Origin of the sequence: Glutamicibacter sp. MCAF14, assembly GCF_052114325.1 — a bacterium.
Lineage (GTDB): Bacteria > Actinomycetota > Actinomycetes > Actinomycetales > Micrococcaceae > Glutamicibacter > Glutamicibacter arilaitensis.
In genome coordinates, this window is the sequence record NZ_JBFREO010000005.1 from 1 (window position 1) to 54686 (window position 54686).

The 54686-nt window shown below is 58.9% G+C and carries 60 protein-coding genes and 3 tRNA genes (1 of these 63 running past the window's edge); 20 read left to right on the forward strand and 43 right to left on the reverse strand.

Annotated features, from left to right (window positions below; genetic code table 11):
* The 24 genes from AB4Y71_RS11935 to AB4Y71_RS12050 form a co-directional block, all read right to left on the reverse strand.
* Nucleotides 1-342 (reverse strand): hypothetical protein (locus AB4Y71_RS11935; protein WP_441720615.1); only part of this gene is annotated, 342 nt, incomplete at its 3' end.
* Nucleotides 332-670: a hypothetical protein gene (locus AB4Y71_RS11940; RefSeq protein ID WP_441720617.1), complete on the reverse strand. Its 339-nt coding sequence runs from the start codon at nucleotides 668-670 to the stop codon at nucleotides 332-334. The genes AB4Y71_RS11940 and AB4Y71_RS11935, both read right to left, overlap by 11 nt.
* Nucleotides 667-1005, reverse strand: a complete 339-nt coding sequence (locus tag AB4Y71_RS11945; RefSeq protein WP_441720619.1) for a hypothetical protein — start codon at nucleotides 1003-1005, stop codon at nucleotides 667-669. Before AB4Y71_RS11945 ends, AB4Y71_RS11940 begins: the two co-directional genes overlap by 4 nt.
* Nucleotides 1006-1143: 138 nt before the next feature.
* A complete protein-coding gene (locus AB4Y71_RS11950) occupies nucleotides 1144-1572 on the reverse strand; it encodes a hypothetical protein (protein WP_441720621.1) in 429 nt (142 codons plus the stop codon).
* On the reverse strand, nucleotides 1547-1726 hold the full coding sequence (locus AB4Y71_RS11955; protein ID WP_441720623.1) for a hypothetical protein: 180 nt from the start codon (nucleotides 1724-1726) through the stop codon (nucleotides 1547-1549). Before AB4Y71_RS11955 ends, AB4Y71_RS11950 begins: the two co-directional genes overlap by 26 nt.
* A gap of 309 nt (nucleotides 1727-2035) precedes the next feature.
* Nucleotides 2036-2536 carry an ead/Ea22-like family protein gene (locus AB4Y71_RS11960; RefSeq protein ID WP_441720625.1) on the reverse strand — a complete coding sequence of 167 codons (501 nt, stop codon included), beginning with the start codon at nucleotides 2534-2536 and terminating at the stop codon, nucleotides 2036-2038.
* Entirely contained in the window at nucleotides 2533-2796 is a 264-nt protein-coding gene (locus AB4Y71_RS11965; RefSeq protein ID WP_441720627.1) for a hypothetical protein, read from the reverse strand. The genes AB4Y71_RS11960 and AB4Y71_RS11965 overlap by 4 nt, the downstream gene beginning before the upstream one ends.
* Nucleotides 2797-2917: 121 nt before the next feature.
* Nucleotides 2918-3283 carry a hypothetical protein gene (locus AB4Y71_RS11970; RefSeq protein ID WP_441720629.1) on the reverse strand — a complete coding sequence of 122 codons (366 nt, stop codon included), beginning with the start codon at nucleotides 3281-3283 and terminating at the stop codon, nucleotides 2918-2920.
* A gap of 76 nt (nucleotides 3284-3359) precedes the next feature.
* Complete coding sequence (locus AB4Y71_RS11975; protein WP_441720631.1) at nucleotides 3360-3761, reverse strand: hypothetical protein; 402 nt, start codon at nucleotides 3759-3761, stop codon at nucleotides 3360-3362.
* A gap of 189 nt (nucleotides 3762-3950) precedes the next feature.
* Nucleotides 3951-4283 carry a hypothetical protein gene (locus AB4Y71_RS11980; RefSeq protein ID WP_441720633.1) on the reverse strand — a complete coding sequence of 111 codons (333 nt, stop codon included), beginning with the start codon at nucleotides 4281-4283 and terminating at the stop codon, nucleotides 3951-3953.
* A 171-nt stretch (nucleotides 4284-4454) separates the two neighbouring features.
* On the reverse strand, nucleotides 4455-5222 hold the full coding sequence (locus AB4Y71_RS11985; RefSeq protein ID WP_441720634.1) for a hypothetical protein: 768 nt from the start codon (nucleotides 5220-5222) through the stop codon (nucleotides 4455-4457).
* Nucleotides 5223-5379: 157 nt separating this feature from the next.
* Complete coding sequence (locus AB4Y71_RS11990; protein WP_441720635.1) at nucleotides 5380-5745, reverse strand: hypothetical protein; 366 nt, start codon at nucleotides 5743-5745, stop codon at nucleotides 5380-5382.
* On the reverse strand, nucleotides 5742-5966 hold the full coding sequence (nrdH, locus tag AB4Y71_RS11995) for a glutaredoxin-like protein NrdH (protein ID WP_441721032.1): 225 nt from the start codon (nucleotides 5964-5966) through the stop codon (nucleotides 5742-5744). The genes AB4Y71_RS11990 and nrdH overlap by 4 nt, the downstream gene beginning before the upstream one ends.
* Nucleotides 5967-6033: 67 nt before the next feature.
* Nucleotides 6034-6354 (reverse strand): hypothetical protein, encoded by a 321-nt coding sequence (locus AB4Y71_RS12000; protein WP_441720636.1) that lies wholly within the window; start codon nucleotides 6352-6354, stop codon nucleotides 6034-6036.
* Nucleotides 6323-6850, reverse strand: a complete 528-nt coding sequence (locus AB4Y71_RS12005) for a single-stranded DNA-binding protein (RefSeq protein WP_441720637.1) — start codon at nucleotides 6848-6850, stop codon at nucleotides 6323-6325. The genes AB4Y71_RS12000 and AB4Y71_RS12005 overlap by 32 nt, the downstream gene beginning before the upstream one ends.
* A 2-nt stretch (nucleotides 6851-6852) precedes the next feature.
* Nucleotides 6853-7071, reverse strand: a complete 219-nt coding sequence (locus tag AB4Y71_RS12010) for a hypothetical protein (RefSeq protein WP_441720638.1) — start codon at nucleotides 7069-7071, stop codon at nucleotides 6853-6855.
* Nucleotides 7072-7073: 2 nt separating this feature from the next.
* Nucleotides 7074-7307, reverse strand: a complete 234-nt coding sequence (locus tag AB4Y71_RS12015) for a hypothetical protein (protein WP_441720640.1) — start codon at nucleotides 7305-7307, stop codon at nucleotides 7074-7076.
* A 104-nt stretch (nucleotides 7308-7411) separates the two neighbouring features.
* Nucleotides 7412-7774: a hypothetical protein gene (locus tag AB4Y71_RS12020; RefSeq protein WP_441720641.1), complete on the reverse strand. Its 363-nt coding sequence runs from the start codon at nucleotides 7772-7774 to the stop codon at nucleotides 7412-7414.
* The gene (locus AB4Y71_RS12025; RefSeq protein ID WP_441720643.1) at nucleotides 7771-8100 is read right to left on the reverse strand and encodes a hypothetical protein; all 330 of its coding nucleotides are present in this window, start codon (nucleotides 8098-8100) and stop codon (nucleotides 7771-7773) included. The genes AB4Y71_RS12020 and AB4Y71_RS12025 overlap by 4 nt, the downstream gene beginning before the upstream one ends.
* Nucleotides 8097-8582 carry a hypothetical protein gene (locus AB4Y71_RS12030; protein ID WP_441720645.1) on the reverse strand — a complete coding sequence of 162 codons (486 nt, stop codon included), beginning with the start codon at nucleotides 8580-8582 and terminating at the stop codon, nucleotides 8097-8099. The genes AB4Y71_RS12025 and AB4Y71_RS12030 overlap by 4 nt, the downstream gene beginning before the upstream one ends.
* A gap of 8 nt (nucleotides 8583-8590) precedes the next feature.
* Nucleotides 8591-9268, reverse strand: a complete 678-nt coding sequence (locus AB4Y71_RS12035; protein WP_441720647.1) for a hypothetical protein — start codon at nucleotides 9266-9268, stop codon at nucleotides 8591-8593.
* A gap of 177 nt (nucleotides 9269-9445) precedes the next feature.
* Nucleotides 9446-9682 carry a helix-turn-helix transcriptional regulator gene (locus tag AB4Y71_RS12040; RefSeq protein ID WP_441720649.1) on the reverse strand — a complete coding sequence of 79 codons (237 nt, stop codon included), beginning with the start codon at nucleotides 9680-9682 and terminating at the stop codon, nucleotides 9446-9448.
* A complete protein-coding gene (locus AB4Y71_RS12045; RefSeq protein WP_441720651.1) occupies nucleotides 9679-10407 on the reverse strand; it encodes an antA/AntB antirepressor family protein in 729 nt (242 codons plus the stop codon). Before AB4Y71_RS12045 ends, AB4Y71_RS12040 begins: the two co-directional genes overlap by 4 nt.
* The gene (locus AB4Y71_RS12050; protein WP_441720652.1) at nucleotides 10404-10679 is read right to left on the reverse strand and encodes a helix-turn-helix domain-containing protein; all 276 of its coding nucleotides are present in this window, start codon (nucleotides 10677-10679) and stop codon (nucleotides 10404-10406) included. The genes AB4Y71_RS12045 and AB4Y71_RS12050 overlap by 4 nt, the downstream gene beginning before the upstream one ends.
* A 233-nt stretch (nucleotides 10680-10912) precedes the next feature.
* Between AB4Y71_RS12050 and AB4Y71_RS12055 the strand changes: the two genes are divergently transcribed.
* Together AB4Y71_RS12055 and AB4Y71_RS12060 are read left to right on the forward strand one after the other, a co-directional pair.
* Nucleotides 10913-11422: a helix-turn-helix domain-containing protein gene (locus AB4Y71_RS12055; protein ID WP_441720654.1), complete on the forward strand. Its 510-nt coding sequence runs from the start codon at nucleotides 10913-10915 to the stop codon at nucleotides 11420-11422.
* A 29-nt stretch (nucleotides 11423-11451) separates the two neighbouring features.
* On the forward strand, nucleotides 11452-11865 hold the full coding sequence (locus AB4Y71_RS12060) for an ImmA/IrrE family metallo-endopeptidase (protein ID WP_441720656.1): 414 nt from the start codon (nucleotides 11452-11454) through the stop codon (nucleotides 11863-11865).
* 510 nt (nucleotides 11866-12375) lie between these two features.
* Here the strand turns inward: AB4Y71_RS12060 and AB4Y71_RS12065 are convergent.
* Together AB4Y71_RS12065 and AB4Y71_RS12070 are read right to left on the reverse strand one after the other, a co-directional pair.
* Nucleotides 12376-13284, reverse strand: a complete 909-nt coding sequence (locus tag AB4Y71_RS12065; protein ID WP_417364260.1) for a hypothetical protein — start codon at nucleotides 13282-13284, stop codon at nucleotides 12376-12378.
* Between the two features lie 30 nt (nucleotides 13285-13314).
* The gene (locus AB4Y71_RS12070; RefSeq protein ID WP_441720659.1) at nucleotides 13315-15435 is read right to left on the reverse strand and encodes a RecQ family ATP-dependent DNA helicase; all 2121 of its coding nucleotides are present in this window, start codon (nucleotides 15433-15435) and stop codon (nucleotides 13315-13317) included.
* A gap of 176 nt (nucleotides 15436-15611) precedes the next feature.
* Here AB4Y71_RS12070 and AB4Y71_RS12075 point away from each other — a divergent pair, with 176 nt between their 5' ends.
* The 4 genes from AB4Y71_RS12075 (at nucleotide 15612) to AB4Y71_RS12090 (ending at nucleotide 19376) form a co-directional block, all read left to right on the forward strand.
* Complete coding sequence (locus AB4Y71_RS12075; protein WP_441720661.1) at nucleotides 15612-17036, forward strand: phosphomannomutase/phosphoglucomutase; 1425 nt, start codon at nucleotides 15612-15614, stop codon at nucleotides 17034-17036.
* Nucleotides 17037-17048: 12 nt separating this feature from the next.
* A complete protein-coding gene (locus tag AB4Y71_RS12080) occupies nucleotides 17049-17519 on the forward strand; it encodes a hypothetical protein (protein WP_134781041.1) in 471 nt (156 codons plus the stop codon).
* Between the two features lie 77 nt (nucleotides 17520-17596).
* Complete coding sequence (locus AB4Y71_RS12085) at nucleotides 17597-18055, forward strand: RrF2 family transcriptional regulator (protein ID WP_134781042.1); 459 nt, start codon at nucleotides 17597-17599, stop codon at nucleotides 18053-18055.
* 145 nt (nucleotides 18056-18200) lie between these two features.
* Nucleotides 18201-19376 (forward strand): globin domain-containing protein, encoded by a 1176-nt coding sequence (locus tag AB4Y71_RS12090; RefSeq protein WP_441720663.1) that lies wholly within the window; start codon nucleotides 18201-18203, stop codon nucleotides 19374-19376.
* Between the two features lie 67 nt (nucleotides 19377-19443).
* On the opposite strand, the gene AB4Y71_RS12095 is transcribed toward AB4Y71_RS12090, so the two are convergent.
* The 3 genes from AB4Y71_RS12095 to AB4Y71_RS12105 form a co-directional block, all read right to left on the reverse strand.
* Entirely contained in the window at nucleotides 19444-20526 is a 1083-nt protein-coding gene (locus AB4Y71_RS12095; RefSeq protein WP_441720665.1) for an alpha/beta fold hydrolase, read from the reverse strand.
* Nucleotides 20523-21050, reverse strand: coding sequence for a PadR family transcriptional regulator (locus tag AB4Y71_RS12100; protein WP_441720666.1), 528 nt, complete (start codon nucleotides 21048-21050; stop codon nucleotides 20523-20525). The genes AB4Y71_RS12095 and AB4Y71_RS12100 overlap by 4 nt, the downstream gene beginning before the upstream one ends.
* A 168-nt stretch (nucleotides 21051-21218) precedes the next feature.
* A complete protein-coding gene (locus AB4Y71_RS12105; protein WP_441720668.1) occupies nucleotides 21219-23051 on the reverse strand; it encodes a phosphoenolpyruvate carboxykinase (GTP) in 1833 nt (610 codons plus the stop codon).
* Nucleotides 23052-23368: 317 nt separating this feature from the next.
* On the opposite strand from AB4Y71_RS12105, the gene AB4Y71_RS12110 reads away from it, so the two are divergent.
* From AB4Y71_RS12110 to AB4Y71_RS12120, 3 genes are all read left to right on the forward strand, one after another.
* Nucleotides 23369-23445, forward strand: a tRNA-Arg gene (locus AB4Y71_RS12110).
* A gap of 58 nt (nucleotides 23446-23503) precedes the next feature.
* On the forward strand, nucleotides 23504-24043 hold the full coding sequence (locus AB4Y71_RS12115) for a GNAT family N-acetyltransferase (protein ID WP_441720669.1): 540 nt from the start codon (nucleotides 23504-23506) through the stop codon (nucleotides 24041-24043).
* Nucleotides 24044-24182: 139 nt separating this feature from the next.
* Nucleotides 24183-24256 (forward strand) — tRNA-Arg (locus AB4Y71_RS12120).
* 79 nt (nucleotides 24257-24335) lie between these two features.
* Here the strand turns inward: AB4Y71_RS12120 and AB4Y71_RS12125 are convergent.
* The 6 genes from AB4Y71_RS12125 to AB4Y71_RS12150 all read right to left on the reverse strand — a co-directional run bounded on the left by AB4Y71_RS12125 (nucleotide 24336) and on the right by AB4Y71_RS12150 (nucleotide 32579).
* Complete coding sequence (locus tag AB4Y71_RS12125; RefSeq protein ID WP_441720670.1) at nucleotides 24336-25355, reverse strand: LacI family DNA-binding transcriptional regulator; 1020 nt, start codon at nucleotides 25353-25355, stop codon at nucleotides 24336-24338.
* A 94-nt stretch (nucleotides 25356-25449) separates the two neighbouring features.
* Nucleotides 25450-26868 (reverse strand): GH1 family beta-glucosidase, encoded by a 1419-nt coding sequence (locus tag AB4Y71_RS12130; protein WP_441720672.1) that lies wholly within the window; start codon nucleotides 26866-26868, stop codon nucleotides 25450-25452.
* Nucleotides 26868-27755, reverse strand: coding sequence for a carbohydrate ABC transporter permease (locus tag AB4Y71_RS12135; RefSeq protein ID WP_102598581.1), 888 nt, complete (start codon nucleotides 27753-27755; stop codon nucleotides 26868-26870). Before AB4Y71_RS12135 ends, AB4Y71_RS12130 begins: the two co-directional genes overlap by 1 nt.
* Nucleotides 27748-28911, reverse strand: coding sequence for a carbohydrate ABC transporter permease (locus tag AB4Y71_RS12140; RefSeq protein ID WP_441720674.1), 1164 nt, complete (start codon nucleotides 28909-28911; stop codon nucleotides 27748-27750). The genes AB4Y71_RS12135 and AB4Y71_RS12140 overlap by 8 nt, the downstream gene beginning before the upstream one ends.
* Before the next feature lie 97 nt (nucleotides 28912-29008).
* Complete coding sequence (locus AB4Y71_RS12145; protein ID WP_441720676.1) at nucleotides 29009-30337, reverse strand: ABC transporter substrate-binding protein; 1329 nt, start codon at nucleotides 30335-30337, stop codon at nucleotides 29009-29011.
* 325 nt (nucleotides 30338-30662) lie between these two features.
* Nucleotides 30663-32579 carry an ExeM/NucH family extracellular endonuclease gene (locus tag AB4Y71_RS12150; protein ID WP_441720680.1) on the reverse strand — a complete coding sequence of 639 codons (1917 nt, stop codon included), beginning with the start codon at nucleotides 32577-32579 and terminating at the stop codon, nucleotides 30663-30665.
* A 221-nt stretch (nucleotides 32580-32800) separates the two neighbouring features.
* Between AB4Y71_RS12150 and AB4Y71_RS12155 the strand changes: the two genes are divergently transcribed.
* Genes AB4Y71_RS12155 through AB4Y71_RS12165 form a run of 3 tightly spaced genes read left to right on the forward strand, consistent with a single transcriptional unit; the run spans nucleotide 32801 to nucleotide 36525 of the window.
* Nucleotides 32801-33583, forward strand: coding sequence for an ABC transporter ATP-binding protein (locus AB4Y71_RS12155; RefSeq protein ID WP_417364278.1), 783 nt, complete (start codon nucleotides 32801-32803; stop codon nucleotides 33581-33583).
* 3 nt (nucleotides 33584-33586) lie between these two features.
* Nucleotides 33587-35917 (forward strand): YhgE/Pip family protein, encoded by a 2331-nt coding sequence (locus AB4Y71_RS12160; RefSeq protein ID WP_441720682.1) that lies wholly within the window; start codon nucleotides 33587-33589, stop codon nucleotides 35915-35917.
* The gene (locus AB4Y71_RS12165) at nucleotides 35914-36525 is read left to right on the forward strand and encodes a TetR/AcrR family transcriptional regulator (RefSeq protein WP_441720683.1); all 612 of its coding nucleotides are present in this window, start codon (nucleotides 35914-35916) and stop codon (nucleotides 36523-36525) included. Before AB4Y71_RS12160 ends, AB4Y71_RS12165 begins: the two co-directional genes overlap by 4 nt.
* Here AB4Y71_RS12165 and AB4Y71_RS12170 read toward each other — a convergent pair.
* From AB4Y71_RS12170 to AB4Y71_RS12185, 4 genes are all read right to left on the reverse strand, one after another.
* The gene (locus tag AB4Y71_RS12170; RefSeq protein ID WP_441720685.1) at nucleotides 36522-38126 is read right to left on the reverse strand and encodes an ABC transporter transmembrane domain-containing protein; all 1605 of its coding nucleotides are present in this window, start codon (nucleotides 38124-38126) and stop codon (nucleotides 36522-36524) included. The two genes, AB4Y71_RS12165 and AB4Y71_RS12170, sit on opposite strands and share 4 nt — an antisense overlap.
* 17 nt (nucleotides 38127-38143) lie before the next feature.
* Nucleotides 38144-39271: a DUF1611 domain-containing protein gene (locus tag AB4Y71_RS12175; RefSeq protein ID WP_441720687.1), complete on the reverse strand. Its 1128-nt coding sequence runs from the start codon at nucleotides 39269-39271 to the stop codon at nucleotides 38144-38146.
* A 227-nt stretch (nucleotides 39272-39498) separates the two neighbouring features.
* A complete protein-coding gene (locus AB4Y71_RS12180; protein WP_134781054.1) occupies nucleotides 39499-40026 on the reverse strand; it encodes a SixA phosphatase family protein in 528 nt (175 codons plus the stop codon).
* Nucleotides 40027-40095: 69 nt separating this feature from the next.
* Nucleotides 40096-40881 carry a winged helix-turn-helix domain-containing protein gene (locus tag AB4Y71_RS12185; protein WP_013347868.1) on the reverse strand — a complete coding sequence of 262 codons (786 nt, stop codon included), beginning with the start codon at nucleotides 40879-40881 and terminating at the stop codon, nucleotides 40096-40098.
* A gap of 614 nt (nucleotides 40882-41495) precedes the next feature.
* Here AB4Y71_RS12185 and AB4Y71_RS12190 point away from each other — a divergent pair.
* Together AB4Y71_RS12190 and AB4Y71_RS12195 are read left to right on the forward strand one after the other, a co-directional pair.
* Nucleotides 41496-42236 (forward strand): response regulator transcription factor, encoded by a 741-nt coding sequence (locus AB4Y71_RS12190; RefSeq protein ID WP_013347867.1) that lies wholly within the window; start codon nucleotides 41496-41498, stop codon nucleotides 42234-42236.
* Nucleotides 42237-42259: 23 nt separating this feature from the next.
* A complete protein-coding gene (locus AB4Y71_RS12195) occupies nucleotides 42260-43744 on the forward strand; it encodes a sensor histidine kinase (RefSeq protein WP_441720689.1) in 1485 nt (494 codons plus the stop codon).
* 36 nt (nucleotides 43745-43780) lie between these two features.
* Here AB4Y71_RS12195 and upp read toward each other — a convergent pair whose 3' ends face one another.
* Entirely contained in the window at nucleotides 43781-44428 is a 648-nt protein-coding gene (gene upp / locus AB4Y71_RS12200) for a uracil phosphoribosyltransferase (protein ID WP_013347865.1), read from the reverse strand.
* A 169-nt stretch (nucleotides 44429-44597) separates the two neighbouring features.
* Between upp and tadA the strand changes: the two genes are divergently transcribed.
* The 4 genes from tadA (at nucleotide 44598) to AB4Y71_RS12220 (ending at nucleotide 46569) form a co-directional block, all read left to right on the forward strand.
* Nucleotides 44598-45074: a tRNA adenosine(34) deaminase TadA gene (gene tadA, locus AB4Y71_RS12205; protein WP_013347864.1), complete on the forward strand. Its 477-nt coding sequence runs from the start codon at nucleotides 44598-44600 to the stop codon at nucleotides 45072-45074.
* Nucleotides 45075-45168: 94 nt separating this feature from the next.
* A tRNA-Ser gene (locus tag AB4Y71_RS12210) sits at nucleotides 45169-45259 on the forward strand.
* Between the two features lie 593 nt (nucleotides 45260-45852).
* Nucleotides 45853-46254, forward strand: coding sequence for a hypothetical protein (locus tag AB4Y71_RS12215; protein WP_441720691.1), 402 nt, complete (start codon nucleotides 45853-45855; stop codon nucleotides 46252-46254).
* 42 nt (nucleotides 46255-46296) lie between these two features.
* Nucleotides 46297-46569 (forward strand): hypothetical protein, encoded by a 273-nt coding sequence (locus AB4Y71_RS12220; RefSeq protein WP_441720693.1) that lies wholly within the window; start codon nucleotides 46297-46299, stop codon nucleotides 46567-46569.
* Between the two features lie 145 nt (nucleotides 46570-46714).
* Here the strand turns inward: AB4Y71_RS12220 and AB4Y71_RS12225 are convergent, their stop codons facing one another.
* The 3 genes from AB4Y71_RS12225 to AB4Y71_RS12235 all read right to left on the reverse strand — a co-directional run bounded on the left by AB4Y71_RS12225 (nucleotide 46715) and on the right by AB4Y71_RS12235 (nucleotide 49869).
* Nucleotides 46715-47917, reverse strand: coding sequence for a glycerophosphodiester phosphodiesterase family protein (locus tag AB4Y71_RS12225; RefSeq protein ID WP_441720695.1), 1203 nt, complete (start codon nucleotides 47915-47917; stop codon nucleotides 46715-46717).
* Nucleotides 47918-48014: 97 nt separating this feature from the next.
* Nucleotides 48015-48557: a YaeQ family protein gene (locus AB4Y71_RS12230; RefSeq protein WP_013347861.1), complete on the reverse strand. Its 543-nt coding sequence runs from the start codon at nucleotides 48555-48557 to the stop codon at nucleotides 48015-48017.
* A gap of 79 nt (nucleotides 48558-48636) precedes the next feature.
* Nucleotides 48637-49869: an MFS transporter gene (locus AB4Y71_RS12235; protein ID WP_441720697.1), complete on the reverse strand. Its 1233-nt coding sequence runs from the start codon at nucleotides 49867-49869 to the stop codon at nucleotides 48637-48639.
* 215 nt (nucleotides 49870-50084) lie between these two features.
* Between AB4Y71_RS12235 and AB4Y71_RS12240 the strand changes: the two genes are divergently transcribed.
* Nucleotides 50085-53804, forward strand: coding sequence for a nitrate reductase subunit alpha (locus AB4Y71_RS12240; RefSeq protein ID WP_441720699.1), 3720 nt, complete (start codon nucleotides 50085-50087; stop codon nucleotides 53802-53804).
* Nucleotides 53801-54686, forward strand: the 5' portion of a protein-coding gene (gene narH / locus AB4Y71_RS12245; RefSeq protein ID WP_102598587.1) for a nitrate reductase subunit beta. The gene runs 752 nt beyond the window's last position; the window shows 886 of its 1638 coding nt (coding positions 1-886); the start codon lies at nucleotides 53801-53803; the stop codon falls past the right edge of the window. Before AB4Y71_RS12240 ends, narH begins: the two co-directional genes overlap by 4 nt.

Genomic DNA, 54686 nt, shown 5'->3' on the forward strand with positions numbered 1-54686 from the left:
AGCGCGGGCACGGAGCCAGACGGCGGTTCGATTTGCTGCGACGAGAGCAAGTTGGAGACTCATGGTGCTGTCACCGCCAGCGGGTCTAATCGGCTGGCTTAGTGCTTCCATTGCGTCGCGTCGGTAGTTGATCAGTTCCGGGTTCAGCGTGTCCGCGGCTTCTTCGAGCGCTTCTGCTTTCGCTTCGGCGCGCACGGTTTCAAGCCAGCAGTTGAATGCGGTCTCGCGATCTTCGTAGCTCGGCACAGGACTTGCACCCGCGTAAACGGTTCGCACCAAATCGGTGTCTGGGTTGTGGCTCACTCCATGGTAGGTGGCAGCGTGCTTCTCATTAGCGCCCATTGGCTGGCCTCTTATCTCGTCCGTTGGCGTGGATTCCGCGCCCTAACCTGTCCGCCGCGATTTCAATATCTGCTAGCAAGTCAGCGCGGTTGATTAGTCCCTTGCGCGGGTAAAGGCGTTCGATGTAGCGCGCCGCCTCCCGAACCGCATTGGCTTCTCGTTCTTGCATGTGCTTGTCCAGCACCTCGGCAACATGAGCGCGGTGCAGGGCGTACAGCTGACCTTCCGTCTCAGCAATAACCACGTCACCGCATTTGCACCGCATACGGCTGGCTTCACTCCACGGGCGCTTGACCGTGTGCGCTTCGAGGATTTCTTGGATGTTCATGACTTCACCGCCGGGCGGTATAGGACACGGGCGGGGAGGGCAACATGGTCGGAGCCGTACCAGATGGGGTCATAGAACCTTACCCAATCGGCATTACCCTCTCCATCCGGGGACAACATCATTGGGTCATCATCCGCGTCTAGGACGATTACCCCATGTGGCAACTGGTCGAGTTCTTCCACGCTGTTCACTTCCGGCTGGGCGGTGGCGAAGTCGAGTAGCTTATGCAGAATGTCAGGTTCAATGACCGCGTGGCGTACTTCCTCGGTCGCTCGGTCTGCCAGCAGTCTCAGGTTGGCGAGCGCGTCCGGGTTTAGCGAGGGCTGGTTAGGCATTGGTTTGGCCTTTCGCTTGGCGTTCGTTCCATGGGCATTCGGGGTAGGTGTTGGCGTAGTATCCGTCGAAGTCGCACGTACGGCACACGTTCTCATTGATGTGCGCGCATGTCCGTGGATCTTTGTGGAAACGGGGCTTCACTTCCCTGCTCCAATCTCACGCGCTTTACGGGCAACAGCGAGCCATGTATCTTTGCAACTTGGCTGCATATCCCAATCCTCGACCAAGGGATAGTGCTGATGCTTCCGTTGAGCGTTGAACAGTTCCAGCGCTTCGGCTTCCAGCTCGGCTTGTTCTTTGGCTTCGGCGGTGGCGCGTTCTTGGAACTCAACAACGCGGCTCAAGTCGGAAAGGATCGTGCGGGTTACGCTCGTCGACTCTCGCTCCGGCCACCCCGCCGCTTCGAGGATTGCGAGGGCAAGTGCAGGAGCATCAGACGGGGCGAGCATGAACATGGTGTTTTCAAGGTCGAACTCCCTGATGTTCAGCCACGGGAGTTCACCGTTCCTGCCTACTTCCAGCGCCAGTCCGTCGGTGCTGTCACTGTTGAAAGTCTTGTTGATCATTTGTTTTCTCCTTGGTTGGTTCGTGCCATACGGTCGGTGTACCCATGTCCTCGGCAGCTGCCACAGAAGTCAGCGCCGCCGTAGCAAGGTTCAGCCCTGCATCGGCCACCTGATCGCCGGCCAGTGCCCTTGCACTTGGCGCATTCAGTTCCACGCCCTGTCGAATCGCACGAATCGCAGGCTACGCCGTCGGCAAGAATGCGTTTCATCTCTTGATAAGTGCGCGGCGCACTCCACCACGTCCCTTGATTTTCGATTTCCTGCCGGAACAGTGACACGATTTTGTCCCACTCTGGGAGCAGTCGATCCCAAGCCACGGACCTGCCTGCCATGCGTTTGCGTAGCGTGGGGGTGTCGATGTTCCATGAGTCGATGTAGTTCAAGCAGCGCTGCAGGTCTGACGGGTCCCACGGGTGGTCTTTTCCTCCGTAGGCGATGGCCTGCGCTGAGAGTCCAACGACGGTCATGCCTGATCACCGTCCAGGGCGCGGAGGAGTGCTTCACGGAAAGGGCGGTCATTCGTTGCCCAGCCTGCTGCCACTTCCCGCACCCTCCCTACAGCCTGCTCAGCCTGTTCGAGGCGGTCCTTCATTTCTTGCGCCCGCTCCCACACAACTTCCCAGTCGCCATCTCCGTCCTCCGGGATGATGTCCTGCGAGTTGGTCAGTTCAACAAGGTTCTTACCGTCACGCTCGATGATTGTTCCAAGCAACCGGCAGGAACGCTCCGCCTTTTCGACACGGGACAGGAGCGCGAGCACGGTAGGCGGGTCAAACGTGGCGATGTGCACAGCGTTGATTTTGTCGAAATGCGCATCACGGTACGCGATTTCAACAAGCGTTCCCTGCTCCATGCGGTGACACACAGCGTGCGTTCCGAATGGTCCTTGACCACCAAGCGTCTCCCACGGTCCAGGAGTTGCGGCTTCAGCAATCTTGCGCAGGGTATCCAGGTTGATGGTCATTTCGCACCGCCGTGGGCTGCGTACACGTCTGCCACGCACTCCGCCAACGGCAAGGATGCTGGGTGGTCTGGCGTGTGATCCGTTGGGATCGGGTGGGCTTCAAGGCATTCGCGTAAGTCTTGTTCGAACTCGGGGCTAGTGCCGAACATTGAGGCTTTCACCTCGTCGGCGGTGACAGGTGCCGTGTCCGCTACGCGGTCAGCCGGCGCACAACCAGCCAAGGCCAAAACAGCCACACCGACCAAAAGAATCCTGCTCATGATTTCCTCTCCTTGCCAGGCAACCCCGGCAATCTTGTTAGCACTACCAACCATACCAACCCTTGCACTGTTTCGCACTATATAAATGCGGAACAGTGCAAGAAGTTTCCGGGCGCAAAAACTACTCCGGACGAGCACCAGCCAGCAACGCCGCAAAATCTTTCAGCGACATCGTCACGTACTGCGAGCCAGGATCCCCAGTGCCACGCTTCTTGTGGACCACTACGCCAGCCAGAGCATCCTTGTTGCCACGCTCCAACTCCGCTTCACGCAACCACGCCGGTAGCGCCATCGTCGCAACGTCCTTGCACTCAATCGCCACAGGTTGGCCCCAAATCTTCACCCCACGCACATCCCCTAAATCCAGCGCACCGGTTTTGACTTGACGGTCAATCCCGTCATCATCCAACGCCTTAGCGAGATAATCCGCCGTAACGCGCTCAAACCTCGTGCCAGCGTTCTTCGCCGACCGCAAACTACGTCCCATCAAAAACTCCTAAATAGTTGAACCGCTCAGAATCGTTTCTAAGCGCCTAAAACACTCCCGGGCGACCTGCCACCCATCATGCACCATCCTGCACTATCGGTGGCCCTGCCTTGCCCTTACGGAAGTCACCCCACCAATCAGGCGGACCCACCCGCTGATGAAACTTCTTACACCGAGACTCCGGAACATCATGCTCCACACAATGCACCTCCCGCGCCGGCCCCTGCCGCTCCACATGAGCACCAACCCAATGAGCACCAGACTGACCAATCACCGCCGGCGTACGATTCCCCGGAACCATCGCCGCACGAACCGCAGCCACCGCCAAAGCATCCACACCACCACGCCCCCTGGCATACCCCAAAGCCTTATGCACCCCAGCCACCTCCCAATCCGGGCGGATCGAATGAATGAACGCAGCCAGCTGTCGAGACTGCAGTTCGGTGATCTGATTTTTTGGATTGATTTCATTCATCATTCCGTCTCCTCCCCCACGCGTTACGGACGTAACGACATGATGATTTCTAACCACGGATTTTAAGTACTAAGCCCATGAGACTGAGGTGAGTATAAGTACTTGGTCTTGGTCTTGGTCTTGGGCTGTTGAACCCGTCCCGAACGAACAAAGCATGTTCGGTGTGTGTTCGGGCGAACGAACGGCGAACGTTCACTTTTCAGTGTTCTTTTCTCGGGCTTTCCGCATCCGCTCGGCTGCCTTCCGCTTTTCCTCGATGACCTGCTCTTTCGTTCGCTGGTACTCAGTCCATGAAAGGAACTGCCACCCGTCGGCTGTGGTTTCCCAAAGGCCAGCGGTGACCAGTTTCCCGGCCAAAGCCTTGCCTTTCGGCCATGACATGACGAACCATTCCGGTACTGCGCCATCGGTCAAATAGTCGGTGCAATACGTGCCGGAAACGAGCCATAAACCGATCGATTCCAAACCTGCAGCTCTCACCTTCGGGTGAGAGTGCATCCGGTCATCGGCGTTGAACCAGGCCACTTTGATTCCTCCATAGTTGTTGTCGTGTCCAGTGCCATGCACCGTACTGGCACATGTAGTACTGAACTTTCAGGCTTTCGCCTTTGTAGTCACTGATGAACATGCGTAGACGTTCCGCTTGTTGGCGTGTGGGTGCCCATACTTTCCCGCACGGGCACCGCGGCAAGCGGGTCACCGGGAATTCCACCTCTTGATTGACTCCGCTATATCTTCCTCATGGCCTCCATGCTTACCTGGGGCCGGGTCAAGATTCACGACCAGCTCAATATCGTTGAGCCTCGGATCGCCATACTTGTCCGAGCATTTGGTGCAGTAATCGCCGTAGATGCTGATGTCCTCATGGTCACGGTGCCGAGTGGCAAACCCACCAATGGTCGATGACTTCCCGCACCAGCCACAACGCGTATCCTGCCAAACGTTGATGCTGACCTTGAACGGTGGCTGTGCAGGCTTAGGCAGCACTAGGCCCTCGGTGAATTCTGTACGAGTCACCCCGTACCGTTCCAAGAACTCTGTAAGTGATCCTTCCAGCGACGGCAAATGCAAAGACCACCGCTTCAAGCACTTCTTGTACTCGTCGCGTGCATGATCCAACCACTGCTTACGATTCGCCTTCTTCACCGCCTTGCCATGCAAGTCATCCTTTGACCAGCAGCAGGACGTATCTTCATCCCACTTCCTGCCAGCCCGCGCTATCGCGTGGTGCAGGTGGTTGAGTTTCAGATTCATGGAAATGCAAACGTCGTGACCGAACTTTGCCCTGTCCGCTGGCATTGCGCAGTGGTTCGAGTCAGCCATGTAATCTGATGGTGATTTCTCTCCACAGGCTGGGCATGGGTTAGGGAGCTCGTAAGAAGCGCCTGAGTTGTGAGGTGCTTCGCGCTTCGGTGTCGGTTCCAGCAGGTCGAAGATGCTCAGTTGCCCGTCGATGGTTATCATCGGCTTCGCCCCTTCAGCTGAAGGACCGCATTGGCCCGAGAGATTTCATCGAATGTGAGCCGCTCATAAACCGGCCGCTCACTCGTATGGCAACCGCATTCTTTCTTGGTCGCGCACACCTGGAACGGAGTCCAACAGCAAGACTTCTTGCAAAAGCTCACGATGCATTCTCCAACCAGCCGTCAGCCTTCACGTAGCTCTTGCAGTCCTTGCAGAAATACTCGTCAACACCATGAGTAACAGCCTTCTCCACACCGCAACGGTCACAAGCTCGCGCATACTTCGGATCAACAAGCCGAGCCTGCGGCACCTCCGCAACCGGCGATTCCACAACCACAACCAACGTCGCATCACCGACACCAGGAACGTCCTTACCCAAACGCACAAACGCCTTCGGCTCCCCGATCGTGATCACGTTGTGCCTGCGTGCTACCTTCGGCAAATCCTCGATCGCTTCAGCCTTCAAATCCTCGTACGGAATATCCGTATCCAAGACCGGCCAAACAGCTTGAAAGACACTCATGCCGCCAGCCCCTCGATCTTGTCCGGGCGGAAACCACCCCAGTGATCGTCAGCAGTGACCACCACTGGCGCTTCCAGATAGCCCAAACCCTTGACCATTTCCAGAGCTTCCAAGTCCTGCGACATGTCCACCGTTTTGAACGGGATGCCCTTCTTGTTCAATGCGATGTAGGTTGCGTTGCACTGCACGCATGACGGCTTCGAATAAACCGTGACCATGATGGCCCCTCCTGTTTTTGGGTATAGGAAAGGCAACCCCGCCCCTGCAGGGCTGCCTCTCGTGATTTAGTTAGTCGCGGTAGATGATGACCTGATTGCCGGCCACCACCCCGCCGAACGGTGAAGGCTGCTGATCAGCCAACACCAACTTCTCCAAGTCCGTCAGACCCTGGATCTTGTCCGGGTCCAACAGCACCCGGGTTTGCGTCTCGCCCTGCTTCCGGGAAACAATCGCCCCCGTAATGCCGACAATCCGCTGATACGCCACATCGTGTGCGTGGTAGGTGCGCTTATTGCCGAATCCTGGCACTTCGCGACCTACAACGTTCTGCACTTCGACCGGCGCTGGATCCCACGGGTCAGAACGGTGGCTCGTCGTTGCCTGGGCCATTCCAACCACCTCCCTGCGGGGCATCCTGCGCCTGCTTCCACGGGTCGCCGCCCGGAGCGTTCTGGCCTCCACGCGGCGCCGACTGATGGTTGTACCCGCCCTGCTGTGGCTGGAAGTTCCCTCCACCGGAGCGCTGGGTACGGGTGACCTTGGCGGACGCGAAACGGAGCGATGGGCCGATTTCATCGACTTCAAGCTCCATGACGGTGCGACGTTCGCCTTCCTTGGTGTCATACGAGCGGGACTTCAACCGTCCCTGGGCAATAACGCGCATGCCCTTCGTCAGCGACTCGGCCACGTTCTCCGCGGCCTCCTTCCACACCGCCGAGCGGAGGAACAAACCTTCCCCGTCCTTCCACTCGTTCGACTGCCGATCAAACGTGCGAGGGGTCGACGCGATCGTGAAGTTCGCAACCGCTGAACCGCTCGGAGTGAAACGCAACTCAGGATCCGCGGTCAGATTTCCAATGACCGTGATAATAGTTTCTCCCGCCATGATTAGGCCTCCTTTGGAAGTTCGAAGCTGATGTAGTTGATTCGCTTAGCGGCAACGAGGATCATGCGACCGTCAGTAGCGGGGAACTTGAGCTTCCCCGTCTCGTCTGCGATGTAGTCATAGAAGCTGACAACGTCCCCCAACGGCGCCGGAGCACCATGCAGAGACCTGCCATCGGTCAAATGCACCGCGAACGGCACCTGCGGTTCTTTCTCTTCCACGGCTAGGCCGCCTTTCGTTCTTGAATCATCCGACCGAAGTCGTTGTCGAGGATGGACCACTCACCAGTGGCCCGGTCATAAACAGGGGTTTCTTCCGGGATCTGCCACCGATGCAACTTCCACCCATATACTCGGGCTTGCTGGGCCAGATCAGCGTTGGACTCAATCAGCCCGTTCAGCTCGGCGCACATGACGATGACGTTTGCCGGCCGGTCGAGAAGCTTGCTCCCGCCCATTCCGCGTCCTGCCCGGTGTTGAGGGATATATGTGTCCTCCCGGCCCAAGCACCCGCACACGCAATGCTGATCCCGGGCCAGGTACTTCGCGAACTGCTTCCGATTCACGAGCCCTCACCCCGCCCCGCGACGCCCCACATCGCTCGGACGCTGGCACCAATCGACTGGTACGCCCGAAGCTCAGACTCCAACGCCTTCGCCAGCCTGTCCGCGTACCGGTAAGAGGCATCGGCAACATCCCGGGCGGCACGCTCCGCCTCTGTTTCCAGCTCCGCAGCGTACTTCTTCTCATGCGCCGGCCCTTCGTGTCCCATATACGCCCGAGCGAAAGCCTGATCGTAGTTTCGATCAGCGTCGAGGAACGTTTCGTAACGGGTGTTGCAGACACTTGCGGAGTTCGCGATCCGGGCGCTAATGTCCCGGATCCGCGATTCCACGTTCACGGGGTTGAGAGTATCCAGGCTCATGCCGCGGCCTGTTCGGAGTCATCCAGCGGCCACGACTGATGTTCTACGATTTCGCGGAGTGCTTGAATCTTCGAGTCAACGTCCGCGGTAGTGACCAAATGAGATTCCTGGATAACCATCGGGGCCAAGGCCTTTCCTTGAGTCCCGGAATTCAACGTCCGGTGAATGTAAATCGACACCGACCACGGAATACTGAACCACTTGTCCTCGATGTGAGCATGCACTTCCAGTGACCCACCCGGAACCTGTTCCACCAGCGGCTTAGCCTTCTCCGCCGCATACCTGGCCAACGCGAACACGCTTCCCATGTCTACTGCCCGGATCATGCTGCTTCACCCTCAATCATCAACAGCTCCGCAGTCTGTATAACCCCGCCGGCAACCAACCGGGCCAACTTCTCGTCAGCATCCTTCTCCGGCTTAGCCGACGCATACGAGGTTCCAGTCACCGAATCAATACCCGGAACCATCTCGCCGTCATCAGTCACCGAAACACCATTCGCCGCGGCCTGATCCAGCAAAGACTTCACGAACCATTCCTTCGGGACCGGGATCATCTCGATCTTGTCCGGGTGGTTCTCCTGAATCCACTTCGTCAAAGCACCCTCGTCAGTGACCTTCCAAGTGGTGCGAGGCTTCGTGCGGGTAATCGCACCAAGCACGACCTTCTCGCCGTCTAGATCGAACGACACGCTCTTGCGGTCCCCTGGCTCCAACACGGTCTCCGCGTCAGCCTTCAACGACTTCTGCAAAGCGCTGACCTTCTTCGACAGCATGTCCGCTGCCATGAACTTCTGAATGTTGTCCACAATGACTCCTAAGCTGCGTCAAGTTCCGACAACGCGGAATTGATCTGATCGATAATGCTGTCTGGTGCGCCCGAGTTGTGCGCCCACTTCTTCAAGGCTTCAAGCGCCTTCGGGTTGCCCTTTGCCTGGCTGAACTGGGCTTGGAAAATCTCTAAAGGAGACTCACCCGGAGCCGGAACCGACTGCGCTGGCTGGCTGGCGGTATCCGGTGAAGCGAACTCGCCCCGGGCCTCCTTCGCCTCCCACAAGTCGCCCTTGTGCCAAAGATCCAAAGCCGCACCGAACCGCATCCCCGCATTGCGCAGAGCGTCACCGATAGCTTCCTTGATCGCGTTGGCGCCGTTCTTGCCCTGCGCATCCCCGTACCCGAGCCGAGTCACCCCGCACACGGTCAACCGGATCCACAACCCGCCGTACCCGTCGAACTGCGGAAGGCCAACCGGATCGAATGAGAGGGGTTCCCAAGACCATTCCGGGTCCACCTGCAACAACCTGTCGGTCAGGGCTGCGTGGCCAACGAAGTCCAGGTGCATGGCCGGCAAGCCGTGGTAGCCACCGCACTCTTGACAGTTACCCTTGCGAGAATCCCGGGTGTACGGCTTCGGCAGTTTGCCAATCGCCCCAGGCTCAAACGGTTCACGCAAACGCTTCAACGCCTCAACGCGCTCCTGCTGCAGATCACTCATGCCACACGCCCCAATACATCAGTGAGAAGCACAGTGCCACCACACGCAAACGCGAAGCTGAGCACAAACACCCACTCACCACGAGAGGTCAAACGCAACCCCTCGAATTGCTTCATGAACTTCTTCATGTAAACTCCTAAATAACGAACGCTTTGGAACCGCCAAGTAGCAAAGCTTCTAATTGAGTCGCGAAACCATCTCTTTGATGGTTAGCGGCTTTTCCTTTTCCTCACGGACCGGAACCTCTGCCATGTCCACGATCTGTTCCACATGTTCCGGAGTGAACCGGATGATCCGCGGACCAAATTTCTTATGCGGCCACTTCTTCTTCCGCACGTTGTTCTGCACCGTGCTAATCGAGCACTTCAACTTGTCGGCTAGTTCGACCACCGTCAGGAAATCTTCTTCCGTCAAGCTGCCACCGCCAGCGGAGCCAGCATCCGCTTCCGAATTGCGTCGATGCCCTTCGCAGTAAGCCGAACCTGCGGAGTATCAAGAACCTTCTCCGCAGTCTCCGGGTGGTAATGCCACCGGGCCTTCTCGGTCATGCGCCCAAGATCAACCTGGGCCTGCTTGGCGCGGGGCTTACCTGAGTGGCGATAAATCCAGCCCCAGTCTTCGAGCTTCTTACGCAGTCGCCCTTCACCAATCTGGATGTTGTGATCACGAGCCAGAACCTTCGCGGCTTCATTTACGCTGTAATCCCCAGCGGTTGAAAGCAATGCGTCGAACGCTTCAGCCTTGGGTGTCAGCTCAGCGACCTTGTTGCGAGCGGCTTCGATAACCTGATGGGCTTCTACGACAGCCAAGGCCAGGAGCTCCGGCCCGGTGGGTGCGACGCTCTTGCGCTTCTCTACTTCAATGAAGTATTGCCGAGCTTGCTTACCCTTATCGGTGCGCTGGATCATCGACAGTTCCTTAGCCATGTCGAGAGTCATCGCGTGATTCATGCTCGGTCGGCCACCGGAGCTTTCGCTCAAAATTGAGCTAAAGTCCTGTCCGTCCACAAACCCGTAATCGACCATGCGTGGGAACCAATCCTTGTACGGTGTCTTGACTTCCAAGAATGCGTGCAAGTCGCGACCAGATACTGCGGTTTTGCCTTCGTGCTCCTGAATCGGAATCAGTACGTTGCTCATGCTGCTACTCCTTCAACGATTGTTAGTTCTGCTACTCCGCACTCACTAGGCAGTGCGATGGCCTCCGGCTGGATCGTCAGCTGACTGTGTATGTCGAGCCACCAAGCGGCACGCTGCACACGATCCCAAGTGATCGCTCGTCGCCCCGCCTCGTAGTGGTCGTACATCGACGGGCTAACCTTCATTGCCGCCGCCATGGCCTCACCGGTCATCCCGTGGCACAAGCGGAGGGTGCGCAAGGTCAACCCGATGCGCTCTCTGGTGTTTGTCACTTCGCGCTCCTTGATCGGGCGCCCCTGATGTTTCTTGTTCATGCACTAAGACTATGTAGGAAAGTGCAGGAAGTCAACAAGCAGAGGTGTAGGAAAGTGCAGATAAGTGCATTAAGCCATGTCAGACACGAGAATAAACTTCACACTCTTACGCCTTTTATACGCAGGAAAGTTCCCTACACTAGGTTTTGAGCGCATTTACCTACACAAAAAGTTCGGACGAAACTAAACCCATGAGCTATCAAGAACAACAACTGCAGAAGCGCATCGGCAAGCTAGTCACCGAAGCGCGATCCGCCCTAGGCATGTCCCGCCCAAAGCTGGCCAAGGAAAGCGGCGTCTCCCTCCGGACCCTCCATTCCTTCGAGCACGGCGAAACGTGGCCACAGTCCACCACCCTCAAAGCGATCAGCGACGCATTGAACTGGGACATGCACAGAATCACCAGACTCCTGGCCTCCACCAAGACCCCGGACGAAGTGACCCTGGAAGACGTGGAAGTAGACCCATGGGGAAAGGAACGCCCACGTTACGTGTCAGACCTGAGCGACGAAGAGCTCCTTGCAGAATTGACCTTCAGGTTTCACCAGCGCAATGCAGAACTGCGCAAGCTCCGCGAACCACGAAGCAACGTCACACCGTTGCGACCAGAGTTCAACGAAGCCCTACCCCACGCCGCCCACCCACCGCTACGCATGGAATCCAGCCAGTATGACGATCTGGGCGAAGACCCTCAGGACTAAGTGTCCTACCCGGCCTATAGGCTGTGCTCATGTTTGACCCTTGGAATGTCATTGGGGCCAATCCGTGGATCGAGATACATCACGTTCGAATGCCGGACGGTAAGCCAGGCGCAACGGACGGCATCAAAACAATATGGCTGGACGAGCGCCTGACCGCTCGTGAACGCCGTTGCGTACTCACGCACGAACTGATCCACCTGCAGTACGAGCACGACGATTGCCAGGTGCCGAAGGTTGAGCGCAGAGTGCGCACTGAGACTGCGCACTTGCTTGTGCCATGGCCGTCGCTCGCGTTATTCGAGCAAGTGGATCTGGCCACGCTCGCGGAGGAATTGCACGTCACTGATCTGGTGCTGGAAGATCGACTGCGGAGCCTAAGTGAACTGGAAGTTGAATTGTTACGCGAGAGCGGCGTGACGATTTCCTGCGATGTGTCATGGTGACACAAGGCATTCCGTCTATTGCACCGCCTTGCACTATGTTCGCGCTATTACGCATCGCAAAACAGGCAGATCCGCATAGAATCAGTGCAAGCATAAGGGGTTCAAATCCCCCCGTGTCCGCGAAAAACCCCTAGTCATCTAGGGGTTTTTTTGCGTCTTAGTCACGAAATGACCCCACCGGGACAGGTGTATCCCCCGGCTTCATCTCTTCTGGCAGGATCATGGCGAAATACCGTCTCCGAGGCACGCAAACATTCCGATCGCCATTCCCCAGCACGCAGGCAGCAGAACCAGCACAGAACGCGAGCAAGGTTCCAGTAGCTACACCGAAGCGACATGTTAATGTGCTTACTGCGGGACAGCCCCAGCTAGCTTTTACCGCTGGCTGTCCGCGTCGCTACACGCGACTCACCACCGCGAAGGAAGCCGTTCCAGATACTTTCCGGGATCGAAAAAGCCGCTCGAATCCACGGAATTTCAGCGGGTTCAAGCGGCTCATCGTTATTGGTTCTAGTCGTCGCGCTTCACGAAAGATCGCAGCATGTTCTGCACGATATCTTCTGGCAGCGAAGTATGGCGAACAATAATTTCCGACATGCGATCCAGATCAGTATCAGCGATTGCGTCGAAGAGCGCTTCGCGTTCGGATTCCGGAAGTTCAGCGGCATCAAAGTGCACTGGCCCATCTGGGCCTTGGCCTTCGAAACGGAAATCTGCAACATTGCCGTTGGCGTTAGCCCCAGACATCGGAGAAGCCGCAATCATGCGCTCCAAGTCGTCAACCGGCAGATCGGTGTAACCATGCAGAATCTTTGCCGCTTCTTCAAAGTTCGAGTCACGCAACATCGAGAACAGCTGGTCGTATTCATTCGGTGGCAACTGCTCACTGGAAAATTCGCGGCTCTCGCCATCAAGCTCAAATGCCATCTTGAAATGCGTTGCGCTTGGTTCCTCCAAGGACCCAAACTGCTCGCTCCATTCTTGGGGAACGACCCAAGTATCATCAGCAGATGCTGGTGTCGCATCAGCAGCACCAGCCGCTTCGCGGTCTTCGCGCTCAACCTGAGCCTCGAGCTTGTCGCTCAAGGCCTTAATCTGCGCGTCATCGCTGGGCAGTTCCTTGGCAGGAGCGGACTGCGGATACTTATCAAGACTGCGTACAGCGATCACGCAATTCTTGACCGACTCACCGGTAGCGGCCCGGAAATCCTTAACCGCACCCATGACATCGCCCTTGGCCAAATTGCGGTACACCGAATTGCGTGAAGCATCATCCAGCTTCGCATTTGCCTCCTGCGCCGCCTCACGGGAAATCGCTTCAGCGATTTGCGCAGTGTTCTTCTTGCGAAGCGCTTGCAGACCGAAGTAGCCCAGGGCAATCACTGCAATGAGGACAACGAGCCAGATGATAATCTCCATACCTCCAGACTACTTTGTTTAACTGTGCGATTACCCTGCTACGCCCAAAGTGAAAGGCATAACACCGGGTGCGCCAGCTATCCGCAATGCCCTGCCGGCCATTGCCATAGACCAACGGGAATCCACCAAATCATCGACCAGCAGCACCGGACCCGGTGCATTGGCAATGAGTTCTTCAAGCTGCGGTGGAAGTTCAAAAGCATCCGCAACGGCAGCGACACGGAACGCAGAGTTTCCACCCGGACCATTCTGCGGTCCACCAGCACGATATGCGAGCTGCCCCAGATAACGCAGCCGTCCGACTTCCGCTAATCCCTGGGCAAGGGAAGTGATCAGCTGAGGGCGCTTATTCGATGGCATGGCCACCACACCCACCGGACGTTCTTCCCAGTTCCATTCGGCCAGCACCTTGACGCAAGCATCAAACATGGCCTTGTCGATCGGGTTGTCGGTGGGATCGGCAAATACCTGGCGCAAACGATTGCCCCACCCCAAGTCGGTTAAGCGGGCAAGCGCTCTGCCGGTAGCGACCTGCTCATCAACTGGAATTTTGCCCTTGAGGGTATGACCTAAGCGGTCCAAACCCGATGGGTAGAGTTTGCGTGGCTCAATGGGAACTCCCACTCGGCCAAGTGCTGCCTGCGCGCTGTCCTTCGAATCATCAGGGATATGGTCATCAAACCAAACGCCAGCGCAATTATCGCAACGGCCGCATGGAGCTGACTTCGGGTCATCTAGGGCATCAGTCAGGAACTGCATGCGGCATCCGCGAGTGTTCTCGTAGCTGACCATGAGATTTTGTTCGTGGATTCGGCTTTGCGCCACTCGCTTATAGCGGTCAGCGTCGTAGACCCAAGGCATATCGGTACGCATCCAACCTCCGGCGACGCGCTCCACGGCACCGTCCACCGCCAGAACTTTCAGCAGCAATTCAAGTGGCGAGCGGCGAAGATTCACCGCACTTTCCAAGGCCGGGACGCTCATCGCGCCGTTAGCCCGAGTCAAAGCTTCGAGCACCTGCGTGGCGCGAACCTGATCGGGCATGGAGCTGGTGGCGAAGTATTCCCAGATTTCGGAGTCATCCGGACCGGGCAACAACAGAACATCTGCATTGATGCTTCCACGTCCAGCACGGCCCACCTGCTGGTAGTAAGCCACCGGCGAGCTGGGCGCACCGACGTGCAAGACGAATCCAAGGTCAGGCTTGTCAAAGCCCATGCCCAGGGCACTGGTGGCAATCAAGGCTTTGACTTCATTGTTCTTCAACGCCTGTTCGAGACGTTCGCGTTCTTCTAGATCGGTGCGCCCGGTGTAAGCGGCAACTTCATGGCCGGCATCTTTAAGCAATCGGGCGATGTCCTCAGCGGCAGATACCGTCAAGGTGTAGATGATGCCCGATCCCTTGAAATCCTTGATATGGCTAAGCAGCCAAGCCAACTGCATGCGCGGCGAGGCCAAACGCAAAACGCCAAGGCGCAGCGAGTCGCGGGCCAGTGTGCCACGCAGGGTGAAGACCTCCTCGGTGCCTCCGCCCAGCTGTTCGGCAACGTCTTGAACAACTCGGCTGTTCGCAGTTGCGGTAGTCGCCAAAACTGGCAGCCCCTTAGGCAACTGGGCAATCAGATCGCGGATGCGGCGGTAATCGGGACGGAAATCATGGCCCCAGTCGGAAATGCAGTGCGCTTCATCGATTACCAACAGACCCAAACGCTGCATCAGCATCGGCAGCTGCTGCTCGCGGAAGGAAGGATTGTTCAAGCGCTCGGGAGAAACCAGTAGTACATCGAGTTCATCGCGCTGCAGCTTTTCGAGAATTTCCCTCCATTCGAGCACATTGGCTGAATTGATTGCCGCAGCCCTCACGCCCGCGCGTTCCGCGGCTGCAACCTGGTCCCGCATCAAGGCGAGCAAAGGCGAAACAATCAAGGTTGGGCCATATCCCTGTTCGCGCAGCAACAGCGAAGCGATGAAGTACACCGCGGACTTGCCCCAACCGGTGCGTTGCACCACCAGGGCACGACGGCGTTCGGCTACTAGGGCGCTAATCGATTCATACTGGCCGTCGTGAAACTGGGCGTCGGGGTTTTGCACCAGTGCGCGCAGTTTTTGCAGCGCTAGCGTTTTCAGATTCACTTGCGTTGAGCCATCCATGCCACCAGTATTTCAGTTCCCGCCCACGTTTTAGTACGCAGCAACCGCTAAATGTGGATGTGCAGCGGCAAGGCGCGATGCGAAGTGAGTGATTAAGCTGAAATGTTAGGCATTTCCCATCCATAATCGCCTAGTTCTCAATGAATTGAATCAGTCAAACCGGTAGGCTGAAAGGCGTGAGTGAAGAAATTGATCTTAAACAGAGCTTTAAGGCCTACGACGTACGCGGCGTAGTTGGCGAAAACCTGAATGCCGAGGCAATCGAGGCTATCGGCGCAGCCTTTGTCGATGTGCTGTCCTTGTCCGGCAAGGACGTACTGGTTGGCGGCGACATGCGTCCCTCGTCGGGTGAGTTCGCCCAGGCCTTCGCCCGTGGCGCCACTTACCGCGGGGCAAACATCATCATGCTCGGATTGATTTCCACCGACGAGCTGTACTTCGCTTCGGGCAAGCTCAATGCCGCTGGCGTGGTGTTCACCGCCAGCCACAATCCAGCCCAGTACAACGGCATCAAGATGTCCAAGGCCGGCGCACGCCCGATTTCTTCGGCTACCGGCCTGTTCGATATCCGCGACGTGGCCCAGCAGTACCTGGACGAGGGGCTTCCGGTCTCCGGCGATGTCCTGCAGGGCAGCATCAGCGAGCGCGATGTCCTTGCCGACTACGCGGCCTACCTGCGAGAGCTGGTGGACCTGTCCTCCATGCGCCAGCTGAAGATCGTCGTAGATGCCGGAAACGGCATGGGTGGCCTGACTACTCCGGCAGTTCTCGGCGATACCGTCTTACCAGGATTGCCGCTGGAAATCGTCCCGCTGTACTTCGAGCTGGACGGCACCTTCCCAAATCACCCAGCCAACCCGCTGGAGCCGGAAAATCTCAAGGACCTGCAGGCCGCAGTGCTGGAACACGGTGCCGATCTGGGCCTGGCCTTCGACGGCGATGCCGATCGCTGCTTCGTGATCGACGAGCGTGGCTTGCCGCTATCGCCTTCAGCGATCACTGCTTTGGTCGCCGTGCGCGAAATCGCCCGGGTACAGGCAGCAGGCGAGCAGTCACCGGTCATCATCCACAACTTGATCACTTCCAAGGCTGTGCCTGAATTTGTCACCAAGTCTGGCGGAACCCCGGTGATGACCCGCGTGGGCCATTCCTTCATCAAGGCCGAGATGGCCACCCAGGGTGCGGTGTTCGGTGGTGAGCATTCCGCTCACTACTACTTCCGTGACTTCTACAATGCCGATACCGGCATGCTTGCTGCCATGCATGTGCTGGCTGCCTTGGGTGAGCAGCAGCTGCCGCTCTCCGAGCTGGGCGCCGAGTACGAGCCATATGCCGCCACCGGCGAAATCAACTCCGAGGTCGAGGACAAGGCCGGGGCCACTGCCCGGGTTGTTGCCCACTTCGAGGGACAGCCGGTTGACGTGCTGACCATGGACGGCACCACCATTTCGGCATCCGATGGCAGCTGGTGGTTCAACCTGCGCCCATCGAATACCGAACCTTTCCTGCGTTTCAACGGCGAAGGCCGCACCGCAGAAATCATTGAGCCCATTCGCGATGCCGTTTTGGCTATCGTGCGTGAAACCAACGTCGCCAACTAGCAAGGGGAAGACATGAATCTCGAAGAACTGGATGAGGGCGTCAAAGACGCACTGAACAAGGTCCTGGGCACCGCCTTGGGCGTAGCCCGCGAACAGCTTGAAGAGCAGGGCGTGTTCCTGCCTTTCGCCATCGCGCTGGAGCCGAAGGAAGGCGAAGACGAGCCAGAGCTGCGTCTGATCGCTGTTCCCCCAACGGATGATCCCGAGGATCCGGAAGCCGACATCGACACCGAGGCCATGGCTTCGGATCTGATGCAGGTGCTCAACCAGCAGGGAACCCATTTCCTGGCGATCGCCATCGCTTCGGATGTCCTGCTCCAGGAGAACGACCAGGATGCCATCCACATCGTCGCCGAGCACCGCGTAGGTGCGGCACTGGCCATTGTCCAGCCGTACACCATGCCAGCCGAGCCAGGCGGAGAATGGGTCTTCGAGGATCCAGCCGCGGAGTCCGCAGAAGCTCTGTGGGCTAACGCGCTCTAAGCAGTACCTGGTATTTTCGGGGTCAGCATAGTCACTATGCTGACCCCGAAATGCGTTTTCGACGTAAAATAGGCATTATGAAACTCAGTGCCTTCACCGACGTGTGCTTGCGGACCATCATGGTTCTGGCAACACCTGGCACCGGGCAGCTGACCAGCCGAGAGATTTCCGAGTCTGTCGGAGTCCCGTACAACCACGTGGCCAAGGCCGTTTTGGAATTGCGCACCTTGGGAATTTTGCAGGTTACGCGTGGACGCAATGGCGGTGCCATGCTCACCGGTGCAGCCTTGGAATCTTCCCTCGGCGGTTTGCTGCGCAAGTTGGACAAGCGCACCGACATCGTGGATTGCTCCGATCATGATGCCCAATCGAACTGCCCGCTGGCAGGCAACTGCCGGTTGCGCGCAGTGTTCAGGCAGGCTCGGGAAGCCTTCTATGCTTCCTTGGATGCACTGAAAATCCAGGACATCTGTCCTACCTCACCTGCCGCGCCATTCACGGCGCTCCCCTTCCCGACGGTGCGCGATATCGCCTAGCACCCTGCCGGCCGCAAAGTGAGGTTAACCACTCTGGACGGTCATATGGCGAAGTAAATTTGCATTCCTTTTCTACGGGGCGTAGAAATGAATCATAAATCTTGTATCTCAGATACAAGTTATCGCCTACTCCCAAGGAGACCCGATGCTGTCCACCAAGTCGTTCCCTGTCATCGAAGCAACGTTGCCGATCATTGCAGAGCGCATCTCCAGCATTACCCCGAACTTCTACAACCGCCTGTTCACTGCCCACCCGGAACTGCTCGACGGAATCTTCTCCCGTTCGAACCAGAAGAACGGCACCCAGCAGCAGGCCTTGGCCGGCTCCATCGCAGTCTTCGCCACCTACCTGGTCAAGTACCCGGAGACCACCCCGGAGACCATGCTGGCCCGCGTAGCCCACAAGCACACCTCCTTGGGCGTCGTCGAGGAGCAGTACCCGATTGTCTACAAGCATCTGTTCGATGCCATCGCTGAAGATCTGGGCGACGCGCTGACACCGGAAATCGCCGAAGCCTGGACCGAGGTCTACTGGCTCATGGCCCACGCGCTGATCAAGATCGAGAAGGGCTTGTACGCACAGCAGGCCAACGCCGAGATCTACACCCCGTGGAAGCTCGTAAAGCGCACCGAAACCGGTGTCGATTCGGTTTCCTTCAGCTTCGAGCCAGCCGATTCCACCCCGGCCACCGTGGCCAAGCCGGGCCAGTTCGTCTCGGTACGCATGCCAATGACCGACGGCGTACGCCAGGTTCGCCAGTACACCCTGAGCGATAACATCGAGCAGACCGACCTCCGCACCATCACCGTGAAGCTGGACGTGAACGGCGAGTTCTCCCCAGTAATCCACAACGACCTGAAGATCGGCGATGTCGTTGAGTTGTCGAACCCATATGGCGACCTGGTCATCGAAAACGATGGTTCTCCGCTGGTGATTGCCACCGCCGGCATCGGCTGCACTCCTAGCGCCGCCGCGCTGCAGACCTTGGCCGCCAACGGTTCAAGCCGCAAGATCACCGTGCTGCACGCCGATCAGGAATTCGGTGCATGGCCACTGCGCGAGCAGATGCTCGAATCGATCAGCAAGCTGCCGGAAGCGAGCATCAGCACCTGGTTCGAACGCGGCGAACTGCCAGAGGGCCTGAACGCCAAGTCCGGCTACATGAACCTCACCGAAGCACTGACCGAGGATGCCCAGGTGTACCTGTGCGGCCCGATGCCATTCATGCACGCGGCACGCACCCAGGCATTGGAAGCCGGCATCCCAGCCGAGCGCATCCACTACGAGGTCTTCGGTCCGGACGTATGGCTCGCCGCCTAATCTCCAGGTCGTAGAACAGTGCTGCAGGTGAAATCATGGGGAATTCACCTGCAGCACTTATTTATCTTCAGTTATCGCCATCCACCGATTTGTCCGGCTTGCCCGCTGGCGGCTGGGGCTTCTTCTTGAACTCGAACTTCTTCGGATCCAGCTTTCGCGGATCCAGCCGTCCGGCAATCTTCCCTGGCTTCTTCTGGCTAGAAGGCTGCGCTGGCGGCGCAGCTTCATCAGCATCGGGCTGCTGTCCTTCAGCGGCAGCACCTTCCTGCTCCTCGGATGCCACCTTGGCAGCACGCCCCGGTTTCACAGCCTGCGGATCAACGAGGATCTGATGCAGGCCGGTTTCCGAGACCCACTTGCGCAACACTGAGTTGAACAGGATTGGATTCTCAATGTTCCACTGGTGGTGCATCCCGGGAACCACGCGGGTGATGGCCTGCGGAAGCGTTGCGCGCAGCGCCTCAAATGATTTCTGCACCAGCTTTGGCTCCTTGGAGCCGACCAAGGCCAGCATCGGCCCCTGGTAGGAACTGAGCTTATCCGGCAGTCCGCCTGGATCCATTTCATCCATGATGGCGCGCATGTTCTCGGGCTTCAGCTTCACGCCATGCTCGGTGAAGAGCTCGCGCTCATCATCCACCATGCCGTAGGCGCCAGCCTGGAAGCGCCAGAACCACTCACTGCCAATCAGCTTCAGCTGCATCCGCTGGAAAGCCCTGGCCGCTTGCCCCACACCTGTCACTGGTGTTCCGGTAATCATCAGCGACTCAATGAGTTCGGGATGCCGCGCGGCTACATGCAATGCAATGACACCGCCCAGGGAGATTCCTACCAGGTGCACCCCACCTTCAGATACCTCATCGGCAATCAAGGCTGCGACATCGTCAGCGGCGGATTCCATGCCGTCCCAGGTCTCTTCAAACCGGGCGCCGAAAGCCGGCAGATGAAGGGTCAGGATGTTGTAGTCGCCAAAGGCCAGAACCTGGGGGTCCCAGCTCCAGTTTCCGACGTTGCCTCCGTGCAGGAAAACCAATGTCGGAGCGGGACGTTGGCTTTGGTGCTGGCGCCCTGGATGCACTTCGGGGTAATCGGTTGCATCGCGTGCCACCGTGTTTGCAGGGGTCTTGTTCTGGTCTTTGGCTGAAGTCATGGCAAGTACTCCAATACCGCGTCGAGCCATTCGAGCTCGGCGGCTTGTTGTCGGATTGCATGGTCAAGAGTGGCAGCCATGAGGAAGCTGCGCCGGTCCGCGGCGGCACGCATGTCAATGCCTTCACGTTGGGATAGATAGTCATCAAGGATGAGCTGTGTGGCTTGGCGGCGCTCTGCAAGGAGGTCCTGAATCTCGTCGCGTTCAAGTTCCGCGGCAAAGAACACCTGCCCCATGAAGGGATTGCGCTCGGGCGACTGAACTGCACCGGAAGACAGCCACTGCGCTAGGGCTGCACGGCCTTCTTCAGTGATGTGGTGTTCTTGGCGGTCCGGGTAGTTTGACTGCGCAACAGTACGCACGGTGGCGTAGCCCTTGTCCACCAGCTGAGCCAAGGTGCGGTAGATCTGCGCCTTATCTGCATTCCAGAAGTGGTTAATAGAGGAGTCAAAGTGCTTCTTGAGCTCGTAACCAGTCATGGGCGACAAGCACAGCAGCCCGAGAATCAATCGTGCCAAAACCATAGAGTCATCTTTTCATAAATAGTTGATTTTGCACCCACTTTGATCCGGCGTGTGGAAACTGTACCCAGATTGTGACCATTCTTCGCCATGACACGACAACGCCCCGGCAACTGGAATTCCAGTTGCCGGGGCGTTGCCATGTGCGGATCTATCAGAGATCCAAATTCACTAGGCGCCCAGTCGAGCCTTCAGGCCGTCGAGCTCTGCGCGCAGCGAGGCTGGAAGCGCATCGCCGAAGTTGGCGTACCACTCTTCAATGCCTTCGACCTCGGTTGCCCATTCGTCCTTGTTGACCGCTACTGCTGCTTCAACGTCAGCTGCAGTGAAACCGTCCAGGCCGGTCAGATCCAGGGAATCACCGGTCGGCACGTTGCCGATGACGGTTTCCTTGGCGTCCGCGGTGCCTTCAATGCGCTCTACAGCCCACTTCAGCACACGCGAGTTGTCGCCGAATCCTGGCCATGCGAAGCCACCGTCAGCAGTGCGGCGGAACCAGTTGACCAAGAAGATCTTTGGCATCTGCTCTGGGTTGAGCTTTGCGGAGATCTTGTCCCAGTGGTTCAGGTAGTCGCCGGCGTTGTAGCCGATGAATGGCAGCATCGCCATTGGGTCGCGGCGGACCTGGCCGGTGGCACCCGCGGCAGCAGCCGTGGTTTCCGAGGACAGGGTCGAGCCCATGAAGATGCCGTTGGTCCAGCTGCGTGCCTCGGTGACCAGCGGGATGGTGGTCTTGCGGCGGCCCCCGAACAGGATTGCATCGATCTTCACGCCATTAGGCGAGTAGTAGTCAGCGGAGAGCATGTCGACCTGGTCGATCGGAGTGCAGAAGCGCGAGTTAGGGTGTGCTGCCACGCGGCCCGATTCCGGGGTCCAGTCGTTGCCCAACCAGTCGATCAGGTGCGCTGGAGCCTCGTCGGTCATGCCTTCCCACCAGACGCCGCCTTCATCGGTCAGCGCCACGTTGGTGAAGATGTTGTTGCCCTTGGTGATTGCGCGCATCGCGTTCGGGTTGGTGGACCAACCGGTGCCCGGTGCCACGCCGAACAAGCCGTACTCCGGGTTAACGCCACGAAGCTCGCCATCCTTGCCGATGCGCATCCAGTTGATGTCATCGCCCAGGGTCTCGGTCTTCCAGCCTTCAATGGTTGGATCCAGCAGTGCCAGATTGGTCTTGCCGCAGGCCGAAGGGAAGGCAGCAGCGATGTGGTAAGCCTTGTTCTCAGGGCTGATCAGCTTCAAGATGAGCATGTGCTCTGCCAGCCAGCCCTCATCGCGGGCCATCGCCGAGGCAATACGCAGCGAGTAGCACTTCTTGCCCAGCAGCGCGTTGCCGCCGTAGCCCGAACCGTAGGACATGATGGCGCGCTCTTCAGGGAAGTGCACGATCCACTTGTCTTCGTTGCATGGCCAGGCAACATCTTCCTGGCCTGGTTCCAGCGGGGCACCAACCGAGTGCAGTGCAGGAACGAAGAAAGCCTTCTCCGCTTCCATCTTGCGCAGAACCTCATCGCCGATCTTGGCCATGATGCGCATCGAGGCGACCACGTAGGCCGAGTCGGTGATTTCAACGCCGTAGGCTGGCTGCTCTGCATCCAGTGGACCCATAACGAATGGGATGACGTACATGGTGCGTCCGCGCATCGAGCCATCGAACAAGCCGCTGAGCATGGACTTCATCTTTAGCGGGTCTTCCCAGTTATTGGTGAAGCCGGCATCTTCTTCCTTTTCGGAGCAGATGAAGGTGCGCTCTTCAACTCGGGCCACGTCCTTGGGATCCGAGAAACCAGCGTAGGAATTAGGGAAGTTCGGGTCGGTCAGCTTGACCAGAGTGCCAGCTTCAACCAGCTCGGCAGTCAGGCGATCATTTTCTTCAGCTGACCCATCAACCCAATAAACACGATCCGGCTTCGTCAGTGCGGCAACTTCCTCAACCCAGGATGCCAACTTCTCGTGTGAAGTAGGTGCTGCGCTGATAACGTTCTGATCCGAGCTCGTGCTCATTATCCATTCCCTCCATTGGGCTGAACTTGCAATAAATCAAGGCTATGGTGCGCTCACCGCTGTTGCCGTGTGATCGAAACCTCATGAAAGCATTACTCGGAGGGCACTGCGGGGGAAATTCCCGAAATTCCGGGGGTCTATCATGATTAATGATTGAAAATGTGTGACGAAGGTCACGTAGACCGGTACCCTTTCAATGTCTTCATATAACCTTCTGTTCATCTTTAAGCACTAGCTTTGCCCGTCGATTTGTACGGTGCGGAAACCGGCTGTATAGTTATTCGAGGTTCGTGAGAACGAGTCAAACAACAGAATATGCGCCCATAGCTCAGCTGGATAGAGCGTCTGTCTACGGAACAGAAGGTCAGGGGTTCGAATCCCTTTGGGCGCACCAATTCAAAATTCCCACTCAGTCGAGTGGGAATTTTTTGTTTCCCCACAAGGAATCCCCAATGCCGCAGATTGCCTTACCGAATCAGCTCAGGCTGCGCCTCCTGGAGGTCTCCGACGCAAAACAGGTTACCGGCTCCTACACGCGCAATCGCACACACCTGGAGCAGTGGGAACCGGAACGCCCCGAAGAGTTCTTTACCGAACAATGGCAGGCGGCAAATCTCGCAGCGTCCGCGAGTGCGCGGCAAAGCGGGCTGGCCTACCCCTTCGGCCTTTTCGCTCAGGATGAGCTCATCGGCCGGTTCAATATCACCTCGGTGGTACACGGAGCTTTTCAAAGCGCCAGCCTCGGATACTGGATCGATAAGGAGCACTGCGGACAAGGCCTGGCTTCCCAGGCTGTGGCAGCATTGCTCTCCTTGGCCCGCAACGATTTAGGGCTGCATCGAATGGAAGCCAGCACGCTGGCGCACAATTATGGCTCGCAACGCGTCCTGGAAAAGAACGGCTTCACCCAAATCGGCATGGCGCCCAACTATCTGAAGATCAACGGCCGCTGGCAAGACCACAATCTCTACCAAGCGATACTGCACGATTAATCAGCCACCGTTGCCCTTCGAAACCCGGAGACGACTAGCAATTTTGTGAATCACGGCACTTTTAGCGACTTTGGTTTTTCCTCCACGAAAAACTCGTGTAAAGTTATTCAAGTCGTCAAGGCGGCAAACAAATGAATATGCGCCCATAGCTCAGCTGGATAGAGCGTCTGTCTACGGAACAGAAGGTCAGGGGTTCGAATCCCTTTGGGCGCACAAATTGAAATTCCCACTCAACTGAGTGGGAATTTTTTTGTTAACTACAGGCCAGGACCCGCGCTGGCCATCACGTGGATCAGTGGGAAGCTCGCAGCACCAAACGGGTATCGACGATGCTCCATGCAGGAACCTGTTCTCCGTTGATGCGCTTGATCAACAGCTCCGCCATGATTTCACCCTGGCGTTCTGGATTCTGAGCGATGGTTGTCAACGGCGGCGTGGAATTGCGTGCGAAGGAATCATCGTCAACCGACGTTACCGAAATATCTTCTGGAACTTTCATCCCAGCCTCCCCGAGCGCTTGGAGGGCGCCAAAGCCCATCTGCGCGCTGGCGGCAAATAGCCCATCCACGCGAACGTCCGCATCCAGCAATTGCTGCATGATCCGCCGCCCGCTGGACGGAGTGAAGTCGCCAATTTCAATGGCGACAGGTTCCAGCCCAGCCTCTTCAACTGCCTGCTTGAATCCAATCAAGCGGTCGAGCCCGGCACCCATATCCTGCGGTCCTGCAATAATTGCCAGCTTGGTGCGTCCGCGGTCGATGATGACCTCGGTCGCCTGCCGTGCGGCGGCAACGTTATCGACATCTACTACGTAGATATCCTTTTGATCGGTGCTCATCGTTCGCCCGCCGTACACCATGGGCAGCACAGAGCCCAGGTCGGCATAGGAACGGTCATCTGCGTGGTGCGAGAGCACCAAGGCGCCATCGACATTGCTGCCTTGCAGGTACCTGGTGGTTTTCACCGGATCCGCTTCGGTGGACAGCAGCAGCGTGAGCATGAATTCCGTACCGGCCAAGTACTGAGCCGCTCCCTGCACGACCTTGGCAAAGTACGGGTCGGCGAAGAATTTCGCAGTATTTTCCGGAATCACCAGGGCAATGGAATTGGTCCTGCCCTGGGCCAGGGAGCGGGCAGCACGGTTAGGCACATAGTTCAGCTCGCGAATGGCCAATTCGACTGCCTCGCGAGCTGCTGGCTTCACCCGGTCCGACCCGTTTACTACGCGCGATACCGTGGCCCGGGAAACGCCGGCATGTTCTGCCACCAATTCGAGGGTTGGTTTTGGATTCCGCGCGTCGTGCATGCTCATGATCTATGCCCAAGTGTCTTGTAGTAATCCGCCAGTGGAACACGATGATGGCCCGCGGCACCAGAAGCAGCCGCGGACCATCAAGGTTCAGGTGTTATGCCATTGTACGATTTGCAGCAATCAACCCTGCGTAGGTCCGGCCACTATTCTTAATAGTTCGCACCTGGCTCTGGTAGGCGACGTGGATGATGCCAAAGCGTTTGGCGTATCCCCAAGCCCACTCGAAGTTATCCAGCAATGACCAGACGAAGTAGCCGCGGATATCCACTCCGTCTTGCATCGCGCGAGCCACGGCGTCCAGGTGATTGAGGATGTACTCTTCACGCTCGGTATCCTCGACGGTTCCTTCTTCCGTGACCGTATCGGTGTAGGAAGCCCCATTCTCCGTGATGTACAGCGATGGGATATTGCCGTAGTCCTGGTTCAGCCGGTTCAGCAGCACCCGCAACCCTTCCGGATTCACTTCCCACCCCATCGCCGTGCGAGGCAAATCGCGGGCTGGGAAGGTCACGTACTCGCTGCCGACAAATGGTGAAGACTTCGGCGAATCGGTAGGCACTACGGCTTCTGGCTGGCCTGCGGGCAGCGGATGGCCCGAGACGTTGTCGTCGTGGTAGTGGTTCACGCCCAAGAAATCGATGGGCTGGGCAATGATTTCCAGGTCACCGGGTTCGATGACTTCTGCCAGTCCCAGTCCCTTGACGTCCTCGAGCAAATCTTCGGGGTAGGATCCGCGCAGGATCGGGTCCAGATACATGCGGTTCCACAGTGCGTCGATGCGGCGCGCTGCTTCCACGTCCACCGGATCAGTTGGGTCGTTCGGGACCGCATTGGTCAGGTTCAAGGTGATGCCGATTTGCTCGGCACCCAATTCGCGCAGGCGGCTGGTGGCCAGTCCATGGGCCAGATGCTGGTGGTGCACCGCTGCCAGCGCCGCTTCAGGTTCTTGGCGTCCCGGGGCGTGCTCGCCGGCGGCGTAGCCGATCAGCGAGGAGCATAGCGGTTCGTTGAAGGTGGTCCAGTGCTTCACCCGGTCGCCAAGCTTTTCATAGACTGCCGCTGCGTATTCCACGAACTTGTACGAGGTTTCGCGATTGGTCCACCCGCCGCGCTCTTCCAGCGCCTGGGGCAGATCCCAGTGGTACAGAGTCAGCCATGGCAGGATGCCATTTTCCAGCAGTTCATCGACAAGTCGCGAGTAGAAATCCAGGCCTTCGGGATTGACGCTGCGCCCACCGGGAACCACACGGGCCCAGCTGGTGGAGAAACGGTAGGAATCCAGTCCCAGCTCGCGCATGAGCTGAACATCTTCGCGGTAGCGGTGGTAGTGGTCCACTGCGACGTCCAGGTTCTGGCCCCCGGCAATGGCCCCTTCCTTCCGGGCGAATGCGTCCCAGACGGAATCTTCCTTGCCGTAGGAATGGCCAGCGCCTTCAATTTGGGCCGCAGCCGTAGCCGAGCCCCACAAGAATTCCTTGGGCCATGCAAAATTTTGGGATAGGTGGTTCATCATCAGCCCTTTACAGCTCCTGCCATAATTCCGGATACAAGTTGCTTGCCTGCCAGTACGAAGAGCAACAGCAGTGGGATGGTGGCCATCAAGGCACCTGTCATCACAATGGTGTAATCAACGTATCGGGCAGACTGCAGTTGGCTCAAGGCCACCTGCAAGGTTGGGTTTTGCGGGGCCACCAGCATTGGCCACAGGTAATCGGTCCATGCGGTCATGAAGGTGAACAGCGAAAGGATTGCCATCGCGGGGCGGGCGGCGGGAACACCGACGTGCCAGAAGGTTCCGATCATGGACGCTCCATCCACTCGCGCCGCTTCAATCAGCTCGTCGGGGATGTTCTCCACCAAGTATTGGCGCATGAAGAATACGCCGAAGGCCGTCACCAGGGTGGGGATGATGATGGCGCCCAGCGAACCGGTCCAGCCGAATTGCTTCATCATCATGAACATCGGGATGATGCCCAGCTGGGTTGGTACGGCCAGGGTGGCGATCACGAAGACCAGCAGTCCCTCGCGGCCCCGGAAACGCAGTTTTGCGAAAGCATAGCCAGCCAGGGTGGAGAAGGAAACCACCGAGAAAGTGATCACGGAGGAAACGATGAGGCTGTTGCCCAATGCACTCCAGAAATGGATGGAGTCCAGAACTTCAGCCACATTCGTCCAGAACTGCCCCCCGGGAAGCAGCGGCGGGTACGCTGAGGCGAATACCGCGCCGCTTGAGGAACCGATGATAAACGAATACCACAGCGGGTAGGTGCTGCCCACGAGGAAGGCGATCAGGATTCCGTAGGTGAGGAACCCCGGACGCCGATCCATCGAAAAACTCTTGCGGCGGCGCTTGGGCAGGCTGGCGGCAGGCGCGGTGCGTTCCAAAGTTGAGTTACTCATGTGTTGTACTTCCGCTCTGCGTTCCATTGCCTGGCTTTGCTGCTTTGGCGGCGGCCCGGGATGCTGCCCGGCGTGCCGCTCGGGTTCTACCGTTTTTCCCAGCGCCCTTCCTATCGGCCGAGGATGCGATGGATCCGGAGATCAAGAAGTTGATCACACCGATGACAATGATGATCAGGAACAGCATCCAGGCCACGGCCGAGGCTCGTCCGAAGTCGCCGCGGTTGAATGCCAGGTCCCACAGGTAGAGGACCGTGGTTTGGTATTGGCGATCCGGACCGCCTGGAACCGAGCTGCTGGGGTTGAACAGTTTCGGTTCGGTGAAGATCTGCAGCCCGCCGATGGTGGCGGTGATGATCACGAAGATCATGGTGGGGCGGATGCTTGGCAAGGTGATCGAGAAGAAGCGGCGGAAGGAGCCAGCACCATCGATCGCTGCCGATTCATGCAGTTCACGTGGAACTGCCTGCATCGCTGCGAGCAAGATCAGTGCGTTATATCCGGTCCAGCGCCAGTTGACCATGGTTGCGATCGCCATATGCGATGGGAATACATCGGTCTTCCAGGCGATCGGGTCAAGGTTCATGCTGCTCAGCAAGTTGTTGAGCAGACCGTATTGCTCGTCGAAGGCCGAGGAGAAAATCAGCGTGACCGCTACGGGGGTGACCACGTAGGGAACCAGCACGCTCATCCGCCAGAAGGTCTTGGCTCGGATGTTCTGGTCCAGCATCGCGGCGATGAAGGTCGCGATCACCAGCTGCGGGATGGCCGAAAGCAGGAAGATGCTGAAGGTGTTGAAGAGCGAGTTCCAGAACAGCGGGGAGGCCAGCTCGGTTTTGTAGTTCTCCAGGCCAACCCATTCGCCGGCTCCGCTGAGCAGATCCCAGTCATTGATCGAGACCACGAACGTGTAAACCAGCGGGAACAGCCCGACCAGTCCGAAGAGGATGAAGAATGGAGAGATATAGAGGTATGGAGAGTACTTGAAATCCAACCGTCCCAGCAGATGCCGGCGGCGCATTTTGCGATCGGCCCGGGTTTCGGCCAATTTTTCCGGAGTAGGTCTGTTTTGCCCTTTGTTCCAGCGCCCTGGCTGGGGTGTGGTTTCGGTAGCATTCCGGTCTTGCTCCGGGGCATCATGTGTCGTGGTGCTCATCAGTGGCATCTTTCCTGCTGCAGTAGCTGTCCTGCCAAGGGCCGCAACACCAGTTGCGTGCTGCGGCCCTTAGCAGACTTCGAAGCGGGCTACGGGATTACTTGATTTCCAGTTCCTGCAGGGTGGAGAGGGCCTTGCTCCAGGCGGTCTCGCTATCGGTGCCGGCATCGATTGCCTTGATCGCCGGGCCGAAGACCTGCTCCTGGATTACCGAGTCCTGTGAGCCCTTGTACTGGGCCTTGACGCCTTCAGCGCGGCTTCCCAAGATCTCTCCGACCGGTGCATCGTTGAAGAACTTGGTCAGCTCGTTCTCGCCGGTGACCGCATCAGACTTCTGTGCTTCCAGGTTCGAAGGGAAGGTGCCTGCTTCTTCGAAGGAGGTTGCCTGCGAGGAAGCGCTGGTCAGGTACTGGGCCAGCTTGGCCGCCTCGGCTGGGTGCTGAGAGGTGCTTGGAACGGTCAGGAAGGAACCGCCCCAGTTTGCTGGTCCGCCTGGGAACACATCGGCGAAGTCCCAGCCTGCGCTGGAATCGCCGCCGGCGCCCTCAACCTGTCCCTTCACGGTGCCAAGCATCCAGCCTGGGCAAGGCATGACGGCGAAGGAGCCATCAAGGAATGCCTGGCCCTTGCCCCAGTCCCACTGGGTCTGGTTGGCCGACAGGCCCTTGGACGCTGCGTCGGAGAGCAGATCCCAGCGATTGCGAAGCTCGGCGTTGCCTTCGACGTTCAAGGCACCGTCGGCCTTGTAGTAGCCCTCGTCAAGCTGGTTGACCATGGAGTTCCAAACGAAACCGGACTGGTCGTAGAAGGCCTTATCGCTCTTCTTCACGTACTCCTGGCCAGCTGCGAAGAAGTCCTCCCACGTTGCGTCCTCGCCGCCTAGCAGCTCGGCAACCTCGTCACGTTCGCTTGGCATGCCGGCGTCCTTGAACAGCTTGGCGTTGTAGCAAATGCCCATCGGGCCAATGTCGGTGCCGTAGCCGATGACGCGGCCATCTGGATCAGTGGCCTGCCCGACCTTCCAGTCAACCCACTGGTCAGCGACGTCGTCAGCTCCGTATTCACGCAAGTCGGTGAAGGAATCCGATACCGACATGACCTGTCCCAGCCAGCCCTCTTCCACTGCCTGGACATCTGGCAACCCGGCACCTGCAGCCTGCTTGGTCTTCCAGTCGGTCAGTGCGTTGCCACCGGTGTCGATGTTGCTTGCTTCAATGGTGATGCCCGGGTTTTCCTTCTCGTACTTCTCGTACAGCGGGTCCAAGCCCTGGGTGCCGAAAGTGGTCACGGTCAGGGTGATCGGATTATCCGCAGATGCCGGCTTGGCATCTTCACTTGCATTGGATGCGCAACCGGTAGCGATCAGTGCGATGCTTCCGGCAAGAACCGTAGCCATTGCCAGCGGGGATTTGCGTGAGGGTTTCACGATGACTCCATTTCGAATATGAATCGTGCAAGTGGACGAGCACTGCCAAGTTTTGAGAGCGCTCTCAAAATGCGGCAAAAAGAAAATTTCCTACGATTTCCTGGATGCCTGAAACGATGAAAGCGACTCTGCCAAACATTTTGTGAGCGCTCTCACAAATCTTCTTCAACAATTCTCCACGATGGAAGTTTTCTGTCAAGCCTTTTTCCTGAGAAATTATTGCAGCCCGACGCCTCTGCCAGTACCTCCCATCGCCGGACTTAAAGTGAACTGGCCAGAAACCCTCATCAGCAGAGGGTTCCTGGTCAGTTCAGTGAGGGTTCAGTTAGTTTTTCTTGTCCAACTGCAGCCCTACGAGGACCGGATCATGGTCCGAGGAGCGGTACTGGTCAGCCGTGAACAGATTGGTGATGTTGTTATTGAAACGGCTGTATTCGTAGCCCACCGACTGGACAGCATTGATGTTCCAAATGTCCTGCCCGGTCACCTTGCCAGCCAGTTCTTCGGAGGCGAAGATATGGTCCAGCGACCCGACCAATCCGTCATAGAGGTAGCTTTGGGAATCCGCGGCAGCCCCGAGGTCCACATACCCGGCTTCGAGCAGAACCTGCATCGGATCTTCAGCGGAGTAGGAGTTGAAGTCGCCGGCCAGCAGCACCTTGTCGGTATTGCGCAGTTCCTTCAGCTCATCAGCAAAACCAACCAAGGCTTCGGCCTGGCTCACTCGATCCTCATTCCAGGCTCCCTGTCCGTCACCGGTATCGGCATTGCCCGATCCGTCATCCGGGTTCGAGCCCTTGGACTTGAAGTGGTTGGCCACGACAAGGAAGCGGGTATTCTGATTTCCGCCAACCCGCTGGAAAGCCTGCGCCAGAGGATCGCGGGCATTGGAGAAGGCCGGATCTTCGAGGATAACCGATTCTTCGATCGGCTTCACAGCTTCTGCGCGGTAGATGATCGCGGTGCGAATGACATCTTCGTCAGCAGGGACCACCGACGGAGTTGGAACGTAGCTCCACACTTGCTGTCCCGCTTCATCATTCAATTCATTGACCAAGTTAGCCAGAGCGGCATCGCGGTCCTGGCCGAAGCGCGCAGAGTTCTCAATTTCTTCCAGAACCACGACGTCGGCGGTGAACTTGCTCAGGGCAGCAACGATCTTGGACTGCTGGCGCTCAAAGCTTTCGCTGGTCGCTGCGCCGCGGGCATCGCAGCCGCTGCGGACGTTGATCGGATTACCTTCCCGATCGGTGTAGTACTTGCACCCATCAAGCATTTCACCGGTGGTGGTGAAGTAGTTCAGCACGTTGAAGCTGCCAACACTGACATTGCCGCCGACTTCCTGCGGCGCATCGCTTTCCAGCTGCTCGAAATTCACGGCGATATCAGCATCATCGGCGCCAATCACTTGACCCTGGGGCTGCAAGCGCCACAGGTCGTAGCGGTAATCAAGGATGACCGGTGCGATGAAGGAAGCCTCGGCACCGACGGTAACGCGCTGCTGCGCGTCAATGTACGGCAGGGCGATTTCCTTGTTCTTGTTGGTGGTGAAGTTCAGCGTTGCACCATCATCGACGACGATCGCGCGCTGCTCATTTTCTTCAGCAAGTGCCTTGGCCTGGTCACTGCCCGGCTTGAAGACGTCCGTTGGCTGGCGCAGCAGACGCTCGCCAGGAAGGATGCCGCTGGTGCCCATCGCAAGACTCAACTCGCCATATTGGTTCAGCGTGTAGTTATCCGACACCGTGAAATCACCTTGCGGTTCAATCAGCATGGATTCAAAACGTTCACGATCGGCATCGCTGCTGGGCAGGGTCAGTGCCAGCGGCTTGACGCTTTGAGCCGGTTCATCCAGAACCGCCACGTTATCGGCCTTGAGCTGGGTCAATCCATAGAACTCTGATACCTGGCCGGTGATCTGCACATAGTCGCCAACCTGCACGGCAGAAGCCTCATCTGGCGCGTAAACAAAAATCGCCGAGCTCGCCTGGCTTGTGAAGTCCACGCCGCTGCCGGCACTTTGCACGTAGAAGCCACGCAGCCCGCCCTCGGCATAGGCGCCGGTGACTACGCCGCGGACTGTTGCATCCTGGCCCAGCATCGGCGAGCTGTCGCCAGTTCCCTGGATCTGCTCGATCGAAGTGATTTCAGCTGCATCAGCATGCGCAGGAGCGAACGCTGAAAGTGCAAGCGCGGTTCCCAGCACCGCGGCGGCGATGCGAGTGGGCGGTCTGTTGTTCATGTAATTCCCTACGTTGTAATTCAGGCTGCGGTTGCTTGTCCGCATGCGCAGGACAGATTCCAAGATTGGCAAAGCTCGATTAACTCCTGCTGAACTCAGCACAGCATTTGTGTGTCCTACCCAACAACCATCCAAAAGCATCAAACGCTTTACGTCCAGTAGTGATTAAAAGAATATTTTCACTAATTGAACTGACCGGTCAGTTCAATTAGTCTTTAATCGTGCTTACCGCTGACTCTATTACCGTCAAGGGACGCCACGAACAGCTCGTGGCCCCTACCTCCATGCAACTGCAACGAGGTGAATTGCAGTTGCTCGTTTCCGAGCCGCAAATCTCCCGGACTGCGCTGGCCCTCGTATTGAGCGGACGGATGAAGCCCAGCTCCGGAATGGTGAGCTGGAACTCCGAGCCCAAGTTGGAATACCTGCGCAAGCACAGCGCCTTGGTGGATTCACCGCAGATCAGCGAGCCTGAATCCCATTTGCGGGTCCGCGACCTGGTTGCCGAAGACCTGGCTCTGACCCCGGGCCCCTTCTGGCGCAAACCCAGCGCCAAGAAATGGATGGCACGACATGGCTTCAGCGACATCGCCAAGGGCTGGACCGATGCCATCGATCCGCTCCGGCTCTTCGAACTCCAGCTCATGCTGGCCGCCGAAAATCCTGTACATGAGCTGCTTGTCGTTGATTCCCCCGACCGCCACGATCTGCAAGATCAGAGCTGGCTTGAAACCTTGGAATATTTCGCCAGCTCGCATCGGGAATTCGCGGTCCTGGCAATTGTGAGCACCTTGCCCCAGGATTGGCAGCAGCCTAACGGGCTGACCGAGCTTCTGGAGCCAGCAACGGACCACCTGCCTGACCCGTCCACCGGATTCATCCAAGAAGAACTCGACCTGGATTTTGCTCCGGTTCCCGCCAGCGAACCCGCGGCGGCAAGCAGCGACGACTTCTTCCCCATCGAATACCCAGCTGATGCTGTTCAGCACCCAGCAGAGGACTAGCCCATGACTACTTTGCAACTTGCCCTTTCCGAGCTCAAGCGCATGAGCCGCGGCACCCTGCCCAAGCTGGCGCTGATCGCCGTCACCTGCGTTCCGCTGCTCTATGGCGCGCTCTACCTCTACGCCAACTGGGATCCGCAGGGGAACCTGGACAAGGTCACCGCCGCCGTAGTGAATCTGGATGCCGGAGCCGAACAGGATGGTGAACGCACCAAGGTCGGAAATGACGTTGTCGAAGAATTGGAAGATGACGGCACCTTCAGCTGGGATCAGGTGGATACCAAAGAAGAAGCCGAGCAGGCGGTAGCTTCCGGCCGTTACGCATTCGCATTGATCCTGCCCGAGGACTTTTCCGCGGCCCTGGTCTCGCCAGGCGATTTCAAGGATGCCGAACAGGCCAATATCGAGCTGCTGACCAATGACGCGAACAACTTCATGGTTTCAAATTTCGCCAACACCCTGGCCACCACGGTGCGCACCTCGGTCGCCCAGGAAGTAGGAACCGAAACGGCATCGGCTATGCTCGCCGGCTTCGTGGACATCCACGATTCCATGGGCGAAGCGGCCGACGGAGCCGAACAGCTCTACGATGGCACGTTGCGCCTCGGCGATGGGCTGGTGACCTTGGCCGATGGCACCACCAAGCTTGTAGCCGGCAGCACTGACTTGCAGTCCGGTACCCGAACCCTGAAGGATGGAACTTCCGGCCTCTCCTCGGGGCTGGGGGAACTGGTTGACGGCCAGAAGCAGCTGCGCGATGGCAGCACTGAATTAGCTGATGGTACCTCCCAGCTGGCTGACGGCAGCAAGAAGCTGAACAGCGGATTGCAGACCCTGAAGACGAAGACCACCGAGCTGCCCGGCTCCGTGTCCAAGCTGAACCAGGGAACCGCCAGCGCCAAAAAAGCCGCCGATCAGCTGGCCACCGGTTCGCAGCAGGTCGCCGAGGGCAACCAGCAGCTGGCCAGCACCGCCGATCAAGCCATTGAGGTAATCGACCAGTTGCAGGCCAATACCAGAACACAGCTGAATTCCGTCAAGGCAGATACCACGCAGCGGCTGGACCAACTGGTCAGCAGCGGTGCAATCACCCAGGAACAAGCAGATTCCATCCAGGCCGCACTGAGCCAGAGCATCAAGGAATCCACTTTGGGCCAGGAGCTGGAAAGCAAAGTCAGCAAGACCAATACCCAGCTGTCCACACTGCAAACGCAGCTGCATTCACTCGCCGATGGATCAGCACAGGTGGCCGACGGAAACCAGAAGCTCGCTGTTGGCCTGGGCACCTTGGCTGAAGGCACCAATAAGCTGGACGCGGCCATGCCGGAACTGGCCAAGGGCATCGGTTCTGCAGCCCAGGGTTCAGCCAAGCTCGCCAGCGGCGCTGAGGATTTGGACACCGGGGCCAAGGCCTTGGCTGCAGGCCAGCAATCTGCATTAAGCGGTGCCACCGAGGCAGCCAATGGGGCAAGCCAGCTGGATCAGGGTGCCGGTACGCTGCTGGAAGGCACCGGGTCGCTGCGCAGCGCACTGGTGCAGCTTTCCGATGGCGTGGGCGAGCTCTCGGCAGGAACCGATGACCTGCAAGATGGGTCGGATGAATTAGCCACCGGCTTGCACGACGGTACCGGCAAGGTCCCGAATCCCGATGAGAATGCCAGCCAGAAGCTGGCCGATGTCATGGGAGATCCGGTCGCGGTATCCAACCACAAGCAAGCCGAAGCGCAAGCCTACGGCGAAGGCCTGGCTCCCTTCTTCCTGACCCTGGCAACCTTTATCGGCGTGCTGATCCTGACCCAGGTGATGCGTCCGATGTCCAAGAGGGCCCTGGCCTCCAACGGAAGCAATTGGAAGATTTCCCTCGGCGGCTGGTTGCCATTCGCCGCGATTGCGATGCTCCAAACCAGCCTTCTCTACGCGGTGGTGCGTTTCGGTTTGGGACTGCACGCCGCCCACCCCTGGCTGGTCTGGGCGTTGCTGGTCGCCTCGGCACTATGCTTCAGCGCACTGATCCAGGGCTGCTTCGCCCTGCTGGGTACGGCAGGAAAATTCGTGGTACTGGTCTTAATGGTCTTGCAGCTGGTCACCTCCGGCGGCACCTTCCCATGGGAAACCTTGCCGGATTCCTTGCACCTGCTGCACCAGATCCTGCCGATGAGCCATGTGGTGAACGGAATGCGGCATCTCATGTACGGTGCTGATTTGGAGGTTCTGCCCTCGGTTGCTGGTTCGTTGCTGGTCTATACCGTGCTTGGATTAGTCTTGAGTATGCTTGCGGTACGCAAGAACAAGACCTGGAGCTTGAAAACCCTGCAACCGGAGCTCAAAGAATGACCATCCCAACGGGCCAGCGTCGCCGCGTGCGCGCCACCGATTCGAAGGAAAAACTCTTCGAAGCAGCCATGACGCTGCTCGGTTCACGCTCTCCCGAATCCGTTTCTGTCGATGAGATCGCTGCCGCAGCCGGTGTTTCCAAAGGCACGGTGTACTACAACTTCGGGTCCAAAGACGAGCTGGTCAGCCAGATCCTCAGCTACGGCGCGCAGAAGCTGTTCGGAGAGCTAACCCGTGCAGCATCAGGGGCCGATCCCTATCTGGCACTCAAGCAGATGCTTGAATTCGCCATGGATTTCGTAGCCAGCTACCCCTCTTTTGCCCATCTGTGGATGCAGGACCAGCAGACCTCCGGGGATGCCACAGCACCGGGCGGCATGACACTTGCAGCCCGGGTGACTGGACTGATCATTGAAGTTCTTGAACGCCTGGTCGACTTGGAACCAGAGGAAAAGCTTTCGGTAGCCACCAGCATTTTCGGTGCCGCTCTGTTCACAGCGCGCTTACGCGCATCGCGGCACAGCGAACTCGACCGCGACCACACCGTGCGCGCCGTGCTGCTGACCGTGGATGGGCTTATCGCGACCCGGCCAGCAGCCAAACCCTAGGGTTGCACCCTCCAGCTGCTGGTTTCTTTCAGACCCGGAAGCCCGCCGCTGAAGAGCAGTACGCCGGGATACTCATTGAGCAGTTTCACCACATTGGCATAGGCCTGATCTGGCAAACGGGTCAGCAGCGAATCGAGAACCAGCAACGGCGGCTCGCGCAGCAACGCACGCGCCACCAGCAACGAGGCCTGCTGGCTGGAACTCAGCGGTTCACCGCCTCGGCGCAAGCGTGTTTCCTCCCCGTCCGGCAGTTCCGCGATCTCCAAGCCGCAGGTTCCGGCCAGGGCAATGGCTTTGCGCAGCGATGCGCCAGGGTGACGATAGCGCAGCGCACGCCCGATGCTTCCCCGCTCGGGAACCATTGATTCCAATGCGGCACCCACCAGTTTGCGCCGGCCGGTAGCGGGCAGATCCTCGCTGCGCCCTTCGGCAATCCACACCCCGGCCTGCGCATCCCCGGATTGCATGAAATTACCGGTCGCGATGGAGCTGAGCAATGCGGCGCATTGGCTTGGGCTTGCCTGCAATGCGATCCGCTCCCCCGGCTGAGCCCGCAGCGCAGGCCATTGGTCCGCGCAGTCTGCAGGAACTTGGATGCGCACCGAGGAAGGCTGCAGCATCAGCTCCTTGGCATCGCGGGTGCTCGCCGGAGTTTCTTCGGCTGCCTGCCACCGTTCTTGCTCTGCCAGCAGCGGTGCGATGATTCGCCGGCCGGCCTTGTAATTCTGCCGGTACTCGACCACGCGTCCCCACTCACCCAGGGTTCCAGCGCAAATGCCCATCAGTGTCAGTGCGGTTGCCACAGCTGCGCCCGGCAGCTGTGCCATCGATGCCGATCCCACCACCAGGGCGGTGCCCAGCAGCGGAATGGCCAGAGCCCCACCACGCAAGGCGGCGGCGTAGCGGGCACGATGCACCGAAGCATCAATGACCTTCTGCGCAGAGTCCTGCACCCTTTGCACTTCGCGCTGCACCCCGCCGCCAGCCGTGATGGCCGTCCGGGCAGCGACGGTATCTGCAATGCGTGCGGCCATGTTCCCCCGGTGCCGGCGCAAGGTTCTCGCGCTGAGAAAAGTTCCGCCGGCCAAGGCCGCGAGCAAAATCCCCTCAAGCACCAGCGTCACCGCCAGGCTCAGGGCCAGCAATGGGTGCAGGAGCCACAGGCCCACACCGCTGACCACTAGCAATGGCAAGCCCGCCACCAGCGGGACCATGCCCTGCACAATCCAGTTCCTGATCGAGGACAGGTCGTTGGTGGAACGGGCAATGGTGATGCCCATGGATGGGCCGCGGGCGCTGCGCAGCGCGTGGGCGATCAGTCCGCGGCGAAGCTGCGCCACATAGTGCTGGCCGAGCTTCTCAGCGAGCACGCGTTCGGCGTACTTGGCTAGGAAAAAGCCGCCCACCAGGCCCAGGGTGGCGCCGAGAATTCCCGGGCTGATGCTGGCCGAGAGCTGTCCGATCAGCCAACCTATGGCAATGGAAAGCAACCCGGCTGCAACGCCCAGAGCGAGCAACCCGGCCAAGAGCATCCGCCGCCCCGGCGCTGCCAGCTTCGGCAAGCGCTGGGCGGGCACCGGCGGCGCGCTTGCTGACTTCACATCCAGCACGGGCACTCCTATCGGGTTGGCAGCAGGGCAGAGGCGACCTCGGCCCGGCACAACTCGAAGGTACCGATCACTGGGGTACTCAGCTGCGCCTGGGCTTCCTTGGCGGCCAGCGGCGAGGCAGTGACCACGCCGGATACTGCGGCCAGATCCAGGCCCGCATCGAGCAGGATGCGTTCGCCAGCCTGGGCACCCAGAGCGTCCTGGGCGCTGAACAGCACGCGATCCACCTGCGCGGTAAAGATCGGGTCGCGCAGCAGGCGCGAGGTTTCTCCTTGGAAGAGGCCATCGGCGATTTCGATGACTACGGTGCCGGCCCCGGTGGCGCTCTGCTCGCGGATCATGGCGACCAGCAGGTCGCGCACGGTTTCGTAGTCCAGGCGGTAAGTGGTCGGGAAGCCGAAGTCGGTGAAGTCGCAGACGCTGAAGGCGCCGGCGTCGGTGAACAGGTTCGGGTCGTTGCCTGCGCCGGTTCCGGTGGCCTTACCGGCGGCAACCTGCATGCCGGAGTTGACCAGGCCGTTGACCAGGCAGCCCAGAGTGGTGGACTTGCCGGAGTTCATCGAGGTGCCCAGCACTGCGATGACCGGCGGGCGTGGCGCGTCGATCTGCGCGGCCTGCGGCGATTCGTTCTCGATGCTCAGCGGCGCGAAGTCCAGCAGGTTCACGACCTTGCCCTGCCGCATCAGCAGGCCCACTGGTTCCAGCTGCGTGGCCTTGTCGATCGATGTGTGCTGCTCGATGACCTCGCTGGCCACGCCGCCGCCGGCGACCAGCTGGCACGGACCCAGATTGTCTGGCACGTGGGCGAGGAACTGGTCCGGTGCGTAGCGGTGGCCATAGGCGACCATGATTTCCTGTCCGACGAACATCAGCTGGCGGCGGGAGACCGGGGACTGCAATCGGGTGTGCTTGCCCAATTCGGTGACATTGGCGATGACCACGTCTCCGGAGCGTGGCACCATGTTGGCGCGGCGGACGATTTCGAAGTCCTGCGGGTTGCGCTGCAGCTCGGCAGCGACAAAACGAGTGGTGTAGGCGGCACGAATGGTGCGGGCACGCTGGGCATCGATCTGCTGCTGTACCTCGTTGCGTGCTGCGGCGGACTGCGTTGGAAGCGATTCTGCGATGATAGCCATTTGCCTGTTCCTCTTTCACTATTTCCGACCCGCGATTGCGGTTTGGCGGCGTTGGCTGTTGGGCCAACAATTACCAGTGAAACGAGCAATGGTTAATTCAAAGTGAACGGCTCATGAGTCTATGAGGTGTATTCGATGAGAGAGCTATCATCTGCTTCTCATAACGGCAGATCATCGTCTATTTATGTGTTGACTAGTACTTTAGAAAAAACTTGATGAGACTTCTCTCATGCAGGCCGGGGTGCGATGAAATGTGTGACGCGCGCATCACGGGCATCCAAATGGGAATAGGGATGGCTGGTTTCCAGCACCGTGGTACCGAGGGTCGGGTAGTTCATCGCCAGTTCGTAGACAGCCTCTTCATCCGAGTCTCGCGATGCCAGGCGCAGCGCCAATTCCTGGAGAATGGGCTGATGCCCGATGACCAACAAGTTGCTGACGGTATCGGGAACCTCGTTGATGATGGAGCACAGCTGGGCGGTGCCGGCACTGAAAATCCGTGAGTCGATGTAGGGGGTTGGCCCTTTTTCCCCGAGCTCGGAGAGCACCCAGGCACAGGTGGAACGCGCACGCAGCGCGTCAGAGCAGATGATGTAATCAGGGATCAGCTCATTGTCCACAAGCCAGGCTCCGGCAGCAGGCGCTTCACGGTGTCCGCGTGCGGCCAGCGGCCGGTCGTGATCCGCGACGCCTAGCGGGTAGTCGGCTTTGGCGTGGCGCATCAAGATGAGCTTGCGAGAATGCATGGTGTTCATTCTCCCAGCTTAAGACAGCGATGGCGGGTGAACCGAACTTGGTTCACCCGCCATCGCCATGCGCTGATGCTAGATGGAGTATTCCGGGGCGGCCCAGACGACAACTTCTGGGTGCTCGTAGAAGCGGTAACCCTGGCCGCGCACGGTGCGTACGGTGTTCGCCAGGCGTCCCAGCTTGGAGCGCAGGCGTCGGATGTGCACGTCGATGGTGCGCTCGTTAGGGACCTCTTCGGCATTGCGCCACAGGTTTTCCAGCAGTTCTTCGCGGCCAACGGTACGGGTGCCGTTTTCCACCAGGAAGTTCAGCAGCTCGAATTCCTTGAAAGTCAGGTTCAGGGTTTCGCCATCCAGGTACACTTCGCGGCGCGACAGGTCGATCAGCACACCCGATGGGCGTGGGGTCGATGGACGAGCCTCGGCGCGTGGACGACGCGATACGGTTGGGTCGCCCAGGGCCTGGCGGACGACGTCAATTGGATCACCCTGCGCGCTGGTTGGAGCCAGCGCTACCGCAGCGTGGGTCTGCGCCTGCGGAGACAAGGTAGCCAAGAAAGCGCGTACCTGAGTGGCCAGCTTGCCCAGCGAAGTGCCCTGTGCTTGCGCGGTGGTTTCATCCAAACCCACGTAGAGCACGAATCCTCGGGCGGAGGTATCAGTACTTGGCTGTCCAGTTGACTGCACTGGAGCAGTGGTCGACGAATGCATCGGTTCACGAGTTTCATGAGCGGTGGAAACTGCGCGCAGTGGGCGATAGCCCGCTGGAGCATAGTTGCCAGAAGCTGCACGCTGCGCAGCAGCTGCGCGGTTCTGTGCATTGCGAATTGAAACGTGGACGTATCCGGATCCAGCCGACATAATCTTTTCCTCTTTTAGTGCGAAGGCCAAGTGGTTTGGCGCTCATGCTTCGGGTTTTGCTTGCGCTGTTCGCGGCCTTCGTCCACGTTCAGCAGTTGGGTTTCCCGTCACCGTCTTCCAAATTCCGAATTACTAATCACGCATAATTCGACTTGCAGGCCGGTGACGCCGAGCATTCGTTGGCAACAATTCCGGACAATTCGAGGATGACTCTCGAACTGCTTTTACTGTTCTGCGCCGTACTCACACCTCTAGTTTCCTCGTAACATTGGCAACTTGCAAGTAACAATGAACGCTCGCGTCCACATAGTGAGACATATCTTCCCAAACGTGACATAAGACACTTTAGGCAATTCTTGAGTACCTAAGCGCTTAACTAAACAATATGTTCAATAATCTGCCAAATTCTGGACATTGCGCCCACTCCATTCCGAGGTGCGAATATCCATTCAGCGCTATAGACCGTCCACACTCCAAACATTCGCCCTTACTCGGGGTTGACCAAATTAACCACTATCGGTTCGGGTTTCTCCCGCATAAAATCGACTTGCAGTCATAGCTGGCACACAGCTAAAACATATTCTCGGCCCAAGGCAATAGGAGAAGCTGAATACATGAATGAATCTCGATTTTCCCCTTCGCAGCTGCCTCGACTAACCCATCCCGATGGCACAGCAATCAAAGTTCTGGTGGTCGATGATGAACCTTCGCTTGCGGAATTGGTCGCCATGGGAACCCGCATGCTGGGCTGGGAAGCCACAATGGCCCACGACGGACCAGAGGCCGTAGCTACCGCCCGCTCATTGGCTCCAGATGTTCTGGTGCTGGACTGGATGCTGCCAGGCTTTGACGGCCCTGAGGTCCTGCGCAAGGTACGCACCCATTTCCCCGAAATCCCGGTTCTGTTCCTCACCGCCAAGGACGCGGTGGAAGATCGCATCGAAGGCTTGGGCGCCGGAGCTGACGATTACGTGGCCAAGCCCTTCAGCCTCGAAGAGGTCCTGATCCGCTTGCACCGCCTGGTGGAACGTTCCGGCGCGGCCACCGCCGACTCCGCCGAATTGGTCGTTGGTGACCTGGTGCTGAATACGGACTCGCATGATGTCTCCCGGGCAGGCCGCGAGATTTCGCTGACCGCCACCGAATTCGATCTGCTCAGCTACCTGATGAACAACGCCCGCCGCGTGGTTTCCAAGTCGCAGATCCTGGATAACGTATGGCACTACGACTTTGATGGCCAGGCCAACATCGTCGAGCTGTATATCTCCTACCTGCGCAAGAAGATCGATGTTGATGCAGAACCCATGATCCATACCGTGCGTGGCGTCGGCTACGTATTGAAGCCGGCGGCATGAGTTTCTTCTCCCCGAATACCAAGGTGAGCTCTCCGCATGCGCTCCAGCGCAAGCTGCTGCTCATCCTGCTGACCTCGGTAACCGCTGTGTCCGTCTTGCTCGGCCTGCTCTATAACGCCGGCATGCGCCAGACCTTGATGGACCAGCTCAACAGCCAGCTGCGCCTGGCCACCGAACGCGCCCTGAATTATTCGCAGGGCGCGCCAGCGGTGAACTCTCGGCTTGATGCTCCCGGCCAAGCCGCCGGCACGCTGACCGCCCGCTTCGTCGACAAGTATGTCTTCAACGGCGGTGTGCTCGATGAACGCACCGGCGTCTTGGAACAGCTGAGCCAGGAAGACGCCATCCCGATGGTGGATCTTGAGCTGAGCACGCTGCGTGAAGGCGGGCCGTTCAAGCCGGTTCGCGCCCATCTGACCGTGGGCGACTACTATCTGGTCGCCGTCAAGGATTCAGGTTCCAACGGCATTTTGATTGTCGGCCTGCCTTTGCACAGCACCGATCTGGCCTTGCGCGGCATGGCTTGGCTGACGCTGTTCATTGCGTTGATCCTGATTGCCGGTGCCGGTTTGGCTGGTTCCTGGCTGATCTCACGCTCGCTGGCTTCACTGAAACGCGTGGCTACGGTGGCTGCTTCGGTTGCTGCAGAAGAACTTGATTCAGGCAAGGTGGATCTAGCCCAGCGAGTGCCTGCACAAGATGCAATTCCCGGCACGGAAGTGGGCAATGTCGGCAATGCGTTGAACGCGATGATCAGCAATGTCTCAACCGCACTGACCGCCCGCGAAAAGTCCCAAGCCCAGATGCGCCAGTTTGTCGCCGACGCTTCGCACGAGCTGCGCACCCCGCTTTCAGCGATCCGCGGCTACACCGAGCTGCTCTCGGCTACCGAGCACTTCTCCCCCGACGGACAACGCTCGGTGGACCGGGTACTGCAGCAAAGCGCGCGCATGAGCTCGCTGGTGGAAAGCCTATTGCTCCTGGCTCGCTTGGACGAACAGAATGCCTTCAAACGCAGTGAAGTGGACTTGTGCGAACTGACTGCGGATATCACTGAAGACTTCAAGCTCACTGCCAGCGACCATCACTGGATTTTCGACTGCCGGACGCCGCAGACCATCATCCATGCTGATTCAGCCTCCCTGCGTCGGGTAATCACCAATCTCCTGGCCAACGCCCGCAAGCACACCACCGCCGGAAACACTGTCACGGTGTCGGTGGACCAAGATGATCAGACCGATGAAGCAATCCTGAGGGTGCACGACACCGGAGAAGGCATCGCACCGGAATTCCTGCCACGCGTCTTTGAGCGTTTCACCCGTGCTGACAAGGCCCGCTCAGGCTCCGATGGCACTACCGGCTTGGGCTTGCCGATCGCCAAGAGCATCGTCGAAGCCCATGGCGGCAAGATCACCGTGGCATCCAAGCCAGGTGACACGGTCTTCGAGGTCCGCTTGCCGCTGATCGATCCGGAAATCGCTGAAGAAACGCCAAAGACTGCGGTGTAATCACCGCAGTCCTTGGGCACATCGCATCTTTGCCAGTTAGGCAATCGGCGGGGTTACACCGTAAAGACGGTCACCGGCATCGCCCAGACCTGGGATGATGTAGGACTTTTCGTTGAGCTTCTCGTCCAGGTTCGCGAGCACCACGTGCACGCGGTCGTCATCGCCGTGGATTTCTTCCAGGCGGGCAACGCCCTCAGGAGCCGCGATGAGGCAGATGCAAGTCACCGAATCTGCGCCGCGGTCGAAGATGAACTTGATGGCTTCAGCCAAGGTGCCGCCGGTGGCCAGCATCGGGTCGAGCACGAAGACCTGGCGGCCGGTCAGATCGTTTGGCACGCGGTCGGCGTAGGTAATAATGTCGAGGGTTTCCTCATTGCGGGCCATGCCCAGGAAGCCAACCTCTGCGGTTGGAACCAGACGGGTCATGCCTTCGAGCATCCCCAGACCAGCACGCAGGATTGGAACTACCAGCGGGGTTGGCTTGGCGATGGCGGTACCGATAGTGGTGGCAACCGGAGTCTGCACCTGGACGCTTTCGGTCTTCACCTCGCGAGTGGCCTCATATGCCAGCAGCGTGACCAGCTCATCGGTCAGCTGGCGGAAAATGGAGGATGGGGTGTTCTTATCACGAAGAACCGAAACCTTGTGTGCCACCAGTGGGTGGTCGACTACCTGTACGCGCATAAGTAGAAATCTATCAGCACCGCCTCGCCCAACTCGAGAGAAATCCCCGTTTTCCCGCCCTTAAATCACTCTGGTGTGCCCAACGAAACAGCAAACTTCTGCACAGTGCGCGGTGCACCACACTGGAACGGCCCTGCGGACAAGGAAAAACACGTAAAGTGAAAATACTATGGTGCACGAATTTGAAACCTGGATGGACCTGGCTCTGGCCGAAGCGCGCGCGGCGCTAGCCACCGATGACGTGCCCATCGGCGCAGTCATCCTCTCCCCCGCCGGCGAAGTTCTGGCCACCGGCCGCAACGAGCGCGAGGCAGGCAACGACCCCACGGCCCATGCCGAAGTGGTTGCCATCCGCAACGCCGTCAAGGCTCTGGAAGCCAAAGGCGAAGATGACGGCTGGCGGCTCTCGGACTGCACGCTGGTGGTGACACTCGAGCCCTGTGCCATGTGCGCCGGGGCCATCGTGCTCTCGCGCATCCCCAAGCTGGTCTTCGGCGCCTGGGACGAGAAGGCCGGAGCGTGCGGCTCGGTCTTCGATATCGTCCGGGAACCTCGGCTGAACCACTGGGTCGAGGTCTACTCGCGGGTGAAGGAAGAGGAGTGCGCAGAGCTGCTGCGTGAGTTCTTCCGCGGCAAGCGAGCCTAATTTCCGGCTTTGATGTGTTTCGGAACACTTCAGGCCAAAAATCCGGCTCCCGTTTTTGTTTTCACCTGATGTTCGTTATAGAGTTATCAGGTCTGGTGACGTGTCCGAGCGGCCGAAGGTGCAACACTCGAAATGTTGTGTACGGTAACCCCGTACCGTGGGTTCAAATCCCACCGTCACCGCCAGAGCCAAGGCCCCGGAGCCCTTGAATTATCAAGGACTTCGGGGTCTTTGCCATACCCCGAACGACCGGTCGTGCAACAAGAATCCGAGAAGGTATTCACTGAGGCCGTCTTATATGCTCCTGCATCAGATTCGTCAGTGGGCAACATCTATTCTGGCTGATTCCATGGGCGAACTCTCTGCGACCTCGCCTTGCGCTCTAGTTCCCCTGAGATTTTGTAGTGAAGGTGACACAGAAATTGCTCTGATCGCGCACCCCCCTCCTACTAAAGTATGAGGATTAAATGGTTGACTTGCCCTATTTCTCGCAACTACGGTTTTAAATTGTTCTAAGATTTGCGGATCATCGTTGGCGGACTGCCCCTCCACCTCGCTGGGGAGTGCAGCATTGCTCCGATGCCACAGATAGAGCACACGAATTAAAAGGTCTTCAAATGGCAAGCAATTTTAAAGCTTCAATCGCCTGTACCGTTGTCCTGAGTTTGGCCTTCGCAGCATTTAGAATAGTCACACCAGCTTCGGCGAGCACCCAAGAAACATTGTCAACGACCGCACCCCAAGCCATCACAGACCCTCAAGAATCAGATTTTCCGAAGTGGTCGACATGCTGGAAGTCATAGAAGAAATTCCCGACTCCGCCTTAGTTTCTGACAAGGCTCTGGAACAGTATCTCAACTCAGTAAACGTTGCGGAGCAGAACAATTCTTCGAAAGTCGCGCTAGCGCAGGCGGCCGGAATCGACTGGGGCAACACTGCGAAATGCGCTCAAGCTCTTGGAACAGCGGTACTTGGGTTCGCTGTACCTGCTGTGAAGCTCATAAGGATAAAAGCGCTCATCAAAGAATTAGGCGGTGTTTGGGTATCTGCCAAACTACTCGTCGGGGCTGGAACCGCAGCCGAAAAGGGTGAGGCTGCCGTCACGGCCCTTGCTTCACTAGTTGCAGAGCTTGCGGGAATCCCAGGAATCGTTGGCGCTTGCCCTAAAGTGTGGAAATAGCCCGCCTCCTGCACTAATGACACAACCGGAAGGAACTGAAAGATGAAGAATTTTCGTCTCTTCGGATCGGCCACTTTATCAATTTTGGCTACCGTTGCATTGGTTATGAGCGCGTGGCAAATTGCTGCAGGGCTCGCGGTAGCCGCATTGTTGGTTTTGCTTTTACCGTCGACAGCCACAAACGCTCAGGGCCCTGAACGGGCCTCGACAAAACATTCGAAAAATGAAATCAAGCAAATCCGCGACTATAGAAAGTCGAATCCAAGCGCGTCCCTGGTTGAAGCAGTCCGCGCGGTAGAAGACCGAGGAAAATAGTCTTCTTCCGGTCTTACGACTCTTGAATTTCAAAAAGACGTGGCAACAATCGCCAGGATCATTCAAATCGTGGGGATTGTTGTACCCGTCACCGCCAAGAAAACCCCGGGAATCAATGATTCCCGGGGTTTTGCTTTGCCTGGAACTAGTTCGCGAAAGTATCTGCGAGCTTGCCCTTGGCATCCCACAGCGCCAGCGAGTCGCCGCCGTTGTTCAGGATGCCAGCGCCATCAACGTAGAACGCATCCTCGCTGTTGGTGCCAGGGCCCGAATAAACGCGCAGTTTCTGGCCTGGCTCAAGCTCGTAGCCTTCGCCGATTTCCAAGATGTTATTGGCTGCATCGCGAAGAATGTATCCGCTGACATCAATGGTGCGCTTGCCGGTATTCTCCAGAATGACGTGTTCACCCTTCTCAGGGGTCGTGTCGCTGCCTGGAACATCGTTGATGGAGTCGGCAATGATAACGCCATTATTGGCTGGGAAGATCTTCTGGCCATCCAGGTGGCGGTTGATCTGCTGCGGGAAGTCCCCGGTGATTCGCTCGACGCCCAGGGCCAGCGCTTCGTCAGCTGCCGCGTCGGCGTTCACGGTATAGACGCCAAGGCCCAAGCCTGCGTCTTTCACACGCTGTGCACCGGCCGCATCAAGCGTGCGGTAGCTCGTGCCGAAGGAGTCCGCATAGCTGGCGTAGTTGGCCAGTTCCGCAACGGACGGAACCGTGCCGGATAGCTGCTGGAGTGGAACTTCCGGAGCGATCTGGGCAAAGCGCTGGTTGGACACGGCGTCGAAACCAAGCACCTCGATCTTGTTCGCGTCGGCAAGCTCCTTCCATTCAGGATTCTGAGCCAATGCGTCGGCAACCAGCTTTTCCACCCCTGGGGACTTAGCTGGATCCTTGATCTCGATGAAGACGCCGGTGTCACCGGTCAGAGCGCCTGGAACCTCATCGAAATGCGGGATCTTGGTTCCTTCGAACTCCTCTGAGAAGTATGAGCCGGCATCGAGCTGCTGCAGTTCGTCCCAAGTGAACGACGTGATGGGGTCGTCCACGCGTTCAGGGAAAACCTCGGCGATGTTCGTGGTGCGCGATGCGGTGGAATCGTGGAAGATGAACGGAACCCCGTCCTTGGACAGCTGCACGTCGATTTCGGTGAATTCGGCGCCTGCCTGGCTGCCTGCCTTGATTGCAGGAAGCGTGTTCTCCGGTGCCACGCCTGCAGCTCCTCGGTGGCCGATCAGCAGCGGGTCAGCGCCGGTTGGTTCGATCTGGGCGGCGACAGCCGGCATTGCCATGGTGACGGCCAAAGCCAGGGTTGCTGTGCCAAAAGTGATATTGCGCAGTTTCATGGAGCACTTCCGTCGGTGTCATTGGTGGACACCGACGATGCTTCCGCACGCTGGTGACAGCGAGCTCACGCTCAGTTGAATCAGAGATTAAGCTTTTCTACTCAATCTCATGCGTGCTGATCTGTGTTTCCAAATTCGTCCCGTTCAGCTCAAGATAGATCTGGCCTTCGGTTACCGACAGGGACATGGTATTCCGGCGAGTCAGCGCTTGCGCGGCGGCGTCGATGAACTTGGAGTCGAAAGAACGCACCACGATATCCTGCGAACGGTGAATGGTTTTTCCGCGCCAGGTGGCCAGCAGCTTGGCGGGGTCGCGGTGCGTATAGACAGCGGCACGATCGGCGCGCTTGCTGCCCAAATGCAGACGTTGCGCGTCCGGAGCGCCTACTTCGATCCAAGCGGTAATGAGTCCGGTGAGGTCCTTGACCAGAATGGCTGGCTCCTCCCCGGTGGAAACGCCTCCGGCAGAGAAGGCGATGCCTTCTTCCAATTCGAGGCAGTAGGCCAGTACCCGGGTGACCATGTAGGCATCGGTTTCCGAGGGATGCTGCGCAACACGCAACGAAAGATCCTCGTAAACCCCGCGATCTACATCAGCAAGTTGAACTTCAAAGGTGTGTATAGTCGCGCCGATAGCCATAGTTCACGAGTTTACCGTGAACAGGCTGGGCCGACTGACCCCTAGTTGCTCGCAGGAGCCTTGCCTGCGCGGCGGCGCACTACATGCCGCCGCGGCCCTTGGTGCCGCGCAGCATGCCGGCGACCACCAGGGCGAAAGTTCCCACGAGTACCAGCAGCCAAAGGCCCAACGCATAGGAATTGGTCTCTGCATGGTAGGTCATGCCCATCGCCAATGGAGGGAAATAACCGCCCAAGCCGCCAGCGGCAGCGACCACGCCGGAGACAGCTCCGACCTTTTCCGGAGGCGTCGATGGACCGATCCAGGCGAATACCGCGCCCATGCCCAAGCCCATGGCCGATGCCATGAGGATGAAGGTGACGCCGGTGAGGATGCCTTCGGATGGCTGCTGTCCGACAATGTAGGCCAGCGACACGATGCCGGCCAGGGAAATCAGTGCAATGATCTTCGGTCCGAACTTATCGGCCAGCACGCCGCCAATCGGGCGCGCGATCACCGCGGCGAGAGCGAAGATCGCCGTACGGGTACCGGCACCAATCGGATCCACATTCTCCGGGTAGATGGTCATCAGGTACTTGGGAAGGAAGGTCGAGAAGGCAACGAAGCCGCCGAAGACAATGCCGTAGAGGAAGGCCATCTCCCAGGTGATGGCCAACTTGAGCGCACCGAAGACCTTGGGAAACAGCGGCTGGTTATTCGGCTTCCACGCCGGGGATTCGCGCATGAGGAACCAGACCAGCGCGGCGGCCACTACCAAGAGGCCGGCGAGGAACAGGTGCGTTCCCCAGTATCCGAAGCTCTGCAGCAGCCGCGGAGTCTGGAACGCTGAAATGGCGGTGCCGATCATGCCCATGCCGAACACGCCATTGGCAAAACCACGCTTATGCGGAGGGTACCAGGCGCTGGCAAAGGGAACACCAACGGCGAAAATCGACCCGCCGACGCCCAAATAGGTGCCGGCAATGATCAGCAGCGCGAAACTTCCAATGCTTCCGGCGAGCGCCACCAGCAATACCGCCGGCACCGTCGCCAGGAGCACGACGGTGAACATCTTCCGAGCACCGAACCGGTCGGTCAGCGCACCGGTGAAGATACGCCCGATGGCGCCCACCAGCACCGGAGTGGCCAGCATCAAGGAGACTTGCCCCTCGCTGAGGTCCATTCCCTCGGCGTAGAAACGCTGAATTGGGGAAATGAGCATCCATGCCCAGAAACCCACGACGCTGGCAAGGGTGGCCAGCACTAATTGGAACAATCCCCCGCGAAGGTCGGGGCCCTGGATATCGGTTGCTGCTGTGGTTCCTGTGCTCATTGAAACCCTCCACGGGCAATGGGTCGGTCCATGGCCAATCGGCCTTTCGAATCGCAGTCTATTCCTCTCCGCCATAGAAATGGAAGTGACTTGGCAGTAGATTATCTAAGCCGTGACTGGGAAAGATATTAAGGATAAATTTGAAAAACGCTCTTGAAAGTTCACACCCAAAAGACGAAGCTTGGAGGACTAGCCACAGTTAGAAAGAGCCAGCAATGAGCGATCGGCCCAACCACACACAGCCGGCAACCGACGGACCACTTGCTGATTCACTGCTCTCGATGGGAAAGTTCCTTCGCCGCGGTGAAACCAGTGAAGATTTGCGAGCAATGTTTCTCTCCGGCGGACGCAAGGGCGACGTCTTCTATCGCGACCGGTGGTCGCACGACAAGGTGGTGCGTTCTACTCACGGAGTGAACTGCACCGGCTCCTGCTCGTGGAAGGTCTACGTCAAAGACGGCATCATCACCTGGGAAACCCAGCAGACCGATTATCCTTCCGTAGGACCTGACTCTCCGGAGTACGAACCGCGTGGCTGCCCTCGCGGTGCGGCGTTCAGCTGGTACACCTACTCGCCAACGCGCGTACGCTTCCCCTACATCCGCGACGTGCTGGCCGACCTCTACCGTGCAGCCAAGAAGGCGCATCCGGATCCCGTAGATGCCTGGGCATCGATCGTCGAGGATCCAACCAAGGCCAAGCGCTACAAGAAAGCCCGCGGCAAGGGCGGGCTGATCCGCACCACCTGGGATGAAGCGTTGGAAATATCCACGGCAGCCCAGGTCTACTCGGTGAAGAAGTACGGTCCGGACCGCATTGCCGGCTTCTCCCCGATCCCGGCCATGTCCATGGTTTCGCACGGCGCCGGTTCGCGCTACATGAACCTCGTCGGCGGCACCATGCTCTCCTTCTACGACTGGTATGCCGACCTGCCGGTGGCCAGCCCGCAGGTCTTCGGCGACCAGACCGACGTGCCCGAATCCGCTGACTGGTGGAACTCGCAGTACCTGATCATGTGGGGTTCCAACGTCCCGGTCACCCGCACCCCCGATGCGCATTTCATGGCCGAAGCGCGCTACAAGGGCACCAAGGTCGTCACGGTCTCCCCGGACTACACCGATAACACCAAATTCGCCGACGAGTGGGTGGCTTTGCAGCCAGGCACCGATGCGGCCCTGGGCCTGTCCATGGGGCATGTGATCCTCAAGGAACACTACGTCGAAAAGCGCACCAAGCCTTTCGAGGACTACATGCGCACCTACACCGATTCCCCCTTCCTGGTGGAAATCGATACGGCTACCGGCACCCCGGTGCCCGGCAAGTTCCTCACCGCGGCAGACCTGGGCCTGGCGGCAGAAGACCATGCCGATTTCAAGCCCGCCTTGCTGGATACCAGCGGCACCGCCCGCGTTCCCCGCGGCACCCTGGGACACCGGTACTCCGAGAAGGACAAGGGCCAATGGAACCTCGACCTGGGAGACATCACCCCTGCCTTGTCTGTCATGGATCTGGAAAACTGGGACGGCGCAGCAGTCGAGATCAGCCTTCCGCGCTTCGACCTGACCCCGGAGCCGGGCCAGGAGCATGCCGGCGGCTCGGGAGTGGTGCAGCGCGGAGTGCCGGTAGTGCAGCTCGCCGGCAAGACGCTGACCACGGTCTTCGACTTGATGCTCGCCCAGTACGGCGTGGGCCGCGGATCGCTGCCTGGCCAGTGGCCGGCGGACTTCATGGATGCCAGCACCCCGGGCACCCCGGGCTGGCAGGAAGAGCACACCGGTGTCCCGCCGGAGCAAGCCATCCGCATTGCCCGCGAATTCGCCGACACCGCCGAGAAATCCGGCGGCCGCTCGATGATCCTGATGGGGGCCGGCACCAACCACTGGTTCCACTCCGACACCATCTACCGCACCTTCCTGGCGCTGACCATGATGACCGGTTGCCAGGGTGTCAACGGCGGGGGCTGGGCCCACTACGTGGGCCAGGAAAAGGTCCGTCCGCTCACCGGCTACCAGCAATACGCTTCGGCCGGTGACTGGAACCGCCCACCGCGCCACACCATCGGCACCGCCTTCTGGTACCTGGCCACTGACCAGTGGCGCTACGACGGGCTGCCGGCCAACCAGCTGGCATCCCCTCTGGCCAAGGGCCAATTCGACGGGCGCACCACCGCGGACTGCCTGGTCGATTCGATCAAGCGCGGATGGATGCCGGACTACCCGACGTTCAACCGCAACCCGCTGGATCTGGTGGACGAGGCTGAAGCGGCCGGCAAGGACCCGGCGCAGCATGTGGTGGATTCGCTGAACGACAAGACGCTGGCCTACGCCTGCGAGGACCCGGATTCACCGGAGAACTTCCCGCGCGTGGCGCTGATCTGGCGCGCGAACATCCTCGGTTCCTCCGGCAAGGGCAATGAGTACTTCCTCAAGCACCTTCTGGGCACCGACGCCTCGGTGCGCGCCCCGGAAGCCGCTGAAGGCCACCGCCCGGTGGACATGGCCTGGCATGATGAAGCGCCGGAAGGAAAGCTGGACTTGCTGGCCACCGCGGATTTCCGCATGACCAGCACCACCTTGTTCTCCGACCTGGTCTTCCCGGCCGCCACCTGGTACGAGAAGTACGATTTGTCCTCCACGGACATGCACCCGTTCATCCACTCCTTCAACCCTGCCATCGCTCCGCCGTGGCAGACCAAGACCGACTTCGAATTATTCGGGCAGATGGCCAAGCGCTTCGGGCAGTACGCCGCCAAGCACCTGGGCAAGCGCAAGGACCTGGTCGCTTCCCCGCTGCAGCATGACACCCCCGATGCCATGGCCACCGTCAAGGGCCAGGTTGCCCAAGGCGCGCCATTGGTGCCGGGGCTGACCATGGTCAAGCTGAAGGTCGTGGAGCGCGACTACCCGAACCTCTACGCGCAGTGGAGCACCCTGGGCCCGTTGACCGAAAAGCTGGGCATGGTCACCAAGGGCATCAACTACCAGGTGGCCCCGGAGATCGAAACGCTCAAGCACCTCAACGGCGTCTCGTCCACCGGCGCGGTGCTGCTGGATACCGACAAGAAGGCCTGCGAGATGATCCTCGCCTTCTCGGGCACCTCCAATGGGCGCCTGGCGACCACCGGCTTCCGGCAGCTCGAAGAGCACACCGGGCAGAAGATGGCCTTCCTCTCCGAAGAGCATGAGGGTTCGCGGATCTCCTTCCACGATGTGCAGGTCCAGCCGCGCAGCGTGATCACCTCCCCGGAGTGGTCCGGCTCCGAGCACGGCGGCCGGCGCTACACCGCGTTCGCCATCAACGTGGAGCATCTGAAGCCATTCCACACGCTGACCGGGCGCATGCACTTCTACCTGGACCACGACTGGATGTCGGAGCTGGGCGAGAATCTGCCGATCTACCGTCCGCCGCTGGACATGCACCGGTTGTTCAACGACGCGAAGCTGGGCACCACCAGCATGCACGAGTCGGGCAATGCCGAAGTAGCGGTGCGCTACCTGACCCCGCACTCCAAATGGTCCATCCACTCCGAGTACCAGGACAACCTGTTCATGCTCTCGCTCTCCCGCGGCGGCCCCACCATCTGGATGTCGCCGCAGGACGCGGCGAAGATCGGGGTGCGCGATAACGAGTGGATCGAGTCCTACAACCGCAACGGCGTGGTGGTAGCCCGTGCCATCGTCTCGCACCGCATGCCAGAGGGCACCGTGTTCATGTACCACGCCAAGGACCGCACCGTGGACGTGCCGCTGGCCGAAACCAGCGGCAAGCGCGGCGGCATCCACAATTCGCTCACGCGCATCCTGATGAAACCAAGCCATCTGATCGGAGGCTACGGTCAGCTGGCCTGGGCCTTCAATTACCTCGGCCCCACCGGAAACCAGCGCGATGAGGTCACCACGATCCGCCGCCGCAACCAGGAGGTACAGTACCGATGAAGGTCATGGCCCAGATGTCCATGGTGATGAACCTGGACAAGTGCATCGGCTGCCACACCTGCTCGGTGACGTGCAAGCAGGCGTGGACCAACCGCACCGGCGTGGAATACGTGTGGTTCAACAATGTCGAAACCCGTCCCGGGGTCGGCTACCCGCGCACCTACGAAGACCAGGAGAAGTGGCGCGGCGGCTGGACGCTGAACAAGCGCGGACGGCTGACGCTGCGCGATGGCGGCCGCTTCAAGAAGCTCAGCCGCATCTTCTCCAACCCGAAGCTGCCCGAGATCCACGACTACTACGAGCCGTGGACCTACGACTACGACATGCTGCTGAACTCGCCCTCCGGCGAGCACACCCCGGTGGCCACCCCGAAGTCGCTGCTCACCGGCAAGGACATGAAGATCGGCTGGTCCGCCAATTGGGATGACAACCTGGGCGGTTCGCTGGAGACCATGGACCAGGACCCGCTGCTGGCCAAGATGAGCGAAGAGGTGAAGGCCGAGTACGAGAAGGCCTTCATGTTCTACCTGCCGCGCATCTGCGAGCACTGCCTGAACCCTTCCTGCGTCGCTTCTTGCCCTTCGGGTGCGATGTACAAGCGCGCCGAGGACGGCATCGTGCTGGTGGACCAGGACGCCTGCCGCGGCTGGCGCATGTGCGTTTCGGGCTGCCCGTACAAGAAGGTGTACTTCAACCACCGCACGGGCAAAGCCGAGAAGTGCACGTTCTGCTACCCGCGCATCGAGGTGGGCCTGCCCACGGTCTGCGCCGAAACCTGCGTGGGACGCCTGCGCTACCTGGGCCTGGTGCTCTACGATGCCGACGCGGTAGCCGCGGCCGCCAGCGTCGAAGACGAGCACGATCTGCTTGACGCCCAGCGCG

What these genes read in the sequence shown, in the direction of transcription:
- AB4Y71_RS11940 (WP_441720617.1), bottom strand. Translation starts at nt 670, where the DNA reads ATGAACATCCAAGAAATCCTCGAAGCGCACACGGTCAAGCGCCCGTGG.
- AB4Y71_RS11945 (WP_441720619.1), bottom strand. Translation starts at nt 1,005, where the DNA reads ATGCCTAACCAGCCCTCGCTAAACCCGGACGCGCTCGCCAACCTGAGA.
- AB4Y71_RS11950 (WP_441720621.1), bottom strand. Translation starts at nt 1,572, where the DNA reads ATGATCAACAAGACTTTCAACAGTGACAGCACCGACGGACTGGCGCTG.
- AB4Y71_RS11960 (WP_441720625.1), bottom strand. Translation starts at nt 2,536, where the DNA reads ATGACCATCAACCTGGATACCCTGCGCAAGATTGCTGAAGCCGCAACT.
- AB4Y71_RS11965 (WP_441720627.1), bottom strand. Translation starts at nt 2,796, where the DNA reads ATGAGCAGGATTCTTTTGGTCGGTGTGGCTGTTTTGGCCTTGGCTGGT.
- AB4Y71_RS11970 (WP_441720629.1), bottom strand. Translation starts at nt 3,283, where the DNA reads ATGGGACGTAGTTTGCGGTCGGCGAAGAACGCTGGCACGAGGTTTGAG.
- AB4Y71_RS11975 (WP_441720631.1), bottom strand. Translation starts at nt 3,761, where the DNA reads ATGATGAATGAAATCAATCCAAAAAATCAGATCACCGAACTGCAGTCT.
- AB4Y71_RS11985 (WP_441720634.1), bottom strand. Translation starts at nt 5,222, where the DNA reads ATGATAACCATCGACGGGCAACTGAGCATCTTCGACCTGCTGGAACCG.
- AB4Y71_RS11990 (WP_441720635.1), bottom strand. Translation starts at nt 5,745, where the DNA reads ATGAGTGTCTTTCAAGCTGTTTGGCCGGTCTTGGATACGGATATTCCG.
- AB4Y71_RS12000 (WP_441720636.1), bottom strand. Translation starts at nt 6,354, where the DNA reads ATGGCCCAGGCAACGACGAGCCACCGTTCTGACCCGTGGGATCCAGCG.
- AB4Y71_RS12005 (WP_441720637.1), bottom strand. Translation starts at nt 6,850, where the DNA reads ATGGCGGGAGAAACTATTATCACGGTCATTGGAAATCTGACCGCGGAT.
- AB4Y71_RS12015 (WP_441720640.1), bottom strand. Translation starts at nt 7,307, where the DNA reads ATGGGCGGGAGCAAGCTTCTCGACCGGCCGGCAAACGTCATCGTCATG.
- AB4Y71_RS12020 (WP_441720641.1), bottom strand. Translation starts at nt 7,774, where the DNA reads ATGAGCCTGGATACTCTCAACCCCGTGAACGTGGAATCGCGGATCCGG.
- AB4Y71_RS12025 (WP_441720643.1), bottom strand. Translation starts at nt 8,100, where the DNA reads ATGATCCGGGCAGTAGACATGGGAAGCGTGTTCGCGTTGGCCAGGTAT.
- AB4Y71_RS12035 (WP_441720647.1), bottom strand. Translation starts at nt 9,268, where the DNA reads ATGAGTGATCTGCAGCAGGAGCGCGTTGAGGCGTTGAAGCGTTTGCGT.
- AB4Y71_RS12045 (WP_441720651.1), bottom strand. Translation starts at nt 10,407, where the DNA reads ATGAGCAACGTACTGATTCCGATTCAGGAGCACGAAGGCAAAACCGCA.
- AB4Y71_RS12055 (WP_441720654.1), top strand. Translation starts at nt 10,913, where the DNA reads ATGAGCTATCAAGAACAACAACTGCAGAAGCGCATCGGCAAGCTAGTC.
- AB4Y71_RS12060 (WP_441720656.1), top strand. Translation starts at nt 11,452, where the DNA reads ATGTTTGACCCTTGGAATGTCATTGGGGCCAATCCGTGGATCGAGATA.
- AB4Y71_RS12065 (WP_417364260.1), bottom strand. Translation starts at nt 13,284, where the DNA reads ATGGAGATTATCATCTGGCTCGTTGTCCTCATTGCAGTGATTGCCCTG.
- AB4Y71_RS12070 (WP_441720659.1), bottom strand. Translation starts at nt 15,435, where the DNA reads ATGGATGGCTCAACGCAAGTGAATCTGAAAACGCTAGCGCTGCAAAAA.
- AB4Y71_RS12080 (WP_134781041.1), top strand. Translation starts at nt 17,049, where the DNA reads ATGAATCTCGAAGAACTGGATGAGGGCGTCAAAGACGCACTGAACAAG.
- AB4Y71_RS12085 (WP_134781042.1), top strand. Translation starts at nt 17,597, where the DNA reads ATGAAACTCAGTGCCTTCACCGACGTGTGCTTGCGGACCATCATGGTT.
- AB4Y71_RS12090 (WP_441720663.1), top strand. Translation starts at nt 18,201, where the DNA reads ATGCTGTCCACCAAGTCGTTCCCTGTCATCGAAGCAACGTTGCCGATC.
- AB4Y71_RS12095 (WP_441720665.1), bottom strand. Translation starts at nt 20,526, where the DNA reads ATGACTTCAGCCAAAGACCAGAACAAGACCCCTGCAAACACGGTGGCA.
- AB4Y71_RS12100 (WP_441720666.1), bottom strand. Translation starts at nt 21,050, where the DNA reads ATGGTTTTGGCACGATTGATTCTCGGGCTGCTGTGCTTGTCGCCCATG.
- AB4Y71_RS12105 (WP_441720668.1), bottom strand. Translation starts at nt 23,051, where the DNA reads ATGAGCACGAGCTCGGATCAGAACGTTATCAGCGCAGCACCTACTTCA.
- AB4Y71_RS12115 (WP_441720669.1), top strand. Translation starts at nt 23,504, where the DNA reads ATGCCGCAGATTGCCTTACCGAATCAGCTCAGGCTGCGCCTCCTGGAG.
- AB4Y71_RS12125 (WP_441720670.1), bottom strand. Translation starts at nt 25,355, where the DNA reads ATGAGCATGCACGACGCGCGGAATCCAAAACCAACCCTCGAATTGGTG.
- AB4Y71_RS12130 (WP_441720672.1), bottom strand. Translation starts at nt 26,868, where the DNA reads ATGATGAACCACCTATCCCAAAATTTTGCATGGCCCAAGGAATTCTTG.
- AB4Y71_RS12135 (WP_102598581.1), bottom strand. Translation starts at nt 27,755, where the DNA reads ATGAGTAACTCAACTTTGGAACGCACCGCGCCTGCCGCCAGCCTGCCC.
- AB4Y71_RS12140 (WP_441720674.1), bottom strand. Translation starts at nt 28,911, where the DNA reads ATGAGCACCACGACACATGATGCCCCGGAGCAAGACCGGAATGCTACC.
- AB4Y71_RS12150 (WP_441720680.1), bottom strand. Translation starts at nt 32,579, where the DNA reads ATGAACAACAGACCGCCCACTCGCATCGCCGCCGCGGTGCTGGGAACC.
- AB4Y71_RS12160 (WP_441720682.1), top strand. Translation starts at nt 33,587, where the DNA reads ATGACTACTTTGCAACTTGCCCTTTCCGAGCTCAAGCGCATGAGCCGC.
- AB4Y71_RS12165 (WP_441720683.1), top strand. Translation starts at nt 35,914, where the DNA reads ATGACCATCCCAACGGGCCAGCGTCGCCGCGTGCGCGCCACCGATTCG.
- AB4Y71_RS12175 (WP_441720687.1), bottom strand. Translation starts at nt 39,271, where the DNA reads ATGGCTATCATCGCAGAATCGCTTCCAACGCAGTCCGCCGCAGCACGC.
- AB4Y71_RS12180 (WP_134781054.1), bottom strand. Translation starts at nt 40,026, where the DNA reads ATGAACACCATGCATTCTCGCAAGCTCATCTTGATGCGCCACGCCAAA.
- AB4Y71_RS12185 (WP_013347868.1), bottom strand. Translation starts at nt 40,881, where the DNA reads ATGTCGGCTGGATCCGGATACGTCCACGTTTCAATTCGCAATGCACAG.
- AB4Y71_RS12190 (WP_013347867.1), top strand. Translation starts at nt 41,496, where the DNA reads ATGAATGAATCTCGATTTTCCCCTTCGCAGCTGCCTCGACTAACCCAT.
- upp (WP_013347865.1), bottom strand. Translation starts at nt 44,428, where the DNA reads ATGCGCGTACAGGTAGTCGACCACCCACTGGTGGCACACAAGGTTTCG.
- tadA (WP_013347864.1), top strand. Translation starts at nt 44,598, where the DNA reads ATGGTGCACGAATTTGAAACCTGGATGGACCTGGCTCTGGCCGAAGCG.
- AB4Y71_RS12220 (WP_441720693.1), top strand. Translation starts at nt 46,297, where the DNA reads ATGAAGAATTTTCGTCTCTTCGGATCGGCCACTTTATCAATTTTGGCT.
- AB4Y71_RS12225 (WP_441720695.1), bottom strand. Translation starts at nt 47,917, where the DNA reads ATGAAACTGCGCAATATCACTTTTGGCACAGCAACCCTGGCTTTGGCC.
- AB4Y71_RS12230 (WP_013347861.1), bottom strand. Translation starts at nt 48,557, where the DNA reads ATGGCTATCGGCGCGACTATACACACCTTTGAAGTTCAACTTGCTGAT.
- AB4Y71_RS12235 (WP_441720697.1), bottom strand. Translation starts at nt 49,869, where the DNA reads ATGAGCACAGGAACCACAGCAGCAACCGATATCCAGGGCCCCGACCTT.
- AB4Y71_RS12240 (WP_441720699.1), top strand. Translation starts at nt 50,085, where the DNA reads ATGAGCGATCGGCCCAACCACACACAGCCGGCAACCGACGGACCACTT.